The sequence below is a fragment of the Halopseudomonas oceani genome, from assembly GCF_002903165.1.
GTDB lineage: Bacteria > Pseudomonadota > Gammaproteobacteria > Pseudomonadales > Pseudomonadaceae > Halopseudomonas > Halopseudomonas oceani.
This window is the reverse complement of the sequence record NZ_PPSK01000022.1, coordinates 1-48,763: the sequence shown is the minus strand read 5'-3', so window position 1 is coordinate 48,763 and position 48,763 is coordinate 1. Positions and strand designations below refer to the sequence as shown.

At 58.3% G+C, this 48,763-nt stretch carries 44 protein-coding genes and 2 riboswitches; of the genes, 26 read left to right on the top strand and 18 right to left on the bottom strand.

What is annotated here, in order from left to right; translation table 11 throughout:
- Window positions 1-826 (bottom strand): Arm DNA-binding domain-containing protein (locus C1949_RS17055; RefSeq protein WP_170063108.1); only part of this gene is annotated, 826 nt, incomplete at its 3' end.
- Between the two features lie 375 nt (window positions 827-1,201).
- Between C1949_RS17055 and C1949_RS19475 the strand changes: the two genes are divergently transcribed.
- On the top strand, window positions 1,202-1,375 hold the full coding sequence (locus tag C1949_RS19475; RefSeq protein ID WP_170063107.1) for a hypothetical protein: 174 nt from the start codon (window positions 1,202-1,204) through the stop codon (window positions 1,373-1,375).
- Here the strand turns inward: C1949_RS19475 and C1949_RS17050 are convergent.
- The gene (locus C1949_RS17050; RefSeq protein ID WP_170063106.1) at window positions 1,372-2,532 is read right to left on the bottom strand and encodes a sensor domain-containing diguanylate cyclase; all 1,161 of its coding nucleotides are present in this window, start codon (window positions 2,530-2,532) and stop codon (window positions 1,372-1,374) included. The two genes, C1949_RS19475 and C1949_RS17050, sit on opposite strands and share 4 nt — an antisense overlap.
- 233 nt (window positions 2,533-2,765) lie before the next feature.
- Between C1949_RS17050 and C1949_RS17045 the strand changes: the two genes are divergently transcribed.
- From C1949_RS17045 to C1949_RS17035, 3 genes are all read left to right on the top strand, one after another.
- The gene (locus C1949_RS17045) at window positions 2,766-4,136 is read left to right on the top strand and encodes a UDP-glucose dehydrogenase family protein (RefSeq protein WP_104739628.1); all 1,371 of its coding nucleotides are present in this window, start codon (window positions 2,766-2,768) and stop codon (window positions 4,134-4,136) included.
- A 62-nt stretch (window positions 4,137-4,198) separates the two neighbouring features.
- Window positions 4,199-5,563, top strand: coding sequence for a glutathione-disulfide reductase (gorA, locus tag C1949_RS17040; RefSeq protein ID WP_104739627.1), 1,365 nt, complete (start codon window positions 4,199-4,201; stop codon window positions 5,561-5,563).
- A gap of 28 nt (window positions 5,564-5,591) precedes the next feature.
- Window positions 5,592-6,224, top strand: a complete 633-nt coding sequence (locus C1949_RS17035) for a trimeric intracellular cation channel family protein (protein ID WP_104739626.1) — start codon at window positions 5,592-5,594, stop codon at window positions 6,222-6,224.
- Here C1949_RS17035 and C1949_RS17030 read toward each other — a convergent pair.
- Window positions 6,218-6,703: a copper chaperone PCu(A)C gene (locus C1949_RS17030; RefSeq protein ID WP_104739625.1), complete on the bottom strand. Its 486-nt coding sequence runs from the start codon at window positions 6,701-6,703 to the stop codon at window positions 6,218-6,220. The genes C1949_RS17035 and C1949_RS17030 overlap by 7 nt on opposite strands.
- Before the next feature lie 230 nt (window positions 6,704-6,933).
- Between C1949_RS17030 and C1949_RS17025 the strand changes: the two genes are divergently transcribed.
- The gene (locus tag C1949_RS17025; RefSeq protein ID WP_104739624.1) at window positions 6,934-7,266 is read left to right on the top strand and encodes a PilZ domain-containing protein; all 333 of its coding nucleotides are present in this window, start codon (window positions 6,934-6,936) and stop codon (window positions 7,264-7,266) included.
- 22 nt (window positions 7,267-7,288) lie between these two features.
- Here the strand turns inward: C1949_RS17025 and C1949_RS17020 are convergent, their stop codons facing one another.
- The 4 genes from C1949_RS17020 to C1949_RS17005 form a co-directional block, all read right to left on the bottom strand.
- A complete protein-coding gene (locus tag C1949_RS17020; RefSeq protein ID WP_104739623.1) occupies window positions 7,289-8,413 on the bottom strand; it encodes a DUF1513 domain-containing protein in 1,125 nt (374 codons plus the stop codon).
- 3 nt (window positions 8,414-8,416) lie between these two features.
- A complete protein-coding gene (locus tag C1949_RS17015) occupies window positions 8,417-9,454 on the bottom strand; it encodes an imelysin family protein (RefSeq protein WP_104739622.1) in 1,038 nt (345 codons plus the stop codon).
- Window positions 9,455-9,463: 9 nt separating this feature from the next.
- Complete coding sequence (locus C1949_RS17010; RefSeq protein ID WP_104739621.1) at window positions 9,464-10,879, bottom strand: di-heme oxidoreductase family protein; 1,416 nt, start codon at window positions 10,877-10,879, stop codon at window positions 9,464-9,466.
- Window positions 10,880-10,975: 96 nt separating this feature from the next.
- Entirely contained in the window at window positions 10,976-12,331 is a 1,356-nt protein-coding gene (locus tag C1949_RS17005) for an imelysin family protein (RefSeq protein ID WP_104739620.1), read from the bottom strand.
- A 163-nt stretch (window positions 12,332-12,494) separates the two neighbouring features.
- On the opposite strand from C1949_RS17005, the gene C1949_RS17000 reads away from it, so the two are divergent.
- Complete coding sequence (locus C1949_RS17000; protein ID WP_104739619.1) at window positions 12,495-12,710, top strand: dodecin; 216 nt, start codon at window positions 12,495-12,497, stop codon at window positions 12,708-12,710.
- Window positions 12,711-12,736: 26 nt separating this feature from the next.
- Here the strand turns inward: C1949_RS17000 and C1949_RS16995 are convergent, their stop codons facing one another.
- On the bottom strand, window positions 12,737-13,204 hold the full coding sequence (locus C1949_RS16995; RefSeq protein WP_229744372.1) for a 6,7-dimethyl-8-ribityllumazine synthase: 468 nt from the start codon (window positions 13,202-13,204) through the stop codon (window positions 12,737-12,739).
- Between the two features lie 86 nt (window positions 13,205-13,290).
- Window positions 13,291-13,436, bottom strand: a riboswitch (FMN riboswitch).
- A gap of 126 nt (window positions 13,437-13,562) precedes the next feature.
- Between C1949_RS16995 and C1949_RS16990 the strand changes: the two genes are divergently transcribed.
- Both C1949_RS16990 and C1949_RS16985 read left to right on the top strand, forming a co-directional pair.
- Window positions 13,563-14,021, top strand: coding sequence for a hypothetical protein (locus C1949_RS16990; RefSeq protein ID WP_104739617.1), 459 nt, complete (start codon window positions 13,563-13,565; stop codon window positions 14,019-14,021).
- 117 nt (window positions 14,022-14,138) lie between these two features.
- The gene (locus C1949_RS16985) at window positions 14,139-15,359 is read left to right on the top strand and encodes an MFS transporter (protein ID WP_104739616.1); all 1,221 of its coding nucleotides are present in this window, start codon (window positions 14,139-14,141) and stop codon (window positions 15,357-15,359) included.
- A 38-nt stretch (window positions 15,360-15,397) separates the two neighbouring features.
- Here C1949_RS16985 and C1949_RS16980 read toward each other — a convergent pair whose 3' ends face one another.
- The 3 genes from C1949_RS16980 to C1949_RS16970 all read right to left on the bottom strand — a co-directional run bounded on the left by C1949_RS16980 (window position 15,398) and on the right by C1949_RS16970 (window position 19,426).
- Window positions 15,398-16,354 (bottom strand): 3-hydroxyacyl-CoA dehydrogenase, encoded by a 957-nt coding sequence (locus C1949_RS16980; protein ID WP_229744373.1) that lies wholly within the window; start codon window positions 16,352-16,354, stop codon window positions 15,398-15,400.
- 17 nt (window positions 16,355-16,371) lie between these two features.
- On the bottom strand, window positions 16,372-17,880 hold the full coding sequence (locus C1949_RS16975) for a flavin-containing monooxygenase (protein ID WP_104739614.1): 1,509 nt from the start codon (window positions 17,878-17,880) through the stop codon (window positions 16,372-16,374).
- 163 nt (window positions 17,881-18,043) lie between these two features.
- Entirely contained in the window at window positions 18,044-19,426 is a 1,383-nt protein-coding gene (locus C1949_RS16970) for a sodium:solute symporter family transporter (protein ID WP_104739613.1), read from the bottom strand.
- Window positions 19,416-19,539: riboswitch (TPP riboswitch) on the bottom strand. Its footprint overlaps the gene before it by 11 nt.
- A gap of 197 nt (window positions 19,540-19,736) precedes the next feature.
- On the opposite strand from C1949_RS16970, the gene C1949_RS16965 reads away from it, so the two are divergent.
- From C1949_RS16965 to C1949_RS16955, 3 genes are all read left to right on the top strand, one after another.
- A complete protein-coding gene (locus tag C1949_RS16965; RefSeq protein WP_104739612.1) occupies window positions 19,737-20,672 on the top strand; it encodes a GGDEF domain-containing protein in 936 nt (311 codons plus the stop codon).
- A 197-nt stretch (window positions 20,673-20,869) separates the two neighbouring features.
- A complete protein-coding gene (locus C1949_RS16960; protein ID WP_170063104.1) occupies window positions 20,870-23,080 on the top strand; it encodes a multiheme c-type cytochrome in 2,211 nt (736 codons plus the stop codon).
- A complete protein-coding gene (locus C1949_RS16955; protein ID WP_104739610.1) occupies window positions 23,077-23,559 on the top strand; it encodes a GNAT family N-acetyltransferase in 483 nt (160 codons plus the stop codon). Before C1949_RS16960 ends, C1949_RS16955 begins: the two co-directional genes overlap by 4 nt.
- A gap of 3 nt (window positions 23,560-23,562) precedes the next feature.
- On the opposite strand, the gene C1949_RS16950 is transcribed toward C1949_RS16955, so the two are convergent.
- Window positions 23,563-23,994 (bottom strand): group II truncated hemoglobin, encoded by a 432-nt coding sequence (locus C1949_RS16950; protein WP_104739609.1) that lies wholly within the window; start codon window positions 23,992-23,994, stop codon window positions 23,563-23,565.
- Window positions 23,995-24,731: 737 nt separating this feature from the next.
- On the opposite strand from C1949_RS16950, the gene cyoA reads away from it, so the two are divergent.
- The 5 genes from cyoA to cyoE are packed head-to-tail and all read left to right on the top strand — an operon-like array spanning window position 24,732 to window position 29,539.
- Window positions 24,732-25,685 (top strand): ubiquinol oxidase subunit II, encoded by a 954-nt coding sequence (cyoA, locus tag C1949_RS16945; RefSeq protein ID WP_104739608.1) that lies wholly within the window; start codon window positions 24,732-24,734, stop codon window positions 25,683-25,685.
- Window positions 25,685-27,697 (top strand): cytochrome o ubiquinol oxidase subunit I, encoded by a 2,013-nt coding sequence (gene cyoB / locus C1949_RS16940; protein ID WP_104739607.1) that lies wholly within the window; start codon window positions 25,685-25,687, stop codon window positions 27,695-27,697. Before cyoA ends, cyoB begins: the two co-directional genes overlap by 1 nt.
- Window positions 27,697-28,314: a cytochrome o ubiquinol oxidase subunit III gene (locus tag C1949_RS16935; protein WP_104739606.1), complete on the top strand. Its 618-nt coding sequence runs from the start codon at window positions 27,697-27,699 to the stop codon at window positions 28,312-28,314. Before cyoB ends, C1949_RS16935 begins: the two co-directional genes overlap by 1 nt.
- On the top strand, window positions 28,311-28,652 hold the full coding sequence (cyoD, locus tag C1949_RS16930; RefSeq protein ID WP_373289805.1) for a cytochrome o ubiquinol oxidase subunit IV: 342 nt from the start codon (window positions 28,311-28,313) through the stop codon (window positions 28,650-28,652). The genes C1949_RS16935 and cyoD overlap by 4 nt, the downstream gene beginning before the upstream one ends.
- A complete protein-coding gene (gene cyoE, locus C1949_RS16925; RefSeq protein WP_104739604.1) occupies window positions 28,649-29,539 on the top strand; it encodes a heme o synthase in 891 nt (296 codons plus the stop codon). The genes cyoD and cyoE overlap by 4 nt, the downstream gene beginning before the upstream one ends.
- A 42-nt stretch (window positions 29,540-29,581) precedes the next feature.
- Here cyoE and C1949_RS16920 read toward each other — a convergent pair whose 3' ends face one another.
- On the bottom strand, window positions 29,582-30,553 hold the full coding sequence (locus C1949_RS16920; RefSeq protein ID WP_104739603.1) for an alpha/beta fold hydrolase: 972 nt from the start codon (window positions 30,551-30,553) through the stop codon (window positions 29,582-29,584).
- Between the two features lie 182 nt (window positions 30,554-30,735).
- On the opposite strand from C1949_RS16920, the gene zigA reads away from it, so the two are divergent.
- The gene (gene zigA / locus C1949_RS16915) at window positions 30,736-31,950 is read left to right on the top strand and encodes a zinc metallochaperone GTPase ZigA (RefSeq protein ID WP_104739602.1); all 1,215 of its coding nucleotides are present in this window, start codon (window positions 30,736-30,738) and stop codon (window positions 31,948-31,950) included.
- A gap of 153 nt (window positions 31,951-32,103) precedes the next feature.
- Entirely contained in the window at window positions 32,104-32,862 is a 759-nt protein-coding gene (locus C1949_RS16910; RefSeq protein WP_104739601.1) for a hypothetical protein, read from the top strand.
- A gap of 134 nt (window positions 32,863-32,996) precedes the next feature.
- Here the strand turns inward: C1949_RS16910 and C1949_RS16905 are convergent, their stop codons facing one another.
- Window positions 32,997-35,033 carry a putative bifunctional diguanylate cyclase/phosphodiesterase gene (locus C1949_RS16905; protein ID WP_104739600.1) on the bottom strand — a complete coding sequence of 679 codons (2,037 nt, stop codon included), beginning with the start codon at window positions 35,031-35,033 and terminating at the stop codon, window positions 32,997-32,999.
- Between the two features lie 196 nt (window positions 35,034-35,229).
- Here C1949_RS16905 and C1949_RS16900 point away from each other — a divergent pair, with 196 nt between their 5' ends.
- From C1949_RS16900 to C1949_RS16875, 6 genes are all read left to right on the top strand, one after another.
- On the top strand, window positions 35,230-37,800 hold the full coding sequence (locus C1949_RS16900; protein WP_104739599.1) for a hybrid sensor histidine kinase/response regulator: 2,571 nt from the start codon (window positions 35,230-35,232) through the stop codon (window positions 37,798-37,800).
- A gap of 136 nt (window positions 37,801-37,936) precedes the next feature.
- A complete protein-coding gene (locus C1949_RS16895) occupies window positions 37,937-38,602 on the top strand; it encodes a Bax inhibitor-1/YccA family protein (RefSeq protein ID WP_104739632.1) in 666 nt (221 codons plus the stop codon).
- A gap of 68 nt (window positions 38,603-38,670) precedes the next feature.
- Window positions 38,671-39,060 (top strand): sulfurtransferase complex subunit TusD, encoded by a 390-nt coding sequence (gene tusD, locus C1949_RS16890; RefSeq protein WP_104739598.1) that lies wholly within the window; start codon window positions 38,671-38,673, stop codon window positions 39,058-39,060.
- Window positions 39,050-39,415: a sulfurtransferase complex subunit TusC gene (gene tusC, locus C1949_RS16885; protein ID WP_229744374.1), complete on the top strand. Its 366-nt coding sequence runs from the start codon at window positions 39,050-39,052 to the stop codon at window positions 39,413-39,415. Before tusD ends, tusC begins: the two co-directional genes overlap by 11 nt.
- Window positions 39,412-39,723 (top strand): sulfurtransferase complex subunit TusB, encoded by a 312-nt coding sequence (gene tusB, locus C1949_RS16880; RefSeq protein WP_104739597.1) that lies wholly within the window; start codon window positions 39,412-39,414, stop codon window positions 39,721-39,723. The genes tusC and tusB overlap by 4 nt, the downstream gene beginning before the upstream one ends.
- Window positions 39,720-40,058, top strand: coding sequence for a TusE/DsrC/DsvC family sulfur relay protein (locus C1949_RS16875; RefSeq protein WP_229744375.1), 339 nt, complete (start codon window positions 39,720-39,722; stop codon window positions 40,056-40,058). Before tusB ends, C1949_RS16875 begins: the two co-directional genes overlap by 4 nt.
- On the opposite strand, the gene C1949_RS16870 is transcribed toward C1949_RS16875, so the two are convergent.
- Window positions 40,055-42,016, bottom strand: a complete 1,962-nt coding sequence (locus C1949_RS16870; RefSeq protein ID WP_104739596.1) for a CASTOR/POLLUX-related putative ion channel — start codon at window positions 42,014-42,016, stop codon at window positions 40,055-40,057. The genes C1949_RS16875 and C1949_RS16870 overlap by 4 nt on opposite strands.
- Before the next feature lie 96 nt (window positions 42,017-42,112).
- Here C1949_RS16870 and cls point away from each other — a divergent pair, with 96 nt between their 5' ends.
- Both cls and C1949_RS16860 read left to right on the top strand, forming a co-directional pair.
- On the top strand, window positions 42,113-43,555 hold the full coding sequence (gene cls / locus C1949_RS16865) for a cardiolipin synthase (protein WP_104739595.1): 1,443 nt from the start codon (window positions 42,113-42,115) through the stop codon (window positions 43,553-43,555).
- A gap of 93 nt (window positions 43,556-43,648) precedes the next feature.
- Complete coding sequence (locus tag C1949_RS16860; protein ID WP_104739594.1) at window positions 43,649-44,011, top strand: DUF6746 family protein; 363 nt, start codon at window positions 43,649-43,651, stop codon at window positions 44,009-44,011.
- Between the two features lie 7 nt (window positions 44,012-44,018).
- Here C1949_RS16860 and C1949_RS16855 read toward each other — a convergent pair whose 3' ends face one another.
- From C1949_RS16855 to C1949_RS16845, 3 genes are read right to left on the bottom strand one after another with little or no spacing between them, the layout of a single operon-like run.
- A complete protein-coding gene (locus tag C1949_RS16855; protein ID WP_104739593.1) occupies window positions 44,019-45,545 on the bottom strand; it encodes a phospholipase D family protein in 1,527 nt (508 codons plus the stop codon).
- A gap of 47 nt (window positions 45,546-45,592) precedes the next feature.
- On the bottom strand, window positions 45,593-48,208 hold the full coding sequence (locus tag C1949_RS16850; protein WP_104739592.1) for an ankyrin repeat domain-containing protein: 2,616 nt from the start codon (window positions 48,206-48,208) through the stop codon (window positions 45,593-45,595).
- Window positions 48,209-48,223: 15 nt separating this feature from the next.
- Entirely contained in the window at window positions 48,224-48,502 is a 279-nt protein-coding gene (locus tag C1949_RS16845; protein ID WP_170063103.1) for an energy transducer TonB, read from the bottom strand.
- Between the last annotated feature and the right edge of the window lie 261 nt (window positions 48,503-48,763).

The window sequence follows — 48,763 nt, the reverse complement described above, 5'->3', positions numbered from 1 at the left end:
ACTCATTAATAAAGCTAGCCAGCTTGTCGTGCTCAATCCTGATTTTGCTTCGACGGTCTTCATGCCAGATGTTCATCTCGCGCATAATCTCGACCGGGTTCGATGTAATCAGTGATTTGCCTTCATGTCTGCTTGTGACTATTGCGAATCGATAGATAGAACCCAACAAGCCGAGGGCCTTATTTGCTGCACGTTTTCGTTCTTTTGACATCGTCCCGTTTGCCCGCAAAACGGGTTTAGTAATGCTCGCGTGAAGCTCTATCACATCTTCATAGTCGAAGTCACCAAGCGATACATCAGCAATAGAAGAGAGGTAGTTTTTGAACGTTCGACGGTAGTCTTCTCGTGTCGCTTGAGTGATCCTTTGCTTCGCCTTCATCATCTTCTCGAAAGTGCTTTCGACCGTCACAAAGCTTGACTGCTTATCTAGTTTTTCTCGCTCAATGATCTCATCTATTTCACCAATCAGCTTGGCGGCCTGATCTCGAATCGACACGATTTTTGCTTTCGAGTCGTACTTGCTGATCGTAATTCGTTTCATTGTGCCGTTGACTCTCTTTATGACAACGAACGTTTTTGCGCCCCTCGCTGTAACCCTAAGCGCGAGCCCGCGTTGAGTTTTGTCGTAGAAGATCTGCTCTGATTTACCTGCGCTGCACTCAAGCGCTCTGATCGCATCGTGCGTGAATTGAAGCTCGGCCTTTGCCACTTTTCTTACCCCCGAAAACCGGATCGCTGTGAAATCCATGGAAACTTCTGATGACATCTGAGCACCTGGAAGCCCCATTACACCTGCGCCCTGATGGAAACCCATGGAAACTTTCATGGAAACTTTCGGCCCAGCTGAGCCCATCTGTGCCCAGCCTTCGATCTCTTGCCGGTCTAGCCAAAATTGCCATGAGATCAAGAGTATCTTGTTGATTTGAAAGGAAAACAAAGCCCTAATCATGCGAACTCAGCTCATGAAGGCTGTACGCAGCTTTTCTCTGCTCAACACAAGATATGGGGGTAGATTGACTTAAAATCCCTCGACCTTTAGGTCGTGCCGGTTCGACCCCGGCTCCGGGCACCAATATCTCGCCAAGCGCGAATCAGCATCCCTTATGAAGCCCCCCCGCAGAGCTGTCCCTGCATGACCTGCGTCAGCTTGGTCATGCCAATCATCGCTTATACTCTCAGCAATCAATACGGGAGGGTGTTCATGAGTGGCGAACAGTTCTGGGTTACGGTAGCCATCTTTACGCTGGGCGTCATGCTGATTGGCGGTGGTTACTCCCGATCAGAAACGCGATCGGGGGTGGCGCTGATGTGGGGTGGGGCGCTGTGTATGATTGCGCTGGTTTTCTACTATATCCCACAAAATCTGGCGCTCTAGGAAGACAGGTGAGTCGCCTCGCGTGTCTCGTCGCTGAAGGACACCACGCGGTTGCGTCCTGACTTCTTTGCCTCATAGAGCGCGACGTCTGCACAGTGAATAAGACCTGCCGCATCATTGGCTTGTGCTGGAAAACAGGCAACTCCGGCCGAAAGCGTTCTGCTGACAGGTTGATCAAGCCAGGTAACCCCGGCTGCAGCGAACGCCACGCGGTACTGTTCGGCGCGCTCTTTCGCCGTTGTGCAGTCGGTATTCGGCAATACGATCAGAAACTCTTCTCCGCCAAAGCGGCAGACAATGTCACTTGCCCTTGAGTGCTGGTGCAGCAGGTTTGCGAGGGTCACCAGCAGCAGGTCGCCGGCCTGGTGACCATGGTCATCGTTGACGGACTTGAAGTGATCGATATCGAGCAGCACCAGCGACAGTGGTTGTTCATGCCGTTGGCAGAAGCTCAGCTCCCTGTTGATGCTGACATCGAAGTATCGACGATTATAGGCGCCGGTCAGCGGATCCCGGTCAGCCTGCTCACGCAGTTGCTGTTGCAGCAACGTGTTTTCTTCCAGTTGCCTTTGCAGAGCCTGGTTTGCCTGCTGCAGCGCCTTTTGGCTTTTGTGCAGTTGGTCCCGTGTTTCGCGTATCCGGTCATTTCGCGTGAAAGCGACATTGCCTACCATCATCAGGTATAGCGTCAGTCCGGCAATGCAGAGCAGGTCCGACGGCCAGTAGCTGTAATGCGCAAGTTGGGGCGACTGGATGGCGAGCGACAGCAGCACACCTGCTGCCAGCGCTGCTGCGGCTTGCAGAAAGCCTTTCGGCCCTCTGAACACCATCAGATTGATGGTCACGCCAATGACCATTGTGTAGCTGATCCAGAGCGGAAACCCCAGCCAACCGATCCATATGCCAAACAGCAACGAATCGCACAGCAGGTTGTTCAGCTCGGCTGCCAGCGGCGAGCGCGAGTGTCTGGCACGCAAATACATCAGGTGAGGGTAAATCAGAAACTGCAGGACGAGCATCGCCCACGCAAATCCGCTATGGGCAACGCCATAGAAGTAGACACCGATTGCCGCAAACAGCAGGGCAAATGAAGCGGTGCGATTCCGATAATTTAACCGCACTATCCAGTGCGAATTTTCCTGTGTAGAGCCCGTCATCATGACCTAGCCGGGAAATGGGTCGCGACTTGATTGTATCCCCTTGCCTGTTAATCAGATAGGGAAACTATGGCGCTCTCTCTACGCGCATTTCTGCGATTATGCGGGATTACTGCGTGCGGGGCCTGATACGTGTCAGCGTCTGCGCGGGTCATCAAGTATTAACCGCCAGGTAACCTGAGTGTCACAGCCGCATGGCGCAATTCTTCTCAACGCCAGTGAGGAAATTGACCATGCAGATTACGGTGATTGGTTGCGGCTATGTCGGCCTGGTAACAGCGGCTTGCTTTGCCGAGATGGGCAATAGAGTGGCCTGTGTCGACACCAGTGCTGAGCGTGTCGAGGCGCTGCACCGCGGCATATCTCCGATCTTTGAACCGGGTATCGAAGCGCTGCTGCAGACCAACCACGCGGCTGGCCGGTTGACCTTCAGCAGCCAGCTGAACCCGGTGCTGCGCAATAGCGAGGTGGTTTTCATCGCTGTGGGCACTCCCTCAGCCGCTGACGGCAGTGCGGATGTCTCGCAGATTCTTGAGGTTGCAGCTCAACTGGGGGGGGCACTCGAGTCGCCGACCATTGTCGTTTGCAAGTCGACTGCGCCGGTGGGCACTGCCTGCCGTGTTCAATCTATTCTGGATCAGCACTGCCAGCGTCGCGGCGTGAACTGGCGGCATAGCGTTGTCAGCAATCCCGAGTTCCTCAAAGAGGGCGCGGCTATTGATGACTTCATGCGTCCGGACCGAATTATCCTGGGAGCGGAAGATGCCAGTGCGGAGCGCACCATGCGCCGCCTTTACGAGCCGTTTGTACGCAACCACGATCGCATTTTGTGCATGCCACGTCGCGCTGCAGAAATGACCAAGTACGCGGCCAATACGTTTCTTGCCACCAAGATTTCATTTATCAACGAAGTCGCCAACCTGTGTGAAAGCCTGGGAGTGGATGTTGAGGAAGTGCGCAAGGGTATTGGTGCGGACCCGCGTATCGGCCACCACTTCATTTACGCCGGCTGCGGTTATGGTGGCTCCTGTTTTCCGAAGGATATTCGCGCGATGCTGCATATGGCGCAGGAGCGTGAGATGCAGCTGCCAATCCTGCAGGCAGTCGAAGCGCGTAATCAGGCACAGAAAACCTGGCCGATGCGTATGCTGCGCAAGCTTTACAGCGAAGGGGTGGCCGGCAAAACCGTTGCCATCTGGGGCCTGGCCTTCAAGCCGGGTACCGACGACATTCGCGATGCGCCAAGCCGGGTGTTGATTGAGGGGCTGCTGGATCTAGGTGCTCGTGTGCAGGCTTTCGACCCTATTGCCAGCGAGAACATCGCCAAGGCCTACCCGGAGGCTGTCGCGCGCGGGCAGCTGCGGTTGTTCAGCGACCCGTATGCGGTCCTGAACGATGCCGATGCGCTGGCGTTGATCACCGAGTGGAAACAGTTCCGGCAACCGGACTTCGCACTGATGGCGCGCCTGATGCGCGAGCCTGTCATCGTCGACGGTCGCAATCAGTATGATCCCGCTGTATTGGGTACCTTCGGCTTTCGGCATGTGGGCGTCGGCCGAGTGCCCATGGACAGCCCGGCGCCGCTACTGCGCAAGGTGGTCTGATTAGTCCGACTTTGCGGTATGCTGGGGCACTTCATTATTCAGCGCAGGCAGGAAGGTAGCCCATGTCCCAGTATGATTTTGATCTTTTTGTTATCGGTGCCGGTTCCGGCGGCGTACGCGCCAGTCGCATGGCCGCTGGCTTCGGTGCCCGGGTGGCAGTGGCTGAAGATCGCTATCTGGGGGGCACCTGCGTCAACGTAGGCTGTGTGCCGAAGAAGCTGTTTTCCTACGCTGCGCATTTTGCCGAGGATATCGCCGACGCCGCAGGGTATGGCTGGGATATTGCTGCCCCCGGTTTCGAGTGGCCGCGGCTGGTCACCAACAAGAATGCCGAGATCAGTCGGCTGAATGGCATCTACCGCAACCTGTTGATATCCGCGGGTGTGCAATTGATTGAAGGGCGGGCACGATTCATCGACTCGCATCACGTAGAAGTCGATGGTCGTCGCTACAGTGCCGAGCGTATTTTGGTTGCGACGGGGGGCTGGCCCCACGTGCCGGACTTCCCGGGCAACGAGCATGTAATCAGCTCCAACGAGGTCTTCTTTCTCGATAGCCTGCCAAAGCGGGCACTGGTCGTTGGTGGCGGCTATATTGCCATCGAGTTTGCCGGTATTTTCCATGGGCTTGGTTGCGAAACTACCCAGCTGTATCGAGGGGATCTGTTCCTTCGTGGCTTCGATCGTAGCGTGCGAGAGCACATGGCTTCTGTGCTGGCCGAGAAAGGGGTGCGGCTGCGCTTCAACAGCGACGTCGCCCGCATTGAGCGCAATGCTGATCAGTCGCTGAGCGTGACCCTCACCAATGGTGACCAGATCGAAACCGATCTGGTGCTTTATGCCACGGGGCGTCGGGCACACACCGACGATCTGGGGCTGGAAAACACCAGTGTGACGCTCGACGACAAGGGCAACATCCGCGTTGACGAACACTACCAGACCTCCGATCCGGCGGTGCTGGCGATTGGGGACGTCACCGGCACCGTGCAATTGACGCCAGTGGCACTGGCCGAAGGGATGGCTTTGGCGCGTCGCCTGTATCGCCCTGAAGAGTATCTGCCGGTCGACTACAACGATATCCCGACGGCCGTATTCTGTATCCCCAATATTGCCACCCTCGGCTTGACCGAGGACGATGCGCGGGCCAAGGGGCACAAGCTGAAAGTCTACGAGAGCCGCTTCCGAGCGATGCGCAATACCTTGGCCGGACGCAGCGAGCAGAGCCTTATGAAGCTGCTGGTAGATAAGGAGACGGACCGGGTTCTAGGCATTCATATGGTTGGGCCGGAAGCGGGCGAAATCGTCCAGGGACTGGCCGTTGCAGTGAAGGCGGGGGCGACCAAAGCCGTGTTCGACGCGACGCTGGGTATTCACCCCACCGCGGCCGAGGAGTTTGTTACCATGCGCACGCCTAGCCGCGAGGACTGATCGCGGCTCCTTGTGGAGTGCTGCATACATGAGCTGGTTTTACGCCTTCGATTTGTTTGGTGTGGCGGTGTTTGCCATTACCGGTGCGCTGATGGCGGGGCGCAAATCCATGGATCTGTTCGGGGTGTTGGTTATCGCCATCATCACTGCTCTGGGTGGCGGCACACTTCGCGACGTCATACTGGGTAACCATCCGGTCAGCTGGATTCGCAACGACGTGTACATTCTGGTCGCTACCCTGGCGGCCGTCGGCACCGTGCTGTGGGTCAGGCTGACGCGCCCGATCAATGAAACCGGGCTGTTGGTGGCAGATGCCTTCGGGTTGGCAGTATTTACCGTGATCGGCACCCAGGTGGCGCTGAATTACGGTGTCCCGGTGAGCGCTGCGGTCATCATGGGGGTTATGACCGGTGTAGCAGGTGGCGTCATGCGGGATATCATCTGCAATGAAATTCCGCTGATCTTTCACAAGGAAATTTACGCAACGGCCTGCATTATCGGCTCCTTCACGTACATTGGGCTGCAGGCGCTGCCGTTGCACGAGGATGTAATTACCGCCATTTGCATCGCACTGGTCCTGGCTATCCGACTGGCTGCGATCCGCTGGCATCTGGCGCTGCCGCGCTTCCACCTGCTGGATCGCAACCGCTCAGATCAGTGATGTGCGTGACCTGAGCCAGCATCATGCGTTGCCGGCTCGTCTGCCGCCTGCACATTGACCACTACGTCTACATCACCTGCGACGGCGAAATGCAGCGTCAGCGGGAAATGCTCGCCAGCGCTCAGCGGCTGCTTGAGGTTGAAAAGCATCAAGTGGTAAGCGCCGGGCTGAAAGGTGACTGTTTCTCCGGGGGCGATGACCAGACTATCCACCTGCTGCATCTTCATCAAACCGTCGGCATGAACGTGCTCGTGAATCTCGACCTTGTCCGCTGCTGGGCTGTCGGCTCCCAGCAAGGTGTCATTTTCGGCGCCATGGTTGCTGATCTCTAGATAGGCTGCACCCGTTGGCACCGCTGGAGGCATGGCACGTGACCAAGGATGGGCAATATGTAACGCGCCGGCTTCAAACTCATGAGCGTCCACCAGCTGGGCAAGAGCGCAACCAATCAGCAGCAGTGAAAATCGATTGAAACGCATATGGAAGTCCTTGAAGGAAACGGGATAGTGAGTGAACCATACCCCGAAAAGGGGCGTTAGAAGAAGTGACACAGCGCCGCTGCACCAATTGCAAGCAGCAATGGTGGAAATGTGTCGTGGTTGGTAAAAGTAGGTGCATATGTAGCTTTTCGCCACTATGTTTTTCCAGCACACTGAGGCAGGTGATGTAATGGTGTCATCATCGGACCCAACAGGAATTCGAGCACGAAATGACGGAGCGCAGACGGTTGGAACGGCATTTGGTGAGTAGCAGTCTGGAAGTGTTTGATCTGGAGACCGGGGATCATCTGGGGCGCGTGGTTGACTTGCATGAGGAGGGCTTGATGCTGCTCAGCAGCCGCCCGGTAGACCTGAATAGGGCCTTTGCGTTGCAGATCAATTTGCCGATGACGTTAAACGGCGTGAAGGAGTTTTTGCTGGATGCCGAGAGCTTGTGGAATCGGGTCAGTATCAACGGAGAACAGTTTTGGACCGGTATGCATTTTACCGCGTTGCCGGAAGAGTCCAGGCAATGCATTGCCAAGATGGTGGCCAGCCGCTGAGCAGCGACTGGCCACACGCACGTCAGGCGCTCAAATAGCGTCCTGGAGTCAGGTGGTTGTCCCAACGTACGGGGTATTTGCCGTGCGCCATGGCCTGATTCCGATCAGGGGATAGTACGAAAACGCCGCCGAGACCAGACGACACGATAAAGTCCTGCTCTCCGTACGGCAGCGCACCGGCGACATCCTTCACCATCACGCGCTGTACCACCTCCCCAGTCTGATAGTTGATGATCAGAGCCAGACCGCCCAGCGGCGCAGTAACAACCGCATAGGGTGTGTGGTGGCTGATCGCAATACTGGCCGTATAGTTTTTTAGCGGCAGTAACTCTTCTACTGGCCAATCCAGCTCGGTGAACGCCCCGGTGCGGGTGTCTAGCCGTGCAATCAACGGCGGCGACTCCCATTCGGGGCCTTCATACTGATACCCGGCAATCACGATGCCCTCAGGGCTAACGTCCAGATGACGACAGCTGAGCTGGTGGTGGGATGGTACGTGGCGGGCAATAATCTCGCCGCTGTGGCGGTCCATCAGAATCAGCGCCGGCTCCATGCGATCCAGGTTCAGCTTGATTCGATCATAGTCCGGATGGGTTTCTATCCCGCCAAGTGCAACGATCAGCGTGTTGCCATCCGGGTGCAGGCGCAGTTCGTGGGGGCCGATGCCGGCGAGGTCGTAGTCGGTCACGACACTATAGCCATCGTGCGCATCATAGACCCGTACTAGGCCGGCGGAGGTGACGTAGTTGTTCATGGTTACGTACAGGTAGCGCGCGTCCGGGCTGTAGACGCCGTGTCCGTAGTAATGAAATCCATCACCTGCATGAATGCTGCGCTCACGTTGTCCTGTACGGGTATTGAGCACGTGCATGAGACGGCCGGGGCGGCGCGCAAATACCACTACATGATCACCGTGCGGCTGAGCGCAGCCACCGTGGCAGCGCTCAGCAACCGGAATCTGAAAGCGCGTCTTGCCAGTGCGATCAACACCCGTGATGTAATGCTGTCCTGCATCGTCGTCGACGGCACTGATGAGTTCCATGGCCGGCTTTCGCTCGGCAAATGGCAGGCGACCGCTGCATGCAGCCAGCGCGCCCGCCGAGGTGATGGCGACTGAGGCCTTCAGGAACCTGCGACGATCAAGCATCAATCAGTCTCCGTCGCTGGAGTTGAAGCCGCGGACAACACTGAGTTTGGCTGCGATCGGTCCGGTCAGGATTTGCCCCGTTGCGCGAACATCTGCCAGTAGCGCATTGAGGCTGGCGACGCCTTCTTCGGTCTGCAGCAAAGGGGTGATATCGGCTGGCAATCCAGTGAAGTGCCCCAGCGTCTTGTTCAACTGAGCGCTGAACTCTTCGGCCAGAGGTAGTGCATCGTTCTCGGCCATCAGTGCGTTGAGCCCCGGCACAAAGTAATCGGCCATGCCCTGCAGGGAGGCCCTGATCATGTTCAGTGACTCTCCGGAACGCCAGGCGTCAGCCAGGTAAGGGTTGGGCCTACCGTTACCACGAACACCCAGCGGTGCGGCGATACGCCAGTCGGCCATGATCTCAAGCGCATGCATGGCCGAAGTGAGTGTGCCGTTGTTGTAGTCGGCGGTTTGCAGGTATCGCGCCTGAAGCTGACCCCAGTCATTGCTCAGCTCGGCAGCGTTGTTCTCAAGATTGTGCGCGATAGCCGTTAGCAGACGGCAGGATGGGGCGCTGGGCAGGGCATTCTCACCATCGGTAACCTTGGGATCAAACAGTAGGTACTCGGCTGCCGGAAACCCCTGAATGGCGACGCTGTCGCGCGCCAGATCGGCCGCCGTAACGCTCTCACGCTCGGGCTTTAGCCAGTAACTGGCCTTGCTGGCAGTGAGGTTCTTGGGATCGGGCCAGAACTGGAATTTCCAGGCGCGAGTGTTCTGCTCAATTGGCCCAAAATCGACAAAACGAACCGCTTGCCAGGCAGCAAAAGCGTTGGTCCAGAGCGTTTTCACCTCAGTTAGACCGCTGTCGCTGGGGCTGGCGCAATATGCATCGGCCTGGCTGGCCAGTTGTTTAGTCTGGTCCGCCAGTTGTTGATAACCATGCCCGATCTGGGTGTGCCAGGCAGCGCGCGGCGATGTGTCTTGTGCCTGCACGCTCATGCTGATGCCAAGCACGCTGGCGGTTGTCAGGATAAACAGGGGAGCAGTCAGTCTCATGTTCAGGCCTCAGAGAGAGTTGAGGAAGCGAAGCAGGGCGTCGCGTTCTGCTTGCGGCAACATACGATACTGGTCCGCTGCTGGACGCGCTTCACCGTCGTGCCAGAGGATGGCATGTTCCACGGTTTCTGCACGACCGTCATGTAAAAAACCGGCTTGCGGATTCACTACCTTGGTCAGCCCTAGGCCCCACAGCGGAGGGGTACGCCATTCGTTGCCGTCCGCCAGGAATTCCGGCCGTCCGTCCGCCAGGCCGGGGCCCATGTCGTGCAGCAGGAAGTCGGAATAGGGCCAGATGACCTGACCGCTCAGCTCAGGACGTTCAACCTGGCCGGTGGTGTAACGTGGCGTGTGGCAGGCGGCGCAACCGATATCGTTGAAAACGCTGGCACCGCGCTGGACCTGCGGGTTGTCCTGCTCACGACGGGTCGGTACGGCCAGGCTGGTAGCGTAAAAGTTGATAAAGTTGGCAACGTTGTCGGTTACCTCGATGTCACCGCCGTTCGGGAAGCGATCACACTGTTGCTGCGGTGTGCAGTCCGTCGCTGGTGTAACGGTCGACGTTAACCCCATGTCGCCAGCGAAGGCATCCATGCTCTGCTGCATGATGCTGGGTTGTCCGGCCTTCCAGCCAAAGCGCCCGACAACGGTTTGCTTGGCAACGCGGTCCCAAACGCGATTGGCGCGGCCGGATATGCCATCACCATTAGCGTCGTCCGGGTCTTCGTTGGCCAGCAGCGCCGCTTCCGGAATTGCCTCAACCAAGCCCAGACCGATCATCTGCGGTGCGACGCGCGGGGAGGTCAGTAGATCGTTCGGCAGCGGACCATAGTTAGGGTTTTCAATGTGATAGACGGGTTTGCGCATGACGACCTTGGTGCCGTCACCCAACGTCTGGGTAACCGATTGCCACTCGACGATCATGTCGGCTTCCGGCTTCATGCCGGGAATTGCTGAGGTCTGCAGCTGGCCGCCATAGATGGGAGCCGGCTTGAGGCCGTGTTCACGTAGCAGGTCGGCATCCTGTTCCGGGTCCGCAGGGACAGAAAGGCGCAGGAACAGCGAGACTGAGGGCGTGTCGATGGATGCTGGTGCGTGACCACGTCCGTCTTTCAGGTGACAGCCCTGGCAGGAGTTGGTGTTGAACAGCGGGCCAAGTCCGTCACGGGCGTCCGTGCTGGCCGGAGCAACCACCCAGGGGTTGCGAAAAAAACTGTTGCCTACGCTGAAATCAAGGCGCTTGGTCATCGACATGTTTGCCAAGGGTAGCGAGTAGGCGTTTTGGTCATGTTGCTTGACGCTGCCGTCACCACCGGTGAGCGGTGTGTCTTGAATCGGGTAGGTGGTTTCAGTGGCCTGGGTCAAATTCGAGATCAGCAACACAGGGACCAGCAGCGCGCTAGCGCGGAGGAGAGGATGAAGCATGGATGTCGTTTCACTTTGCCTGGGTGAGTATCAGCAAGGAGCGTATCTGTCAGATTGCCCGGCGGGGTTACCGCCGGGCACAGGAACTACGCCAGATCAGAACTGATGACCAGCATCGTCGGGCTCGAGGGACTCGACGCCGACAACCGCTGCGACCTGCTCAATCGAGCCAGTCTGCTCAACCAGCGTGGCAATGGCGTTGTTGATGATTTCTGCACCTTGAGTGTTTTCGGGCGCGATCATCATATCAAAGGTAACCGGGTTTTCTGACGCTTCAGCGGTGGACTTCATGTGACCAAGTGCCGCAACACTGGCGTCCAGCTGGCCGATCAGTTTCTGGTTCAGTTCGGGGTCGATCTGACCAACCAGGTCAGCCAGCGAAGCGCCGCTCAGCTCGGTACCGTCAACACGCTTGTAGTTGCCGGTATAGACGTTCTGGATACCGAGCGCGTTGTAGTAGTGGGAGTTGTGGGTGTTGTCGCTGAAGCAGTCGTGTTCGTCTTCATAGGAGTTGGCCTCCAGTGCGACCTTCATGCGCTCACCGGCGAGCTCGCCCAGTGACAGCGAGCCCATGCCGAACAGCATCTTCTGGTACACAGCGGTCGGCTCGAGCGCGGTCAGTTCGGCACGGTAGTTACCATCAACGCCTGCTTTCCATTGGCCAACCATCCAGTTCAGGTCGGAGACCAGCAGGTCGGTAGCCGCATCTAGGTAAGCCGCGCGGCGGTCACAGTTGCCGTTGGTGCAGGCGTCGCCGACAGCATAGTCAGTTGCCTTGCGGTTACCGGCGCCAGCCTCAAAGCCGTTCAGGTCCTGACCCCAGAGCAGAAACTCGATTGCGTGGTAACCGGTAGCTACGTTGGCTTCAGAACCACCTACCTCATTCAGGCTGGCCAGCAGCTCGGGCGTGATGTTGGTCAGGTCCAGTGTTTCGCCACCGACGTTCAGCTCTTTGCTGGCGATGATATTGGCATTGGCACCTTCATTGCCCAATGCGTGCTGGTAATCCTCGGCATTGACGTAGTCGATCAGCCCCTCGTCCAGTGGCCAGGCGTTGAGCTGACCTTCCCAGTCATCAACCACCGAGTTACTGAAACGGAAGACCTCAGATTGCTGGTACGGAACACGTGATTGCAACCAAGCGGTGCGGGCGGCGGCAAGGGTTTCTTCAGTGGGATTGGCAATCAGCGCGTCAGTAGCGGCGTCCAGGGTTTTGGCGGTAGCCAGCGCGTCCTCATAGGTTGCCAGTGCCAAATCGGCGTAGTGATTGACGATCGCAGCAGGGGCAACGCCCGTTGTTTCTGGCGCACTGGCAGGTGCTGTTTCTGCAACGGGGGCAGCGGGCGCGGCAGCTTCCGGCGCCGTGGCTTGCTCGTTGTCGTTGCATGCGGTCAGAAGGAAAGAGGTGGAAATTGCTAGCGCAAGCGCCTGCAAGGGAAAACGCACGGCCATGTATAGCTCCCTGTTGATTGTGCTCAATCAATTAATGATAGTGATTTGCATTATGGATTATATGCCGATGACAGCATATTGCAATGCGCGCTGGTGCTGCAGGCGAGGCGCACGGGGCTTTGCCATACTGAGTGCACATTCATGGCAAAAGTGGAGGTGGACCATGTCCAACCATCATGTCTATAAGAAGGTGGAAGTTGTTGGCTCGTCACCCAACAGCATTGATGACGCCATCAGAGCGGCGATCGCGGAGTGTGCGAAGACTATCCGCTACATGGAGTGGTTTGAGGTAAAGGAAACCCGTGGGCACATCGCAGACGATCAGGTCGCACACTTTCAGGTCGTGCTGCAGATCGGTTTCAGGATCGCCGGCAGCTGACGCGGCCGGCGATGAGGCGGGTAGGATCAGCTGTTGAGCACCTGCCAACGCAGCGACATTGCGGAGTCTGCTGCGGCTGCCAGTTCTCGCCCTTTGGTGACAAAGTGCGTGCGGTAATAGTTCTGGTGCTCGCTATGCTCGTGAAAGTGATGCGGGGTCAGCACGGCAGTTAATACCGGCACCTCGGTCTCCAGCTGCACCTGCATCATGCCGCTGATGACCGCGTTGGCTACAAAGTCATGGCGATATATGCCGCCGTCAACGACCAGTCCGGAACAGGCGATGGATGCGTAGCGACCAGTCTTGGCCAGCAGCTTGGCCTGCAGCGGAATTTCATAGGCCCCGGGGACTGCGATCACATCGATCAGGTCTGGGTCATAACCGCGGGTGGCAATTTCTTCACGAAAGCCGTCCAGGCAGCGCAGCACGATGTCGGCGTGCCAAGAGGCGTGAATGAAGGCAATGCGTTGTTGCGAAGGTTGAAAGTTATTCATCGTCTGGCTCTGATTCATGTCTCAATGTCGGTTTGAATCAGGGCGAACGGGCAGCGCCACGTCGACATGCATCGGCATGGTGGCTGTCGCGTTCTCTCCTATCCGGACTGTAACCGTCGGCTCTGGAGTCTCACCAGATCTGCTGACCTCTGCACCTGCAGAGCGCTCGCGGGCTTGGGAGTCGGGCTCCATCACCGCCGGTGGGGAGTTTCACCCCGCCCCGAGAACGATGCCGCAAGGGTAGCGGCGGCGGACAATATAAGTAAGGTCGTCCCTCCGGTCAAAACGGATTGGAGCTAAAGTTCGTCGATAAGCGACCGATATAGGCAGGTATCTATCACTACGTGGGGTGCCGGCTATGCGCATTGGCGAGTTGAACTGGACTGACGTTGGCAGGCGCCAGGGTGGGGTGTCTTCAGCTGCAGCGGAGCCCGCCACGCCGACACTCGGCAGTAATCGCGATATCGCTGACAGCGTTAAGGTATCGCTGTCGGAGCGGGCAGAAAAGGCTGAACAGAGCAACCGCAATCAAGATATTGATGACAGCGATTTACCGGAGGTCATCAAACGGTTGCTCAAGCATATCCGTGACCTGAAACAGCAGATTGCCGAGGTTCAGCAGCAGATAAGTGAGCTGGCTCGCCAACAGGATCTATCTGATGAAGAGCGCAGCCTGTTGATGGATGGCCTGCGTAGCCAACTTGCCAGCTTATCCAGCGCGCTCAGCACAGCCTACGCGAGCCTCACCAAGGCAACCAAGCAACAGGCGCTGAATGATGAGCAGCGTTCCAGCATGCTGAAGCTGCTCAACAGCTAAACTCCGTTCTATTTATGCAACAGTCTTTTCAGTTCGGTCAGACATATAGTTCGACAAAATACGAATAAATAGGCGTAGCATGGCCGCCTTCCTTTTTCGGCTTGTAATGGAGCGCCAATGTCAAACGTGCCAGAGAACAGCAGGGGCATTGCCAACGGGCTGATGTGCTTTCTTGCCGCGTGCTGTGGCCTGATTGTGGCCAATATTTACTATGCGCAGCCACTGGTCGGTCCGATCAGCCTATCGCTCGGCATGACGCCCGAGGCCAGCGGCCTCATCGTGACATTGACCCAGATCGGCTACGTGATTGGCCTGCTGCTGGTTGTGCCATTGGCAGACAGGCTCGAGAACAGGTCGCTGATCAGCGCGATGGTGCTGTTGTTGGCGCTGGCGTCGCTTGGCACTGCGCTGTCTGATTCTCCGCTCACCTTTCTGGCCTGCTCGCTGGTCATTGGCATCGGTGCGGTGGCGGTGCAGATTATCGTTCCCCTCGCAGCACACCTGGCTGCACCTGCGCGGCGGGGGCAGGTGGTCGGCAATGTGATGGGTGGCCTGATGTTCGGCATTATGCTGGCTCGGCCGGTATCCAGCTTTGTTGCGGATCTGGTCTCCTGGCGCGCCATGTTCTTCATTTCGGCCGGATTAATGGTTGCATTGGTGCTGGTCATGCGCCGGGTCATTCCGCGCCGGGTTCCTACTGCAAGCATGGGCTACCTGGCGCTGCTGCGGTCGATGGCAGCGCTGGCGCGGCACACACCTATTCTGCAGCGCCGAGCCTTCTATCAGGCAATGATGTTCGGGGCATTCAGCTTGTTCTGGACGACGACGCCGCTGTTGCTGGCTGGTCCGGACTTCGGGTTATCCCAGTCCGGCATTGCACTGTTTGCGCTGGCCGGTGTGGCGGGTGTGGTATCTGCCCCGGTTGCTGGCCGCTTGGCTGACCGCGGCCTTACCCGTGTCGCCACCATCAGCGCAATGGTGTCGGTGATGGTGGCGTTTGCGATGACGCATATTGTCGCGCCCGGATCTGCGCTATCGCTGCTGTTACTTGTGGTGGCCGCGGTGCTGCTTGATCTGGGCGTATCTGGCAATGTCGTACTGGGGCAGCGTGCGATCTACTCCCTGGGCGAGGCAGAGCGCAGTCGTTTAAACGCCCTCTACATGGCGACCTTCTTTGTTGGCGGGGCGATTGGCTCAGCGCTGGGCGCCTGGGCGTATGTCAGCGGTGGCTGGCTGGCCGCGTCCCTGCTCGGCGGCTCGATGCCACTGCTGGCGCTGTTGGTATTGCTGGTGGGTGAGCCGGGCGGGTATCACGAGCGCGAGGTTGAAGCCCAGTAATGGCATGGCGGGGCAGTGAAGCTGCACCGCCTTAGGCCTTAGTGGGGCAGCGTCAGCCTGACGACCTCGTCAACAATCTCCATGCCGGGCTCGGCGAGGAAATCCGGATCGGCGTAGGCTGGGTTCGGGTAGTTGTAGAAGCCGCTGCCGGTCTGCAGCCCCAGCTTGCCCTGATCAAGAAAGTTGTGCTTGATGTAGTCTGCGTTCTTGAGTGCTTGTTCGTCCTGATTGAGGTTGCCCCAATACTGAGTGACGTCGTAGTAGGTTTTCATTCCGACGACGTCGATCACGCCAAACGGTCCCATGCTCACTCCGCGATTCATCACCATGTAGGTTCTGTCGACGGTCTCCGGCGTCGTAATGCCGTTGGTGACGAGGGTTTGTGCAGCGGTCAACAATGGCACCAGCAGGGAGTTGATAACGTAGCCATTCTGCGGCTTGCGCACCGGTACCGGGATCATGCCAATCTCGATGGCGAACCGAGTAATGCTGCGCAGCGTCTGCTCGGCTGTGCTTGCGTGGGCCATAATTTCGGCCAGGTTCATGGACCAGATCAGATTGGCGAAATGCAGCGCGCAGTACTTGTCGGGCCGTCCGGTGTCCTCAGCGAACTGGCTTGGCAACAAGGTGGAGGAATTGGTTGCCACCAGACAGTTCGCAGGTAGCAACGGCGCCATGTCGCGGTATACCTGTGATTTGATCTCGGGGATTTCTGGGACTGCTTCAATAACCAGCTCGGCGTCAGCGACGGCGTCCGCCAGGTCGCTGCTGTAGCGCAGGCGAGCAAACGTCTGCTCGATTTGCTCCGGGCTTGCGCCGAGGTCCTTGCGATAAATATCCGCATACTGCTGGTGAGCAATTTGACCGCGCGCCAGTGCTTCGGAAAACAGATCATAGACCACAACCTGCTTTCCTTTAAACGCGCTGTGCCATGCAATCTGGGCGCCCAGAACGCCGGCACCCAGTACGGTGAGGTGGTTAACGGATGTGTTCAAGCGGGAGTCTCCACTAATCATGCCGCCCGGGTTCCAGGGCGAGCGTTGCTGTTGTCTGACTGTGCATTGCGAGGTAGAAACTCGAGGATGTCGTCCTCAAGCGATTCATTCAGCAGCATTTGACGGTCGTCTTCGTACGAGTTGAGCAGGCGCCACGGCGCGACTTGTCCCTGGCGGGGCAGCACCGTATTTGCACGCTGCACATAACCGGACTCAAGCGCTCCCAGTACCGATGCATTTTGTTCGGTGCAACCCTGGTAATCGCGTGGGGTAACTACCTGCATGCCGATTGCGCGAAGGTGGTTGATCAGCCGGCAGACATAACGTGCCGCGATATCCGACTTCAGGGTCCAGGGGGCGTTGGTATAGCCAAAGATCCAGGCCATATTCGGTACGTTCTGCAGCAGCACCCCTTTGTAGGTCATCTGCTGCTGCAGGTCGAAGGGCTTGCCGTCAATCAGCAGTTGGGTGCCGCCGAGCAGCTGCACTTTGAGTCCGGTCGCGGTGATGATGATGTCGGCATCCAATTCCTGCCCTGATGCTAGCTTGATGCCGCGTTCGGTAAAGGTGTCGATCTGATCAGTGACCACGGATGCTTTGCCGCTGTTGATCGCCTTGAACAGATCGCCATCGGGCACGGCGCAGAGGCGCTGGTCCCATGGCATGTAGCTGGGGGTGAAGTGTTTCATCTGTGCCGGATCGTCCAGCTGTTTGGCGACCTGGTTGAGCAGGTGTTTACGCATGCGCTCAGGCCAGCGGCGTGCGGCTTTGAACAGCCAGCGCTGAATCAGAATGTTGCGCTTCCGGGCCATGCCATTGGCCCAGCTTTCGGGCATCACCCTGCGTAGTATTTCTGTGATCTTGTCATGCGCCGGCACCGTCATCACATATGAGGGTGAGCGCTGCAGCATGGTGACGTGTGCCGCCTGGTCGGCCATCGCCGGCACCACTGTAACCGCCGTGGCGCCACTGCCGATAACAACGACCTTCTTGCCCTTGTAGTCCAGGTCTGCTGGCCAGTGCTGGGGGTGGATGCACCGACCCTGAAAGCGCTCAACGCCCGGGAAATCGGGAAGGTAGCCGTTCTTGTGGTCGTAGTACCCCGTGCAGCTGATTAGGAAGTCGCAGCTGTAGTGGCGTGGCTCCCCGTTGCTCAGGTCGCGCGCACTGATGATCCACTGTTGCTGTTCACTGCACCATTGGGCCTGCTCGGTCTCGATACCAAAGCGAATCAGCTTGTCCACGCCATATTCACGCGCAGTATCGCCAATGTAGTTGCGGATGGATTCGCCGTCGGCCAGGGTATTGAGCGCATTCCAGGGACGAAAGTCGTAGCCGAAGCTGAACATGTCCGAATCAGAGCGGATGCCGGGGTAGTTGAACAGGTCCCAGGTGCCACCGACGCGCTCCCGGCGCTCAAGAATGGCGATGCGTTTGCCCGGGCACTCTTGCGAGAGGTGCACCGCTGTCCCGATGCCGGACAAACCGGCGCCGATGATCAGCACGTCGACGTGCTCGTTGGTCATAGTGGTTTCTCTTTTTATTATGTGTTGCTTGCGAGAACTATAAGATTGCACGCCAGTGCCTGGATCGAGCTGGTCGAATCCGGAAAACAAGTCGACATTTATTGCCAACGATAGGGGATAAATGGGGGAGGCTCAGCCGCGCATTGCGGCTGAGTAGAGAAGGTCAGTGAGCAGTTTGCGGGCGTCGTGCCGGCAACAGTAGGGCACAAATAATGCTGACCAGCGTTGATGTCAGTAATGCTCCAATAAAGGGGCCCAACGTTGGAATAGCATTAGGGAAACTGGCGATTAGCAGGCCCTGATAGAGGCTGCCGGTAGTTATCCATCCCGGTAGCAGGGCGCCGACCAGGCCAGCCAGCCCGCCGAGGATCGCTGCCGCCGGCGTCATGCGCGACCAGAGACCGAGCAACACCGGAACGACTGCGGTTGCGCAGAGCAGGTCCGCGATCAGGAATAGCCGCAGAACGGAGTTACCTTGAAGAGCAAGGATGACCACGGGGATCATCAGTAGCAATGTAAACCAGCGCGCGGCGGACAGGCTTAGCCCCTGCTTTTCAGTCACCGCAAGTGAAACAATGGCGTTCTGTAGGGTGTCGACCGACGAGGCAACCAGGGTAATCGCCAGCAGCAGCGCGGGCAGGGAAAGCCAGCCAGGCGCATCATGCAGCATGGCGAAGAAGGGAATGGGTGGGGAGCCGACATCGGCGCCACTCATCAGGGTCAGAATGCCCAGGCCGCCAACGGCAGCAACAACCAATACGGTGGCAACACCACCGATGACAGCGCCACGTCCCAGCGCAGACTCATCGCGTGCTGCCCAGAGTCGCTGCCAGTAGCCTTGGTGGAACAGGTTGGCTGCCGTCACCGCGATGATCAGAGTCAGCGCAACGCCGAACGCGGCAGACGCTGGAATACTCGGTAGTACTGCGTCTGCTTTGATGCTCGGCAGTCGGGTCATGGCAACACCGCCAACCAGCAGCAATAGCGCAATCAGCAACCAGCCTTGCCAGCGGTCGGTTGTCATGCTGGCGCGCAGCCCACCCCATGCCGTGTAGATCAGCGTGGTCAGTGCCACACCCACCACCACTAGGTTGCCATTGATATCAGACAGCATGGAGGTAATCGCCCCAATTGCTGTCAGCTCCGCGATCAGAAAACACGCCATATATAGCAGCGAGATGAGCCCGACCCAGCGGCGGACACCAAGACCATAGCAGTGCTGGGCGAATTCACCGATGCTGCGGCCTTCCGGCAGACGGCGACGAATCGCCGGGCCGCAAAGGGCGAAGACTAGAAAGGGCAGGGCCGCCCCGACTGCATAGCCAGCCAAGCCCAGCGGCCCGACCAGCACGCCGACTTCCGGCGGAGCAAACAGAATCCAGCCACCCATGCCTGATGCCAGGAAGGAGAGGCCGATAGCCCAGCTGCTCTGCGAATTGCGAGCGGTAACAAAGTCGTCAAGAGCTTCCTGGCCGCGTGAGCGCAGGCCGATCCAGACAAACAGCAACAACACGGCAGCCAGGGCTGCAATGGACAGGTACAGCATGTCGCGCTTCCTCCGCCGGTATGAGCCGGATCAGGTTCCAGGGTTTGGGCCTGCCAAGGCGTGGCCTGTTCTCAGCCCGAAGCGCATGACTTCGGACACCCCTGGCGACAGGTGGAATGGTATACAGGTAATCCTGGTACATGATGTCACATATCTATCACCCATCGTTAGCCAGATGGCGGTATCGTTAGGGGTTTGCTGTTGGACTTGTTAACTAAAACAATCGAGTATGCCCACCGCATGGAGTAGCTTCGGAGCGCTCGTTCTTTGACCGGCTGCGCCTAAGCGCGCAGTCATTGCGGGTGCCATCATGAGCGACGATTCTGATGTGAAGACCGATAGCCCTGACGCGGGGCAAACGGCCATTGAAACCGTGCTGGACAGCCTGGATGCGCTGGTTTATGTCGCCGACATGCAGACCCATGAGCTGTTGTTCCTCAACGCTTATGGACGTGCCGAATGGGGCGAAATCGATAACCGAAAATGTTGGCAGGTGTTGCAAAAAGGGCAGAAAGGTCCGTGCACATTCTGCAACAACGCAATGTTGGTGGACGCCGAGGGCGCGGCGACTGGGGTACAGGTCTGGGAGTTTCGCAATACCCGGAATAACCGCTGGTATCAGTGCCGCGACCAGGCCATTCGCTGGCCCGACGGCCGGCTGGTACGCATAGAAATCGCTACCGACATTACCGATCTCAAGGATCTGCAGACGCAACTCACCGCTGCGCGCCTGCAGGCCGAGCAACTGGCCAACGAAGATGCGCTCACCGGGCTGGCCAACCGCCGCGCGTTGTTTGCCCTCGGCCGGTCGGCCATTGAGCAGGCTCGGCGCCAAGGCCACCCGGTAGCACTGATTGCGCTGGATGCCGACCGTTTCAAGCGCATCAACGATTGTTATGGGCATGCAGCCGGTGATGTCGTGTTAAAGGCGCTGGCAGAGGTGCTCAGAAGTCATACCCGTGCGGCGGATATCGCAGCCAGGCTGGGCGGCGAGGAGTTTGCTGTTTTGCTACCGGCAACCGGGCTGAAGGCTGCCCGCGACCTGGCCGAGCGGTTGCGTGCTTCTATCGAGGCGCTGGATATCGACTACCGTGGCCAGCGCATCCAGATGACCTGCAGTTTTGGTGTAACCGCTTCGGATAGTGGCAGCGCGACTCTTGATCAGTTGCTCAATGCGGCAGACTTGGCCACCTATCGGGCAAAAGCCGGTGGCCGTAACCGGGTTGAGGACGAAGTCTGCCGCTGATGCGGCACCAAGTCCAAGCTGCCGCTGGCCTAATTGCCGCAAGGTTCGCTAGCATGCCTGCACAACCGTGAAAAGGAAGTTGCCAGCCAATGGCCAATAATAAGAAATCCAGAGAGGCCGCCCCCGTTCCGTCGCTGTGGCGATTGCTTTTGCCGCTTGTTCTAGTCGCTGGCGCAGTCGTCGTCTGGTGGTTCAGTATGCGCACCAGTGAGCCGGTTTTGCCGCCTGTCGCGCCAGCGGTGCAACCGGTCGCTGTGACGCCGCCTGCGCTAGCTCGGGATTCAGTCGTTCTCCAGGATCGGCACTACGTTGGTCGTGAGGTATGTGCTGGTTGCCATGAGCAGCAGACTCGCGATTTCGACGGCTCGCACCATGATCAGGCGATGCAAGAAGCCAGTGGGGTAACTGTCCTGGGGGACTTCAATAATGCCACCTTCCGTTTTGGCGGGGTGACCAGCACCTTCTTCCAGCGTGACGGCCAGTTTCTGGTCAATACCCTGGGGCCGGATGGCCGCCAGCATGACTATGTTGCCGAGTACACCTTTGGGGTCTATCCGCTGCAGCAGTATCTGCTGGCGATGCCCGGCGGCCGTTATCAGGCGTTCAGTGTTGCCTGGGACGCGCGGCCAGCTGGGGAGGGCGGCCAGCGCTGGTTCCAGCTCAACCCTGATGTCAATGGCGACGACCCGGTCAAGGCGCTGCACTGGAGTGGCCGTCAGTTCAACTGGAACCTGATGTGCGCTGAATGCCATTCAACCAATCTGGAACGCAATTTCAACGCCGCGACCGACCGTTATGACACCCGCTGGGCCGAGATCGACGTGTCCTGCGAGTCCTGCCACGGCCCGGCGTCGGACCATCTGGATTGGGCCGAGACGCCTGATGCGCACCCAGACATGGCGAATACCCTAGGTCTTGCGGTGCGCTTTGATGAGCGTGAGGGTGTCACCTGGCAGCATGACGAGAACGGCACGCCCAGTCGCAGCAAACCGCGCGACAGCGAGAAGGAAACTCAAGCCTGTGCTGCCTGCCACTCCCGCCGTGCGCAACTGTTTGATGACCCGCAGGATGCCGGTTTGCTGGTGGAAAATTATCTGCTCGCTACCCTTGATCAGGGCCTGTATTACCCCGACGGTCAGATTCAGGATGAGGTGTTTGTGCATGGCTCGTTACTGCAGAGCAAAATGTATCAGGCTGGCGTGACCTGCAGTGACTGCCACAACCCGCACTCGCTGGAACTCAAGGTCCCCGGCGATGGTGTCTGCCTGCAGTGTCACCAGGCCGACCAGTACCAGACGCCGAAGCACCACTTTCACAGCAGCGTGCAGGGCAGCGCCTGCGTGGATTGCCATATGCCGACCACAACGTACATGGAAGTGGATCCTCGGCGCGATCACAGCTTGCGTATTCCGCGTCCTGATCTGAGCGTCAGCCTCGGTGTGCCCAACGCCTGCAATCAGTGTCACAGCGACGAAACACCCGAATGGGCGGCAGAGCACGTCGAACAATGGTACGGGCACGTACCGCAGGGCTTGCAGCAGTATGCGCACACTCTGGCAGCCGGCCGAGCGGGATCTGTTGGCGCCCAGAAGGATCTGTTGACGCTGTTGGCCGACGAAGGCCAGCCAGCGATCGCCCGTGCCACTGCCGCCAGCCTGCTGCAGGCCTGGCCTGGGCCGGAGGTAGCCCAGTCGCTGTTCGTTGCCCTGCGTGCGAAGGACCCGGTGATTCGCCTGGGCGCGCTGGAGGCGATTGGCAGTTACCCGCCGGTCACCCGTTGGCAGCTTGCCAGCCCGCTGCTGGATGCGCCTGAACGCGTGGTCAGGCTGCAGGCGGCCGCGCAGTTGCTGGATATTCCGCCAGAGCAGATGCAAGGTAATGACATTGAAAAGTTGCGCCAGGCGCAGCAGCAATACCTCAAAGCGCAACAGGCCAACGCCGATGATCCTTCGGCGCAGTTAAACATTGGCCTGTACTATCAGGCGCGTAATCAGCTTGCACTGGCGGAAGATGCCTACGCACAGGCCTTAAAGCTTGATCCCTATTTCATCGGTGCCTACATCAATCTGGCCGATCTGTATCGCGCGTCGATGCGCGATCCTATGGCCGAAACACTGCTTAACAAAGGGTTGGAGGCGTTGCCGCAGGCTGCCCCGTTGCACTTCAGCCTGGGGCTGCTCAAGGTACGCAGCAAGGATATGACCACCGCTCTGATCGAGCTGCGCCGGGCAGTTGTGCTCGACCCGCAGAACACCCACTATCGATACGTGCTCGCCGTCGCGCTCAACAGTGCCGATCAGCGCGCCGCTGCCCTAGCGCTAATTGCCGAAGGGCTTGATTTGACTCCTGCCAACCAAACCCTGTTGACACTGCAACAACAGCTTCAGAACAAGGATGCAACGCAATGACTTTGGAAGTGATCGTCGGCGATCTTGGCAACGAAATTCATGCTACGGCGTTGAAGTCGTTGCTCGCTGAATATGCGCTTGACCCTATGGGTGGCGCTGCGGCGCTTGCTCCGGAGTTGCTCGAATCACTACCGGAAAAGCTGTCCTCACGGACGGATTACCTGTTTGTGCTCGCGGTTGCCGACGGCCAGTATGTTGGCCTGGTCAACTGCTTCGAGGCGTTTTCCACGTTCAAGGGCAAGCCGCTAATCAATATTCACGACGTGATCGTTTCACGCCGTTGGCGAGGGCAGGGCATTGCTCGGCAGATGCTGAATCAGGTCGAGGACATTGCCCGGCAGCGAGGTTGCTGCAAGCTCACCCTGGAAGTGTTGGAAGGTAACCAGGCTGCTCAGCGTAGCTACCTTGGTTTTGGCTTTCAGGGTTACCAACTGCTGCCGGAAATGGGCCGGGCACTGTTCTGGGAAAAACCGCTGTAGCGGCTACTGCTGAGCCTGACGCATCGCCTGACTGGCTTGCACTACCCGGTTGGCGGGCACTCGCAGTTGCTCCAGCAGATAGCTGGCAAAGGTCGGGTGGTACGGCTGTTTTGCTATCGCCCGTGCCATGCATTCAAGCCACTGGTCCCGCAGCTCCGGGCCTACATCCCATTTGGCATGAAAGGCGGGAATACTGATGCCGCCATACTGCTGCTGAAACAGTCTCGGCCCTCCCAGCCAGCCTGACAGAAATGCGGTCAGCTTAGCTCGCGCCGACGCCAAATCCGGCGCGTGCAGGGCCCGCAGTTCCTGTGCGCCTTCCCAGCTGTCCATCTCTTGATAAAAATCGTCGACCAGCAGGCGAATGCCATCAATGCCGCCAGCAGCCTGGTAGGACGCGTCGGCAGTGCCGTAAGGGGGTAGGGATTGGGTCATGTTCTGCACCTCATGGTAATACCTTGATGGTACGCATTCGGCATATTTAAACCAGCGACCTCTCTGCGGCCTGTCGCCGCACCGCTCGTGCCTGTCTCAAGTTAGCACTGCGTTGGCGCGCAGTGCTCATCCGCGGCAGATTGCCGCACCCATTGAGGCGCCTGCCGCAGAGCAGGAGTCTCCCGCTACAAGCCGCGCCACACGTGACTTGCGACCCGTTCGCATTCAGCTACGCGCGTTATGGAATGGCAAATTTGGAACGATGTATTGACCTGTGTCACTAGTTGTTACAATTGCGCGCCATCATGAAATACTTTGTAATACTTCTCGTAACACGTTCCAGACGTCCGATCTGGCTCTCCACGGAAGGTGCCGCTCCCGCGGCCACTCAGGCGATTGAAGATGTACGCCGCCCCAGTCTGCACAAGACATAACCGCTGACCCATAACGACACCAGGCAGCACTCGACGCGCGCTCATGCGGGAGACGCTCGGGTACTGCTGCGTACGTAATGGGCCCGGCGACAGTGTGGGTGAACATCAGGCCTGGATTGGTGAGGTTGAGGTCGGCTGGATAGCTCGGTTTATGGGTATAAGTCCGCTATCCAGCCAATGACCTGTCGCACCTGTCTGGCGTGATGTTTGCCGGCCTGTCATGGCGAACACTTCATGCTGCGAACGTGTTGCACCTCGTTCCCTGTCGGGCGCGAGGGCCTGTTCAACGACTAAGGCTGCAACATGAACCCGAAGCAGATAACTTCACTCCTGAAACGGCTCGCCTGGCTGCCGCTGCTGATGCTTAGTGGCTGCAAGATGGTGTTGCTGGACCCGAAAGGGCAGGTCGGCGTCGACGAAAAGTCGCTGATCATCACCGCCACGTTGCTGATGCTGATCGTGGTAATCCCGGTCATCGTGATGACCCTGGTGTTTGCCTGGAAATATCGTGCAAGCAACACCAAGGCGACCTACCGACCTAACTGGTCCCACTCCACCGCGATTGAACTGGTGGTCTGGATCATTCCCTGTGTGATCGTTGCCATCCTCGGCACCATCACCTGGAAGACCACCCACGAGCTGGACCCGTACCGCCCGCTGGACTCGGACGTAAAACCGATTGAAGTGCAGGTGGTATCGCTGGACTGGAAGTGGCTGTTCATCTACCCGGAACAGGGCATAGCCACCGTTAACGAACTGGCCTTCCCGGTCGACACCCCCGTCAACTTCAAGATCACCTCCCAATCGGCGATGAATTCCTTCTTCATCCCTGCGCTGGGCAGCCAGATCTACTCCATGGCCGGCATGCAGACCAAGCTGCACCTGATCGCCAACCATGAAGGCAGTTACGACGGTTTCTCCGCCAACCTCAGTGGCGAAGGCTTCTCCGACATGAAGTTCCAGGCCATCGCCACCAGCGAGCAGGGCTTCAACGACTGGGTTAGCCAGGTCAAAGCCAATACCGAGACGCTGGATCTGAACAGTTATCCCGCGCTGGCAGCCCCGAGCAAGGCCGATCCGGTCCGCTACTACGGCAGCGTTAGCCCGATCCTGTACGACACCATCCTCATGCAATACCACAACGGCGGTAAGCACGCGGCCGGCCACGAAGACCACGCGGGTCACGCCGGCCATGAGGCACATGCGGGCGCCGAAATGGCGGGCATGCCCATGAACGCTGCCGAGGAGACCCACTGATGTTTGGCAAGCTGACACTCGAGGCCGTGCCGTTTCACGAGCCCATTATCATGGTCACCCTGGCGATCGTTGCGATTGCCGGTCTGGGGATCTTTGGCGCCATCACCTACTACCGCAAGTGGGGCTACCTGTGGACCGAGTGGCTGACCTCGGTCGACCACAAGAAAATCGGTGTGATGTACATCCTGGTTGCCCTGATCATGCTGCTGCGCGGTTTTGCCGACGCGATCATGATGCGCGGCCAGCTCGCGGTGGCCGAAGGGGCATCACAGGGCTATCTGCCGCCGGAGCACTACGACCAGATCTTTACCGCCCACGGCGTAATCATGATTATCTTCATGGCCATGCCGTTCATGGTCGGTCTGATGAACATCGCGGTACCGCTGCAAATTGGCGCCCGTGACGTTGCCTTCCCGTTCCTTAACTCGCTGAGCTTCTGGCTGTTCGTGGCCGGCGCGATTCTGGTCAACGTGTCGCTGGGGGTAGGGGAGTTCGCCCGCACCGGTTGGGTTGCCTACCCGCCGCTGGCCGAACTGGGCTACAGCCCGGGCGTGGGGGTCGACTATTACATCTGGGCGCTGCAGTTATCGGGGTTAGGGACGCTGCTGACCGGCGTCAACTTCCTGGTCACCGTATTCAAGATGCGTGCGCCGGGCATGACGCTGATGAAAATGCCGGTCTTCACCTGGACCTGTACCTTCACCAACATTCTGATCATCGCATCCTTCCCGATTCTGACCGCCACTCTGGGGCTGCTGAGTCTGGACCGTTATCTGGGCATGCACTTCTTCACCAACGAGCTTGGCGGCAACGCCATGATGTACATCAACCTGTTCTGGGCCTGGGGTCATCCCGAGGTGTACATCCTGATCCTGCCGGCGTTCGGTATCTTCTCTGAAGTGATTTCGACCTTTTCGGGCAAGAAGCTGTTCGGCTATACCTCGATGATCTGGGCCAGCGCGGCGATCACCGTACTGGGCTTCGTGGTCTGGCTGCATCACTTCTTCACCATGGGCTCGGGTGCCAACGTCAACGCGTTCTTCGGCGTGGCTACCATGATCATTTCGGTGCCAACGGGGGTGAAGCTGTTCAACTGGCTGTTCACCATGTTCCGCGGTCGCGTGCAGTTCACCACCCCGGTGCTGTGGACCCTGGGCTTTATGGTGACCTTCACCGTGGGCGGTATGACCGGCGTTCTGCTGGCCGTGCCAGGTGCGGACTTCGTGCTGCACAACAGCCTGTTTTTGATCGCCCACTTCCACAACACCATCATCGGTGGTGCGGTATTCGGTTATCTGGCCGGCTTTACCTTCTGGTTCCCGAAGGCCTTCGGCTTCAAGCTGGATGAGCGTCTGGGCAAGGGGGCCTTCTGGTGCTGGATTACCGGTTTCTTCGTGGCCTTCATGCCGCTGTATATCCTCGGCTTCATGGGCATGACCCGTCGCCTGAACCATTACGACAACCCGATGTGGCAGCCGTACCTGATCGTTGCCTTCTTCGGTGCAGGCCTGATTCTGTGCGGCATTCTGTTCCAGCTGGCACAACTGGTGGTCAGCCTGCGCAACCGTGAATCGCTGCGTGACGTCACCGGTGACCCGTGGGGTGGTCGCACCCTAGAGTGGTCCACCAGTTCGCCGCCACCGTTCTACAACTTCGCGGTTACCCCGACCGTGCGTGTACTGGATGCCTTCCAGGATATGAAAGAGCGTGGCGAGGCCTATCTTCGCCCCGATCACTACGCGCCGATTCACATGCCGAAGAACACTTCAGCTGGCGTGATTATTGGTCTGGTGGGCGCGGTATTCGGCTTTGCCCTGGTCTGGCACATCTGGTGGCTGGGCGCGGTTAGCTTCATCGGCATGATCGCGACCTTTATCGCACGCAGCTACAACGAGGACGTCGACTACTACGTGCAGCCCGACGAAATCGAGCGTGTCGAGAACCTGCATCATGCCAGCTTTGAGGCGCCGCGTTCGGTGCTGAACACTCAACCCGTTGCGGAGCAGATCTGATGTCGAGCACTGTAATGCACTCCAACCACGCCGTGGCACATGACGACCACGCGCACCACGACACCGGCGGCAACACCGTATTCGGCTTCTGGCTGTACCTGATGACCGACTGCATCCTGTTCGCCTGCGTGTTCGCCACCTATGCCGTGCTGGTCAACCACACGGCCGGTGGCCCCAGCGGCAAGGACATCTTCGAGCTGCCCTACGTGCTGGGTGAAACCGCGCTGCTGCTGGTCAGCAGCTGCACCTACGGCTTTGCCATGATCGCGGCGCACCGTGGCTTCAAAGGTCAGACACTAGCCTGGCTGGCGGCGACCTTTGTGCTGGGCGCGGGTTTTATCGGGATGGAAATCAACGAATTCCACCACCTGATTGCCGAAGGCTTTGGCCCAGACAAGAGCGCGTTCCTGTCGTCCTTCTTCACCCTGGTCGGCATGCACGGTCTGCACGTGACCGCCGGCCTGGTGTGGATGGTCATCATGATGCTGCAGGTAAGCAAGCGCGGTTTGACTGACCGTAACAACACACGCCTGATGTGCCTGAGCCTGTTCTGGCACTTCCTGGATATCGTCTGGATCTGCGTGTTCACCATTGTCTATCTGATGGGGGTTGTCTGATGAGTCATGCGCATTCCGATGCCGGTGCCGGTCACGGCAGCTACGGCTCCTACGCCATCGGCTTTATTCTCTCGGTCATCCTCACCGCCATCCCGTTCGGGATGGTGATGAGTGGGCAGTTCAGCCAGAGCGTCAATCTGATCAGCATGGTCGTCATGGGCGTTGTGCAGATCGTGGTGCATCTGGTGTGCTTCCTGCACATGAACACCTCGTCCGAGGGCCGCTGGAATCTGGTGGCCTTCCTGTTCACCGTGCTGATCATCGTCATGCTGGTGGGGCTGGCCATCTGGATCATGGTCAACGCCGACATGCTGATGATGCCCTGGATGTTCCAGTGAAACTGAAACGCTATCTGCTGGTCACCAAGCCCGGCATCATATTTGGCAACCTGATTGCGGTGGCGGGGGGATACTTCCTCGCCGCTCAGGGGCAGATCGATCTCGGTCTGCTGCTGGCTACCGTGATCGGGCTGTCGCTGGTGGTTGCCAGTGGCTGCGTGATGAACAACTGCATCGACCGCGACATTGATCGGCATATGCAGCGGACGCGGAGCAGGGTGCTGGTCACCGGGCAGATTTCGCTGCTGGCGGCACTGGCGCACGGTGTGGTGCTGGGGCTGGCCGGTTTCGGTCTGCTTTGGTGGTACACCACGCCGGTCGCCACCGCGCTGGCGGCGTTCGGCTTCTTTATCTATGTGGGCGTCTACAGCCTCTGGATGAAGCGCCGTTCGGTCTACGGCACGCTGGTCGGCAGCCTGTCGGGTGCCATGCCGCCGGTGGTGGGCTACTGCGCCGTGACCGGTCAATTCGACACCGGTGCCGCGCTGTTGCTGTTGATCTTCTGTCTGTGGCAGATGCCGCATTCGTACGCGATTGCCATCTTCCGCTTCGATGATTACAGCGCAGCCGGCATTCCGGTACTACCGGTCAAAGAGGGCATTCGGGTCACCAAACAGCACATCGTCTGGTACATCCTCGCCTTTGCGGCGGCAGCACTGATGCTGACGCTGTCCGGTTTTGCCGGTTACGGTTATCTGGTCATCGCGCTGCTGGTCAGCATCTGGTGGCTGGTGATTGCGCTGTCCGGTTACCGCGAAGAGGTGGATGATCGGTTGTGGGCACGCAAGCTGTTCGGCTTCTCGATCATCGCCATCACCGCGCTGAGTCTGATGATGTCGATCGACTTTCGGGTCTTGCCGTCGCCAACGTTGTTTGCCGGTCTCTGATTGAATGCGCCTGGGCTGCAGGCTCAGGCGCATTTCCCCACCTTAAGGCTGCTGGAGAAAGCGCAGCATCGCCTCATTCACAGCCTCGGGCGCCTCGTTCTGAAGCCAGTGGCCAATCTTCGGCAGCATGACGATGTCGAGGTGCGGAACGCGTGGTGCCATCATTTCACGCAGTGCATCTGCGCCCATGCCTTGAATCACCATATCTGCAGTACCGGCAATAAACAGCACCGGGCAGGTGATTTTACTCTCGCGCAGTGGCAGCAGGCGGCGCCAGTTCTCGTCCAGATTGCGGTAGTAGTTGATACCGCCGGCAAATCCGCTATGCCGATAGGCATTCAAATAATAAGCGAGCATCTCGTCGGTTAGCCAGGCAGGTTGCTCCTTCGGTACACCCAGGCGGCCAATCCAGCCGCCGCCTTCGGAAAGCGACTTGCCCAGCAGAGGAGGGTGGCGCGGCGTATCCGGGGAGCAGTAGAGCGCGCGCAAGATGCCTTCCGGGTCAGCGTCAAACTCGGCTTCGGCAACGCCCGGTTCCTGAAAGTAGATCTGATAAAAGAACTGATCTTTGAAATAGCTGCGCAAAAACTCGATTGGCGGTACATCAGCAACCGGGCGCAGCGGGACGCTCATGATGATCAGCTGTTCGACGCATTCCGGATGCAACTGCACAAACTGCCAGCTGTTGATCGCGCCCCAGTCGTGGCCGATCAACAATACCGGCGCGTCCGGGCTGTAGTGCGCGACCAGCTCCTGCATAAAGCCGGCAATGCGGGTGACGTTGTAATCATCAATTTGCGCTAGCGCCTCGGTTTCGCCGAAGCCGGGCATGTCAGGGGCGACCGCCGTGTAGCCCGCATTGGCCAGCGCCACCATCTGCTGTCGCCAGGAGTACCAGCACTCAGGCCAGCCGTGAATAAACAGTGCAACCGGGCCGGTTCCCACCCGTGCTATGCGGGTGCTCAGTCCGCTTATCTGTTGTTGTTCGAAGCGGATATCGTCCAGGCAGTACATTGTTCTTCCTTATATAGGGTAGGGCATGCAGTTTGAATACCTCCTAACCTGCCAGACAATCAAGCAAGACCGCCATGTTACATACCGACGTATTCAAAGCTTTGATGTCCAGGCTGACTGGTGCGTGACTTTTTTGGATTAAATGTTATGTTATAACCATTATTAAGTCCGAGATTAACGTCATGTCTGAAAAACTACCTGTCACTGTCCTGTCCGGCTTCCTAGGCGCCGGAAAAAGTACGTTGCTTAACGCCATTCTTAAAAACCGTGACGGACTGCGCGTTGCCGTTATCGTCAACGACATGAGTGAAATCAATATCGACGCCAGCGAGGTCCAGCGGGATGTCACCCTGAACCGGGCAGAAGAGCGGCTGGTTGAGATGAGCAACGGCTGCATCTGCTGCACCCTGCGTGAGGACCTGCTGGAGGAGGTCGGCCGGCTGGCGAAAGAGGGGCGATATGACTACCTGCTGATTGAGTCCACCGGCATATCCGAACCGCTACCGGTCGCAGAGACCTTTACCTTCAGGGATGGGGAGGGCGCTGCACTAGCCGATATGGCCCGACTCGATACGATGGTTACGGTCGTCGATGGGGTCAACTTCCTGAACGACTACGAACAGTCCGCCAGTCTCGCCAGCCGCGGCGAAACCCTGGGTGAGGACGACGAGCGTTCGATTACCGACCTGCTGGTCGAGCAGGTCGAGTTTGCCGATGTCATCCTGATCAGCAAGAGTGATCTGATCAGCCGAGACGCGCTCGCAGAGCTGACGTCCATCCTGCGTAACCTCAACCGACACGCGAACATCCTGCCAATGGTGATGGGTAACGTCCCGCTGCGCGAGGTACTCAATACCGGCCTGTTCAATTTCGAGCGGGCTGCCGAAGCGCCGGGTTGGCTGCAGGAACTGCGCGGCGAGCACATTCCGGAAACGGAGGAATACGGTATTGGATCTACCGTGTACCGAGCGAACCGCCCGTTTCATCCGCAACGTTTCTACAGTTTCATCAGCAGCCCGTGGCGCAACGGCAGGCTGCTTCGCTCCAAAGGGCTGTTCTGGCTGGCCAGCAAGTGGACGCTGGCGGGCAGCTGGTCCCAGGCGGGCAGCCTGATGCGGCATGGGCTGGCGGGGCGCTGGTGGCGTTTTGTTGATCGCGAACACTGGCCGACCGATCCAGACATGCTCAAAGAGATCATGCAGCAATGGCGGCCAGAAAGTGGCGACTGCCGGCAGGAGCTGGTGTTCATTGGTCAAGGCCTGGACGCTGGGCAGTTGCAGCAGGATCTGGATAGTTGCCTGTTGTCCGATGCTGAAATGCAGTTGGAGCCCGCGCAATGGGCCGCTTTGGGCGACCCGTTCGGTTCATGGGTAAGTAATGTGGAGGAGCCGGCCTGAGGGAGCGGCTGCCAGCACACATGCTGTCGGTTTGAACCTGCCAGGGTAGCTCCAGCCGGTCAGTGCACGCGCGGATACTGTTCAACAACCAGCGGCAGGGTATATTGCTGCTATGCTCAATCCTGAACAGCTGGTTGACGACGGAGTCCGCGCTTGAACTTGCGTACCTGGCTATTTATTCCTCTGATTTTTGCGGTCAGTGCTTCTGTCGCCGCTGCTGATTTCGGTCGCGATGAGCATGCCGCTCGTATCTTGAAGATTACGGCACTCGACTGGGAGCCCTACAGCGCGTCCTCGATGGCAACCGGTGGTAACGCCATTCAGCATCTGCGAAACCTTCTGGGGCAGTGCGCTATTGAGCTGCAGGTCGAGTTCTATCCTTGGCGCCGAGCCCAGCAGATTGCCCGCCAGCCTGGATATCTTGGCTACTTTCCAGCGTGGCCGACAGAGGTGCATGATGGCTTCGTGTCCTCAGGTGAGGTTACATCATCTCACCTTGCGCTAATGGCAATGGAGGATAGTGACGTCAGCGTTGATGACATTGACCAGGCTTTCTCCGAGCATCGGATAGGGGTTGTCAAAAGCTATGTCTACCCCAGACAGTTCCAGGCGCTGATAGAGCGATTCCCACAGAGTATCGACAACGGTGCAAGCGGTGAGCTGTCGTTGCTGAAGATGCTCAGCCTGGGCCGGTTCCAGCTTGCGGCTACCGATCCAACGGTGATGGAGTACCTCGCTGAACGCCATGGCATTGGAGAGGTGCGCGTAGCCAAGATGCTGTTGGAGGTCCCGCTGGTGATTGCCATGCGCGATGGACTAGATAATCAGGACAACATAGCGCTGATCAAGCGTCTGCTAAGCGCTCAGGCGGGGACACCATTGCAGGGTGAGCTGTGCACGATTGCACGTTGAAGAGAGAGCACTGTAACGAACGAAGCGCACAAACGTTATCTCCGTTATATCCTATTTAACATAATATATATTATGCGAAGTGCTAGGTGCGACCAGAGAGTGAAACAATCTCAACACGCTGGGTGCCCATCGCCTTACGCGCGTTCGCTGTACGAGCGCGCATATCCCAGGAATGCGTCCGGCTCCAGCGGCCGGGAAAACAGATACCCCTGCGCATGATCGCACCCAAGTGACGTCAGGATGCGCTGCACCAGTTGATGCTCAATTCCTTCGGCGGTTACCTGCAACTTCAGGCTGTGTGCCATTTGGATGACCGCAGTAACGATGGCGCGATTCTGCTCGTTGCTACTCAAGTCGAGTACGAACGATTTGTCGACTTTCAGGCGGTCCACGTTAAATCGCTGCAGGTATGACAGATTGGAGTAGCCGGTACCGAAATCATCGATTGCCAGGGAGACGCCAAGCTTCTTCAGGTTTTTCAGCAATTGCAGAAAAGCATCTGATTTCTCCAGCAACATCGATTCGGTGAGCTCCAGTTCGAGCAGCTCGGGTTCCAGGCCGCTTTCGTTCAGTACGTCAACAATCACGCTCTGCAGATTGTTGCGCCGTATCTGGATTGCCGACAAATTGACCGAAACCCCCAGCCTTAGTCCGTGCTGCTGCCAGCGCATAGCATCCTCGCAGGCGCGCCGGATCACCCACTCGCCAATTTCTGCGATCAATCCTGACTGTTCCGCAACATCCATGAATCGGTCTGGCGATAGCAGTCCTTGCTCAGGATGCTGCCAACGTAGCAATGCTTCTGCGCCGACCAGCCTTTCGCCCTTCAGGGCAATGATTGGCTGGTAATAGAGGCGCAGTTCGTCTCGCGAAATCGCCTGGCGCAGGGCTTGCTCTATATCCAGGCGTTGGTGGCTGTCTGCGCTCAAGTCCTCTTGGTGGACGAAATGGGTGTTGCGCCCTGCTTTCTTCGCCTGCAGCATCGCCAGTTCTGATTTCTGCACCAGGGTGTCGGCGTCATGACCGTCGTTTGGGAACAAGGAAATGCCAACTGACAGGGAGGTCACCAGTTGCTTGGAGCTGAGTTCGAAAGGTTGTGAAATTACTTCCTGCATGCGTTGCGCAACTGCAACGGCGGTATGCACATCATCAATGTTGGCCAGTGCCATTACAAATTCATCGCCGCCGTGCCGACAGAGCGTGTCGGCATCACGGACCACCTGTTTAAGGCGGCCAGCGACCGAGCGAATTAACTCATCCCCGGCCGTGTGGCCAAGCGAGTCGTTGATTGTTTTGAAGTTGTCTACGTCCATGTACAGCAACGCCAGCGTTCGCTGTTGCGTACGAGCAGCTTCGATCATTTGTGTTACATGGCTGCTGAAGGCGGTTCGATTGGCTAGCCCCGTCAGTGCGTCATGGCCTACCAAGTGGGTGATTTTTGCTTGGGAGCAACGCAGTCGCTTGCCTTCTCGCTCCAGCGAACTCTGCATGTTGCGCATTTCTCGCATCATCCAGACTATGGTCCCCGCCGATACCACCAGTATGCTGCTGACGACAGCCCATCGCCCTACTCCAATGGGCAACGGTTGAAAAGCCCGGTAACCGAAATAGGCGGAAAAACTGATCAAGGCGACTGTCGCTAGCATGATCGTCAGCAACGCCCAGAACAAGCGCTCTGACGCGATGACGCCTGCCACCACCAATACCGTCGGAAAGGCTATCAAGGCACCGCTGTAGAGCCCCTGCTCCAGCCACATTGAGCAGCTGACCAGCAGAGTGAGGGTCATGAGAGCAACAGAGACCGCATATTCCGGTTTGCCACGCGCAGTAAGTTTGCGCGCCACCAGCACTGTAGCCAATGCCGCTGCTACCAGAATGGAGTCGTTCCAGGCGCCGATCAGCAGCGTGCGTAACTCGATAGTCAACAGGACCAGAATGACCAGATTGCCGATCAGGCGCAGGCGTCGATTTTGACGATCTTGCATCCGCGTGAAAAAGTCCTTGTCCAGCCCACCCTTGATCTCTGCCATTTCCATGCATTCTGCTTCCTGATAATGCGGCGCTTGACCAGTCAGTCGTAAAAAAAAAGGAACGCTACCCGTTCTCAATAATGCGCACAAGCCTTCTGTTATGGGCGTTTCAGCGCTAATTAAGCCGAAGCTGTCTAGCATGGGCTTTACGTCATCATTCAAGCGTCAAAAATTATATCATTCTTTGCAAGGCTGCCAGCAGTGCCTCAACGGGCGCCGCCAACGCGCCTAGCTAAAAAGTCATTCCGTTCAGGCCTATGCGTAGCACCACCCAAGCAATTATTATTCGGGTAATGCTCGCCTTCGGGCTGGCGCTGCGCCCATCTCGGACATTTGGATGACAGAAAACAAGCAAATTTCGGCTAACAGCCTGTTCCCCAGAGCCGTTTTCAGTCACCAGAATGGCATCTCCTGGTTCGTGTTGTTCATCGGCTTGCTGAGCACCGTTTTTGCTGGGGTGTATCTGATCGACCGAGAAGCGGATGCCGCCAGTCGCGAGTTTGTCCTGTTGACGGACGATATTACCGACGCGATTCGCAAGCGCATGATCGACCACGAACAGATTTTGCTTGGCGGCGCGGGCGTATTGGATGCCAGCGCAAGTGTGCAGCGTCAGGAGTGGCGCATTCTGGTAGAGCGTCTGCGTCTTGCTGAAAACTTTCCCGGGATCCTCGGCGTCGGTTACGCAAAAGTCCTGCGTGAACAGGAGCTGGCGCGCTTTGAGCAGGAAGTGCGCAGCGAAGGCTTTCCCGACTTCCGGGTCCATCCTCAGGGCGCTCGCCCGCTATACACCTCAATCCTCTACCTTGAACCGTTTGAAGGCAGAAACCTCGCTGCCTTTGGCTTTGACATGTACTCGGAACCAACCCGGCACGCTGCAATGCGCGCTGCGGCGGAGACGGCGACCACCCGAATAACGGGGCCGGTCAAGCTTTTGCAGGAAACCCACGGTGTGGTTCAGGCGGGTATCCTTATGTACGTGCCGGTCTACCGGCAGGGAATGCTCCTCGATACGCCGGATGAGCGCATGGCGGCGCTGCGCGGCTTTGTCTACAGCCCCTATCGTATGGGCGACCTGTTGTCCGGCATCCTCGGGTCACTCACCCCGGGTATCGGTTATCGGCTAATCGACACTGCTGCGGGACTGGACAATCCCGTCCTGTTTTCCGATCTCGCCAATGGTGACGACGTGGCGAGTCTGCAACGCACCGTTGAGCTGAGTCTGTACGGGCGTGACTGGCAGCTTGAATTCAACAGTACGCCGACGTTTGACCAGCGTTACAACAACAGTCTCTGGGTGTTCATCGTCGGCTTCTGTGTCAGCTTGCTGCTGTTTGTCATGGCCAGCCTCCTCGCCCTGCGCAAGCAGCAAGCCGAATTGCTTGCCGGGCGCATGACGAAACAGCTACGCGCCAGCAACACTGCCCTGCGTCAGGCAGAGGAGCGGCAGCGCCTGGTGCTAAAAGGCAGCAATGACGGCTGGTGGGATATCCACATTCCTGAAATGCGTTTTGTCGCATCCGAGCGTGCCTGGGAAATGCTTGGCTACCCGGCTCTCAGCGATGAACAGTCACTGCACCGCTGGCAGTCCTTGTTGGCACCGGATGACCGTCATGCCCTGACGCAACTGCTGCGCGATGCTATCTATTCTGATCAGATGGCGTTTTCTGCTGAGGTGCGGTTAAGTCACAAGGCCGGACATCTGGTGCCTGTTTTGTTGCGCGGGGCCATCCAAAGGGACCACCAGGGCGTCGCTCTAAGGGCCAGCGGTACCATGCTTGATCTGACCGAACAGAAGCGAATCGAGCAGATGAAGAGCCAGTTTGTCTCCACGGTCAGCCATGAGTTGCGCACTCCCCTCACCTCCATTTCCGGCGCGCTGGCTATCGTCAACAGTGGCTCTCTGGGGGATGTGCCCGCTGCGATGAGCAAAATGCTGGAAATTGCCGAGAGCAACAGTCAGCGTCTCAATCATCTGATCAACGACCTGCTGGATATGGAAAAGCTTGCGGCAGGCAAAATGAAGTTTGAAATACGCACCTACGCACTCAGAGAGCTGGTTGAGGAAGCGTTGTCTGCCAACCGTGCATTCGCAGACAGCCGCAATATTGATCTTGTCTGCCGCGACTTTGCTGATGTCTGGGTGCGGGTAGACAGCATGCGTCTGCACCAAGTGCTCAATAATTACCTGTCAAATGCTATCAAGTTCTCGCCCGAGGGTTCGCAGGTGGTAATTGAGGTGTTGCATGATGGCGAGCGGGTTCGCGTCAGCGTCACTGACGAAGGTGAAGGCATTCCATTCGAGTTTCAGGACCAGGTGTTTGGCAAGTTCGCTCAGGCCGACGGATCGGACAAGCGCAAGCAGCCTGGTACCGGCCTCGGGCTTGCCATATCCCGAGAACTGATGGAGCAGATGGACGGTGATGTCGGCTTTTTTTCAGAGCCTCCAAACGGAGCCTGCTTCTGGCTGAGTCTGCCGACCGAGCGTGCCACTGAAGAGCTCCCGGAAAGCACGCCGAATAACACCAAGCGAAAGGTGCTGGTGGTGGATGACGACCCGATGATTGCGGATTTCATTGCGCTGGTTTTGCGTCGAGCTGGCTACATCCCGACCACCAGCATATCGCTGCATGGTGCCCAGCTGTTGCTTCAGCAGGAACGGTTTGACGCGCTGGTAACCGATTTGCGCCTGCAGGACGGTCACGGCCTTAATCTTATTCGTGAATTGCGTGCCGAGCCGCTAACCGGGCGAATGCCCATCCTGGTGGTGTCAGCCTACTGCGATGAAGGTCAGCGCCTGCTCCATGGTGATAACGATCCGTGCCTTGCCTGGCTCGATAAGCCGGTTGAGGAGAAGAAGCTGCTCAACATGCTGGATGACGTGATTCAGCGCGCACTATCGGTGTGAACTGTAACGCTGTGAGTTCGTCAACATGAATAGAAATAGTTCGATGCGCTGCGCTGCTTGATTTGCTGTGATCAAGCCGTATGATCGAGGCCTACCAACGGATTTTTGCTTTCCGATACAGGAGCTGTACATGAACATGCAGGAACACAACACTACCCTTCAACACGCTGGCGTCAGCGAAGCAGAAGTCAGCAAGCTGTTCCGGAATACCTACACGCTGCTGGCCATGACGTTGGCTTTCAGCGCCGTGGTTGCCTTCGTGTCCATGAGCCTGAATCTGCCCTACCCAGGCATTATCGTGACACTGGTTGGCTTCTACGGCTTGCTGTTTCTGACCACAAAACTGCGTAACTCAGCCTGGGGACTGGTCAGCACCTTCGCCTTCACAGGCTTCCTCGGCTATACCCTTGGGCCGATCCTGAACGCCTACCTGTCGCTGCCCAATGGCGGGCAACTGGTGTCGATGGCACTGGGTATGACGGCAGTCGTATTTTTTGGTCTGTCGGCCTATGCGATTCTTAGCCGCAAGGATTTCAGCTTCCTGTCGGGCTTCATCCTGGCAGGCTGTATCGTTCTGATGTGCGCAGTGGTTGCCAGTTTGTTTATCCAGATCAGCGGCCTGCAACTGGCTATTTCCGCCGGCTTTGTGCTGTTCTCCTCGGCGGTGATTCTGTATCAGACCAGTGCAATCATCCACGGTGGTGAAGACAACTACATCATGGCAACCATCACCCTGTTTGTATCGATTTATAACCTGTTCCTCAGCCTGCTCCAGCTGCTGGGCATCTTCAGCGACGACTGAACCCAGACGCTGCGTTATACTCAATGGCCCGCCTTTTGGCGGGCCATTTTGTTCACGAGCCAGAGACTATGAAGTTTGCTATTGCCCTGTTGGCTGGCCCACAAGACCCTGCCGCTCGCAGCGCCTTGAAATTTGCCGAGGCGGTGCTTGCCAGCGGTCACCAGATCAGCCGCTTGTTTTTTTATCGTGATGCCGTTCATCTCGCATCCACTTTGGGCGTGCAGCCGCAGGACGAGTGCGACCTCGCCCGCAGTTGGAGCGCCTTTATCTCGGAAAATGACCTTGATGCAGTGGTTTGCATCGCTGCGGCGTTGCGTCGAGGCGTTCTGAACGAGGCAGAAGCCGATCGCTGGGAGCGACCGGCAGCGAATACCGGCTCGCCCTGGGCGCTGTCCGGACTTGGGCAATGGGTTGATGCTCTGCAGACTGCGGACCGGGCGGTGACTTTTGGAACCTGAACTGAGAAGCCTGCTGGTGATCAGCCGCCAGCCGCCGACCTCGATTGCCGCACGCGAAGCGCTGGATCTGGCGTTGGCAGCTGCTGCATTTGGCGTTCCGGTCAGTATGCTGTTTATGGACGCCGGTGTGCTGCAGCTACTGCCCGGCCAGGAATCGACGCTGATCGAGCAGAAGCCCGTCGCATCCAACCTGCAAGCCCTGCCAATGTTCGGTGTTGAAGACCTGTTTGTCTGCCACCACTCTCTAGCCGAACGTGGGCTACAGCCTGGTCGCTTTGTACTCAACTGCAAAGCAGTGGATAGCTCGGAGATTGCAACCTTGCTGGAGCATCACGATCAGGTGATTACCCTATGAGGTCTACCCTGTTACATCTGCTGCGGCATGCGCCGCAGGACGACACCCATTTTGCCAGCAGTCTGCGAGTAATCGGCCCGGAGCAAGGTCTTTTGCTGATTGAGGACGCGGTCTACGCGTTGCTGCCGCGCACAAGCGCGGTAAACGCCATGCAGTTGCTGCCCGCGAGTATCAAGTTGTTTGCACTGGAATCTGACGTACTGGCACGCGGGCTGGCGATTGATGATCTGCCGGCACGGGTCAAGCTGATTGACTATCCGGGGATGGTTGAGATTTGCACGCTCTACGACAAGGTACTGAGCTGGTGAACGACTTCATCAATGCTGACGGGCGTGTGGTCCCGCTGGACAAGGAGGGCTTCCTGGTGGCGCTGGATGACTGGTCTGAAGCTGTGGCCCATGCCCTCGCCAAGCGCGAGGGCATCGAACTGACCGACGCGCACATGGAGGTGGTTCTACTGCTGAGGCGTTTCTATCAGACCTTCCAGTTGTCGCCTGCCATGCGGCCGCTGGTCAAGTTTGTCGGCCAGGAGCTGGGCAAGGACAAGGGCAACAGCATGTATCTGCTGAGTCTGTTTCCTGGCAGCCCGGCAAAACTGGGTAGCAAGATCGCAGGGCTACCCAAGCCGGAGAATTGCCTTTAGGCGATCTCTGGCAGGGTTGTCAGCACGACCAACTGGTCTCCCTCGGAGAGCCGCAACGGTTTGTCCCGCTGGGGATTCAGCTGCAGGCGTTTCCCCTCCTCGTCAGCCCGAACACGATACACGCCCAATGCGGTATCTCCCTGCAATGCGACCACGGCTTCGAGATCGGCGAAGGTGGTTACGCTCTGCATTGGATAGCGCTGCTGATCATGGAACACCAGCTCCGGTCCGCCGGTAGTCAGCAGTTCCTCGAACATCAGCCCCAGCTCGCGCCGCTGTGCAATCTGCGCCATTAAATGACTGAGAATCATCGGACTGACAATGGTCTCGCCGCGCTTACGCACCACCAGGCTTTCGTTCGCAGGATCACTCAACTCGAGCAGAATCTGCGGCCGAGAGGCGCGCTCGCGTAGGAGCTCATCGACGATTAGATAGCCGACCATAGCGCGGGCGTCAGCTTCTTCGCCACTATCCAGACGATCAGACGAAACCAGAATAATGCTGTCGAAGCGTTCCTCCATCAAATCGCCAAGCGCACCTTCAACCATATAGTCAGCGTCGGTGTAATGGCACTCGATACCTGAGGCGGCAGCGCTGTAGCTGGCGACCATTGCTTGCCGGTCCTCAGCCTTCACAACTGCTACGTTGTGCACTTCAAACCGATAATCGGTATAGCTGGCCAGTTCGTTCAGTAATGCGGGAACGCGTCGATTCCAGCCCAGCACCAGTAGCCGACGCAATCCGCCGGCAGCGTTGCGGTGCCGCAGCGCTCCGGAGGGGCGTTGAAGTGCCCGAACCTGCACCTCGCTCTGCTGCTTAGGGGGCTCTGCATGTTCGTAGGCGCGTGCCAGCATGACCAGCTTGTCACCGTTCCGGATGACTTCATCGCTAGGCGCGTTCAGCCAGGTCCTCCAACCTCCCCCGGTCGGCCGCATCAGACCGCAGACAATCGCCTGCGGGGTTCGGCTACCGATATCGGCAAGGGTTTGTCCTATGCAGTTATCGGTCGAGCGAATGTAGAACTCATTGCCTTCGTGGACGGTCATGACCTCGCCAAACAGCTCCGGCAGCCCGGGATGGACAATCGACTGGGCGAATAACCGGCTGACCAGGGCATCACTGGCGAGCACCTCCAGCGGGCCAGAGTAAGCACGCTGCATAACAGCCAGCTTGCGACTGTCGTCCACTTCAGCGACCACATAGGGCGGTGTGATTCCGTGACGATGGGCTTGCGCCTGCAGTGTGAGCAAAGCCTTGATCGCCTCGACATCGCTGCTGACCAGCGAGCCGGCACTCTGGGTGCGTCCGGGAATCAATACCACCGCCGCTTGCAGGCAGGCCGCCCGGTCCAGATCTTCAGGTTGCAGGGCGGTGCCCGAACGCAAAATGATGTTGCTCATGTGCCTGCGAATCAACGGCACTGCGCGGAGTTCGTGCACATGTTCTGCGGTGACCTCTTCGGCCAGAATAACCAGTCGCAGACGCTTGGTCAGGCGCGCCTTGAGCAGGCGCTGGATGCCGCCATTAACATCAAGAATTTCCTGCACAAGCGGAATTGTCCGGTTGGTCCAGCCAAGAATGACGATGTGTCCGCTGACGGTCACCGGGGTCAGCCCCTGTTCAAGCTTGACCATCATGGCGATCAACCAGCGCGTCATGATCGCGACCAGGGCGCCGAGAAACACCACATAGCCACTCAGGGTTAGCACGGTGGACACAATACGCCGCCAGGTACCCTGGTCATCGCCAAGGTAGCCTGGATCGGTCAGACGCAGAAACGCCCACCAAACCGAATCCGCCAAGCTGTCATCACCACCGGTAGGCCACGCCAGCCAGCCGCCGAGCAGGGAAATCAACGCGATGAACGCGGCGACTACCAGCAATTGGTAGTGCGCGCCCTTTACAAACTGACGCTCGACCAAATAACGCAAACGGTCAATAAAGGAAAATGGCAACATGCGGTGAGAATCTCAAGACTGGTTGTTCTTAACGAGGAGTACAATTGCTGCTAGATTTCGGGTTTGGCCATCTGGACAGCACTCTGTTCAATCCGCATGAGTTACATCGAACACATCATCGGCATTGCCCTGGCGGTACTCTACTGGCTTTTTACTGCCGTGGTCACCTTTCGGGTCATCGGTCGTCGTAACCCGGTCAGCGTCACTCTTTCCTGGCTGCTGGTCATCTATATCCTGCCGTTGGTCGGCGCCATCCTCTATCTGATGCTTGGCGAGTTGAATCTGGGCCGTCAGCGCGCCCGGCGGGCCGAAGCCATGGTTGAGCCGTTTCTTCAGAGTATCGCTGAAGATTTCCGAACCGTGAACGGGCCCTTGCCCGGTGGTCCATTGGTACAGGGTATTCGTCAACTGATCGAGACCCGGTTGGGCATCGGCGCGCTGGGGTATCAGCAGATGGAGCTGCTCGACACGCCGGAGACTATCTTCAGCCGCTTGTGCAAGGACGTCACCAACGCTGAGCAGAGCATTCACTTGGAAACCTACATCTGGTACCCCGGGGGACGCGTGGATGAACTCGGCGAAGTGCTGATCTTAGCCAGCACGCGTGGCGTCAAGGTGTCGTTGCTGATAGACCACGCCGGCAGCCGGCCCTTTTTCCGTTCCAGTTGGCGCAAGCGTTTTATCGACGCAGGAATAGAAGTTGTACCGGCATTGCCAGTGCGACCTTGGCGTGCTCTGGCACAGCGTATAGACCTGCGGTTGCATCGCAAGCTGATTGTCATCGACGGACATCTGGCGTACACCGGGTCGATGAATATGGCGGACCCCAGTTATTTCAAGCGCGAAGCCAAGGTCGGAGAGTGGGTCGACATCATGCTACGCCTGGACGGGCCGGCTGCTCGTGGGTTAGACAAGGTCTTTGCCTGGGATTGGGAAGTGGAAACCGGTGTACGCCGCCTCACCCCTGCTCTGCCGAGCCCGCCCAATTGCTACAAATGGCTGTCGATACTGCCGTCGGGCCCCGGTATGGGGGAAGATCTGATCAGCCAGGCGGTGCTGTCCAGCATCTACCGGGCCAATGATTCCATCGTCATCAGTACGCCCTACTTTGTGCCATCGGAAGCAATTTTCGACGCACTGTGCCAGGCAGCGCGGCGTGGGGTCAGAGTCAAGGTGCTGGTGCCTGAGCGGAACGACTCGCACCTTGTCGGCTGGGCAAGCCGAGCCTACTACGAGCGCTTTCTTCAGGCCGGCGGCGAGATTTATCTGTTTCGTGGTGGTTTGCTGCATACCAAAGCGATGCTCATGGATGACCAACTGGCGCTGGTCGGCAGCGTAAATCTGGATATTCGCAGTTTGCAGCTCAATTTCGAGCTGACGGTCACGCTGTTTTCGCCAGAGGGCTGCGCCGCCATCAAGCGCTTGCTGGAGGGCTACCTTGCGGATAGTCAGTCTCTGGAGCTGGAGCAGTGGCAGACTCGCTCGCGAGCTGCACGGGTGGTTGAACGGATGATGTTCTTCCTTAGCCCACTGCTCTGACTGCGACAAAAAGTCCGTTCAACGCTATTGCATTCGATGTCCGAATGGCTAAACTCGCAAATGAGATTGATTGTCATTAGCGAGAGAGCATCAATGAAAGTGTATCTGATACCCGTCAGCCTTACCGTCAGCATGATGGCGCCGGCCGCCCTGGGAAATACGGCTCCGGCGTTACTCTCCCCCGTGCAGGCGGCAGTGATGCAGCTGAGCGTACACAGCCAGTCACTGCAACAGATTCTCGGGCAGCCGCTGGATCAACACGCGCTGAGCCAGCTCGATGAACTGAGCTATCAGTTGGAGAGCGACTTGCTGCAGCTGGGTACACCCGCTACGACAGTGGCTGAACCGTTGGAGTCATTGCATCAGGCGGTTGAAAGCTGCGACTCCAGCGAGGTGGCACGCTGTGGCAGTGCTTACCTGGCCGCTGTTCGTAGCTGGCTGGCCGGACGGGCCTGAAGCGGCTTCAGAGCTGACCCGACAGGGGCAACCAGCCGAGGGTCCAGCTCATGAAACGGCGGAATAGCCCTGCGTCCGGCTCGGTATCCCAGGTTTGGCCTTCTGCGCGCCAGCGCAGATCGCCGCGATCATCAAGATCCACTCTGAAGGCGTAGTCTTCTGAAGTCCAACGCTGGAAAAGCTCAACCATTTCCTGCGCCAGCTCCGGGTTTTCGATGAATACACCGGCTTCGGTATTGAGCAGGATCGAGCGTGCGTCCAGGTTGACCGAGCCGACAAATACCGCCTGGCGGTCAAAAACAAAGGTTTTGGCGTGAAGGCTGGCAAGAGACTCACCGAGAAAAGGACTCGCGCGTTCCTGTTGTCCGGCAATCGGCCTCAGCTCCCAGAGCTTCATGCCGCCCTCAAGCAGCGGTTCACGCGACTTGGCGTAGCCGCTATGTACCGCCAGCACGTCCGTGGTAGCCAGCGAATTGGTTAGCAGGGAGACATCCACGCCACGCTCGATCAGACTCAACAGCATTTTTTCGCCGCCCTGACGTGGCACGAAGTAGGCAGATGTAAGCAGTAGCTCCTCTTCGGTCTGACTGATCGGCTCGATCAGGCTGCGGCCCAGAAACGCGACCTTGTTACCGTCACCGTGAGGATCCGACTTCGACGGGTCATCGTAAAACCACTTGGCATTGCCCCAATGCCAGTCCAGAGCGCTGCCATCCAGACCGGTCAGGAACCGGGAGCGGCTTACCGCTTTCAGATACGGGTTGCGCGCAGCTTGACGGCTTATAGAGCCCAGGTTGGCGCGCATTCGAGCCAGGTCATCCGCGTTCCGGTCCTCGGCCATGGCATTGATCGGAATGGCAATTCCGCTATTCCAGAAGTTGTCGAAACTATCGGACGCCTGGGCGGCGATCGGCCCTATGCCGATAACATCGACATCCTGGAAGTCGATATCCGTCAACGCGAAATACTCATCGCCGATGTTGCGGCCGCCAGTGATCAGCGCGGTGTTGTCGGCAACGATGACCTTGTTGTGCATCCGGTAATTGATCCGCCCGAACTCACCTAATTTGCTGAATATCTTTGCCCATTCGCTGCGCAGGCTCAGCGGGTTATACAGGCGGACATCGATATTGGGATGCAGGTCCACAGTGGCGACTTTGACGTCTTCCAGGCTGGCGCCAACGTCGTCGATCAGCAGCCGCACGCGAACACCACGATCAGCAGCCTTGAGCAGATGCTCGGTGAGCAGGCCTCCAGTGGTGTCGGTGTTATAGATGTAGTACTGGATGTCGAGGCTGCGCTCGGCCATGTCGATCAGGCGGATACGCGCGGCTAGTGCGTCTGAACCGTTGTGCAGCAGAATGAAGCCCGACTTATCCGGGTCTTCAGGCCTCTGGCTGTCCAGATAGCGGCTCAGTTTGCTCGCAGGATCTGCTGGCAAGTAGTACGTTGGCAATTCGTCGTGGGTCATACCAGCGGTCGCGCAGCCCGTCATGAGACAGGCTGCGGCGACCAGCAAGAGCTGTCGCAACATGGATACATCCTGGTCCGTGTCGCCGCCCTGCCCGGCCAGACCGGCGGCTAGTTATCTTGTTCCTCGTACTGATCGGTAACCCGTAGTTGGTAGCTGACGCGACGGCTACCGCGGTTGTCGATCACGACATACCCCGTTTTCCCGGGTTTCAGGCCTTGAGTATAGGCAGCGCTGTACAACGCACGCCATGCCGCCTCGACCTGATGCTGCTGCGGGTCAAACTCCAGACTCAGTACCTGTTGCTCCGGTGCTTGTACCACCCGATAGCCGGGCTGAGTCACCGGCGAGCCGGTGACCGGGAAGCTGACTAGAAAACGCAGCATATCAGGCGTGTTAGTGCTCAGGTCGTCGAACACCAAATTCAACGGCCCGGCGACGCGAACCTTGGCTCGACGGGTCGCGGTAGTTGCAACGTTGATTGCCAGCGGGCCGACATCAGACGTCAGGTTTTGGGGCGAAATTTCAGTCGGCCTGCCAAACAGCGTCATTTCTGGACGCCGAATCAGTTGTATCGGATAGTTCTGACCGTCCTCTCTGATGATCAGTTCATCACCTGCGCGAATATCAACCGTACTCTGGGCGCTCACCGGTAATGGTGCATAGGTGGACGCACACAGCTCGGAGTTCTTGAAGGCGGAGCGCTGACTTTCGCTCAGGTTACTGTTTACCGCAACAGCCCGGCAGATTTGCTCATCGTAGCCACGCCAAGCCTGACGCATGGCGCCGGCGTCCATTAACGCCCGTATGGTCGCCTCATCACCGCTATTAGCAGCCAGCAGCAGGGCTGTTTGTCGACCGCTGGCAGCTTCCCTGCGATCAGGGCCACCTACTCCTGCATTGGCGGTCGCGCGGGTTTCGGCATGCAGTTGGGCACCGGCAGCAAGCAGCAGCCGAACTGACTCGCTTTCGCCATTCTGTGCGGCTGTCATCAATGCGGTGCGCCCCCACTGGTTGCGCACATTGACATCAAAGCCGCGGCGCAGCAACAGCGAGAGCGTTTCCGGGCTCGCTACCGCTGCCATCAACGCGGTATCCCCGTCCGGCCCGATGCCGCGATTGTTGCCCAATACGTCGGTTTCGTAGTCAATGAAGTCGGCTACTACGTTGAGTGGTGCACCGTTGAGGACAACGCTGTGCAGCGTGGCAAACTGCCGGCCCTGCTCCAGAGCACCGGGCTGAGGGGCAATGGCGTAGCGCGCTTGATAGCGGGCAAATGGCACCGGCGGCATCGCTGGCAACTGATCGGGCACCTGCAGGTTTTCCATGGTTCGTGCGAAGGTTTCATGGAACAGCAGATCGGCCGCAAGTGTGGCTTCATCGGCGGTTAGTCCCTGAGCGGCAAACATGCTTTGCAGCTCCTGATGCGCTGGTGCCAGCAGAGGCATTAGCTGCCGATAGCGCAGCTTGTTACCCAGGTTGCGTTCCGACCAGAGGAAAAATTGCTCCATTGCGGCGTCGTTGCGCATGGCAATGGCGGCCTCGCGTCCGCTGCGTCGGTATTCGTCCACGCCCAACAGGGGTAGGTTCAGCAGCGTCCACTGGCGCTCCTTCCAACGCTGGAACAGGTCCCTGCGATCACTTTGCGCATAGCCCGGCAACGGATCACCGGCAAGCTGTTCGAGTTCGCTGTTCAATTGGGCGTAGGTTGGCAGACCACGGAGATTATCAGTGCGCGGCGGGGTGAGATAACTCTGGAACAGGCATAGAGGCTTGAGCTCATTACCTAGCGCATAGACTCCGGCATAGGCAGACTCGCCGCGGGCGGCAGGCGAATAGAACCCCCATGTTTCATTCACCAGTGCCAGCGTCTCGCCTTGATAGCTGAACAGATCAATGCTGCCGTAGTCGCTGGTCTGTGACGAGGAGGCATTGGCTCGGCCACCGTAACCGGGCTGCTTCGCGATCCAGGCCGGCATGGTGCGATGGTCCATGACAACCCGGTCATCCACCAGCAAGCCCCGAGCCCGCTGCTGGTACCCAGCATACAGGCCGGCGTCATATAGCTCTACGCGGTAGCGATGTCCGTCGGCGCTGGTCTCGGTCTTGTCGGCGTGGCTACCTGCCAGTAGGGTTGCGCCGGTTAGTGCCTCAATGTTTGCCTGCCCGTCGGTCGCCAGCGCGCGATTCAGTGCCGAACCGACCGCGCTGCAAAATCCGGGGCGCAGATCCTCGGCCAACCGGAACTCCGCATAGCTTGCCCAGGCATGGCGCTGTGAGCTGGCCCCGGCCTCTGGCTCAGGCCAACTGCGCAGCTCGGCGATACGTTGCCGATAGAGGCTGGCCAGGCACGCTTGTGCATCCGGGTTCGATGGCATGGCGGTACCTATCTCGGTACCCAAGCCACATGCGCCAGCGCGTGCGAGAAGCCACTGGCGTTGATTGGCCTCCAGAACCAGTGCACCTGGCAGGTCCAGATTGTCGATCCGTTTGTGCAACAGGGACGCCAAGGCACGATCCTGCGCCGCCAACGCATCGTTGGCACAAATCTGCCGATGCACTTCCGGCAGCGCCCCGCTGCAATCAAAGCTGGCACGTCCCGGTGCTGGCAGCGCAGAGAGATGGGGCGTCAGGTCTGGCTTGGGTTTGGGCGGAACCGGTGCACTGGCGCAGGCGGATAGAAGAATCACACTCACTGCCAGGGCGATACGCGATGGGTTCAACATGCCAATACTCCGTAATCAGTCCAGAAAAATAGCTGTTCCGTAAATGGTGTAACGCCCTTCCCCGCCACCTGGAGGCGGCGGAAACGGGCCTGCTCGCCGAATCGCCTGGCGGGCTGCCTGATCGAGCACCTCGTCGCCACAAGGGTCGATCTCAAAGCTAACCATTTGCCCACGGCCATCCACCGTAATTTCGTAGGGGATGTAACAGTGGCGTTTGAAGTCATTCGGATCGCCGTTGTAGCCTGGCGGCGGCTTGTAGACCGCGCCCTCTGGTCGCTGTAGGTTCGCGATCACCCTGCCCTTTACCGTATCCGCGTAGCCAGAGGGAGCCATTCGCCCTCGCGTACTGGCGGCGGTTGGCGGCGGACTGGGTGGCGCCGCCCATTGCTGGTTGGCTCCAAAACTGTGTACCGGTGGCCCTCGAGGTTTGGGTGGCGCGGCGGGCGGTGGTGTGGGCCTCTGAACCACCGGCTTAGGCGGCGGCTCCGCTACTGGCTCAGGCTCAGGCTCCGGTTCGGGCTCGGGCTCGGGCTCGGGTTCCGGAGGGGGCGGTGG

Bases quoted from the DNA above. Each gene is read 5' to 3' on its own strand.
- C1949_RS19475 (WP_170063107.1), top strand. From the start codon at position 1,202: ATGAGTGGCGAACAGTTCTGGGTTACGGTAGCCATCTTTACGCTGGGC.
- C1949_RS17050 (WP_170063106.1), bottom strand. From the start codon at position 2,532: ATGACGGGCTCTACACAGGAAAATTCGCACTGGATAGTGCGGTTAAAT.
- C1949_RS17045 (WP_104739628.1), top strand. From the start codon at position 2,766: ATGCAGATTACGGTGATTGGTTGCGGCTATGTCGGCCTGGTAACAGCG.
- gorA (WP_104739627.1), top strand. From the start codon at position 4,199: ATGTCCCAGTATGATTTTGATCTTTTTGTTATCGGTGCCGGTTCCGGC.
- C1949_RS17035 (WP_104739626.1), top strand. From the start codon at position 5,592: ATGAGCTGGTTTTACGCCTTCGATTTGTTTGGTGTGGCGGTGTTTGCC.
- C1949_RS17030 (WP_104739625.1), bottom strand. From the start codon at position 6,703: ATGCGTTTCAATCGATTTTCACTGCTGCTGATTGGTTGCGCTCTTGCC.
- C1949_RS17025 (WP_104739624.1), top strand. From the start codon at position 6,934: ATGACGGAGCGCAGACGGTTGGAACGGCATTTGGTGAGTAGCAGTCTG.
- C1949_RS17020 (WP_104739623.1), bottom strand. From the start codon at position 8,413: ATGCTTGATCGTCGCAGGTTCCTGAAGGCCTCAGTCGCCATCACCTCG.
- C1949_RS17015 (WP_104739622.1), bottom strand. From the start codon at position 9,454: ATGAGACTGACTGCTCCCCTGTTTATCCTGACAACCGCCAGCGTGCTT.
- C1949_RS17010 (WP_104739621.1), bottom strand. From the start codon at position 10,879: ATGCTTCATCCTCTCCTCCGCGCTAGCGCGCTGCTGGTCCCTGTGTTG.
- C1949_RS17005 (WP_104739620.1), bottom strand. From the start codon at position 12,331: ATGGCCGTGCGTTTTCCCTTGCAGGCGCTTGCGCTAGCAATTTCCACC.
- C1949_RS17000 (WP_104739619.1), top strand. From the start codon at position 12,495: ATGTCCAACCATCATGTCTATAAGAAGGTGGAAGTTGTTGGCTCGTCA.
- C1949_RS16995 (WP_229744372.1), bottom strand. From the start codon at position 13,204: ATGAATAACTTTCAACCTTCGCAACAACGCATTGCCTTCATTCACGCC.
- C1949_RS16990 (WP_104739617.1), top strand. From the start codon at position 13,563: ATGCGCATTGGCGAGTTGAACTGGACTGACGTTGGCAGGCGCCAGGGT.
- C1949_RS16985 (WP_104739616.1), top strand. From the start codon at position 14,139: ATGTCAAACGTGCCAGAGAACAGCAGGGGCATTGCCAACGGGCTGATG.
- C1949_RS16975 (WP_104739614.1), bottom strand. From the start codon at position 17,880: ATGACCAACGAGCACGTCGACGTGCTGATCATCGGCGCCGGTTTGTCC.
- C1949_RS16970 (WP_104739613.1), bottom strand. From the start codon at position 19,426: ATGCTGTACCTGTCCATTGCAGCCCTGGCTGCCGTGTTGTTGCTGTTT.
- C1949_RS16965 (WP_104739612.1), top strand. From the start codon at position 19,737: ATGAGCGACGATTCTGATGTGAAGACCGATAGCCCTGACGCGGGGCAA.
- C1949_RS16960 (WP_170063104.1), top strand. From the start codon at position 20,870: ATGCGCACCAGTGAGCCGGTTTTGCCGCCTGTCGCGCCAGCGGTGCAA.
- C1949_RS16955 (WP_104739610.1), top strand. From the start codon at position 23,077: ATGACTTTGGAAGTGATCGTCGGCGATCTTGGCAACGAAATTCATGCT.
- C1949_RS16950 (WP_104739609.1), bottom strand. From the start codon at position 23,994: ATGACCCAATCCCTACCCCCTTACGGCACTGCCGACGCGTCCTACCAG.
- cyoA (WP_104739608.1), top strand. From the start codon at position 24,732: ATGAACCCGAAGCAGATAACTTCACTCCTGAAACGGCTCGCCTGGCTG.
- cyoB (WP_104739607.1), top strand. From the start codon at position 25,685: ATGTTTGGCAAGCTGACACTCGAGGCCGTGCCGTTTCACGAGCCCATT.
- C1949_RS16935 (WP_104739606.1), top strand. From the start codon at position 27,697: ATGTCGAGCACTGTAATGCACTCCAACCACGCCGTGGCACATGACGAC.
- C1949_RS16920 (WP_104739603.1), bottom strand. From the start codon at position 30,553: ATGTACTGCCTGGACGATATCCGCTTCGAACAACAACAGATAAGCGGA.
- zigA (WP_104739602.1), top strand. From the start codon at position 30,736: ATGTCTGAAAAACTACCTGTCACTGTCCTGTCCGGCTTCCTAGGCGCC.
- C1949_RS16905 (WP_104739600.1), bottom strand. From the start codon at position 35,033: ATGCTAGACAGCTTCGGCTTAATTAGCGCTGAAACGCCCATAACAGAA.
- C1949_RS16900 (WP_104739599.1), top strand. From the start codon at position 35,230: ATGACAGAAAACAAGCAAATTTCGGCTAACAGCCTGTTCCCCAGAGCC.
- C1949_RS16895 (WP_104739632.1), top strand. From the start codon at position 37,937: ATGCAGGAACACAACACTACCCTTCAACACGCTGGCGTCAGCGAAGCA.
- tusD (WP_104739598.1), top strand. From the start codon at position 38,671: ATGAAGTTTGCTATTGCCCTGTTGGCTGGCCCACAAGACCCTGCCGCT.
- tusB (WP_104739597.1), top strand. From the start codon at position 39,412: ATGAGGTCTACCCTGTTACATCTGCTGCGGCATGCGCCGCAGGACGAC.
- C1949_RS16870 (WP_104739596.1), bottom strand. From the start codon at position 42,016: ATGTTGCCATTTTCCTTTATTGACCGTTTGCGTTATTTGGTCGAGCGT.
- cls (WP_104739595.1), top strand. From the start codon at position 42,113: ATGAGTTACATCGAACACATCATCGGCATTGCCCTGGCGGTACTCTAC.
- C1949_RS16860 (WP_104739594.1), top strand. From the start codon at position 43,649: ATGAAAGTGTATCTGATACCCGTCAGCCTTACCGTCAGCATGATGGCG.
- C1949_RS16855 (WP_104739593.1), bottom strand. From the start codon at position 45,545: ATGTTGCGACAGCTCTTGCTGGTCGCCGCAGCCTGTCTCATGACGGGC.
- C1949_RS16850 (WP_104739592.1), bottom strand. From the start codon at position 48,208: ATGTTGAACCCATCGCGTATCGCCCTGGCAGTGAGTGTGATTCTTCTA.